The sequence below is a fragment of the Streptomyces sp. NPDC058751 genome (genome assembly GCF_042746485.1).
Lineage (GTDB): Bacteria > Actinomycetota > Actinomycetes > Streptomycetales > Streptomycetaceae > Streptomyces.
The window spans coordinates 115,343-173,013 of record NZ_JBHYPZ010000001.1 but is presented as its reverse complement, the minus strand read 5'-3'; the positions used below and the strand labels follow the sequence as shown (position 1 = coordinate 173,013).

Genomic DNA, 57,671 nt, shown 5'->3' with positions numbered 1-57,671 from the left:
GTCCGGTGACCACGGTCGACCTCGACGTGGAGATCACGGAGGCCGCGCGACGGCATCTGGACGTCGCCGGGTACCACCCGACCGTCGTCACCGGCGACGGGGCGCGCGGGGTCCCCGAGCGCGCCCCCTTCGACCGGATCATCGCCACCTGCACGCTGACCACGATCCCGCCCCCCTGGCTGGTCCAGTGCCGTCCCGGAGCCCGCGTCCTCGCGCCGCTGGCCACCGGCCTGATCGCGCTGGAGGTCCGGGACCCCGGTCATGCCGAGGGACGCTTCCTGCACACGTCCGCCTTCTTCGTGCCGCTGCGCGGCGCCACCCGGTCCGGACCGGAGCCGGAGCCGGCCCGGACCGGCGGGGTGCCGCGCCGGGCCCGCGGCGACGACCTGTTCCGTTTCCTGCTCGCCCTGACGGCGGGCCGCCTGGACCCGCAGGACGCCTACGCCCTGTGGGAGGACGAGGGCCGGCCGCAGCGTGAGCGGTACGGGGTCACGGTCGACGAGAAGGGCGCCAGGGCCTGGCTGGACGACCCCGGGGGGCCGCACACCTGGCCGCTGTCCTGAGCCACGCGGGACCTGCCGGGCCGCCGTCGAGGGGGCCCGGCAGGACGGCGGTCAGCCGCGCCGGATCGTGATCGTCGTCCAGGCGCCCACGTGCACCCGGTCGCCGTCCTGCAGCGGTACCGGCACGAACGGCTGGATGGGCTCCTCGCCGCCGTTGACCGTGGTCCCGTTCGTCGAGTTCTGGTCGACGACCGCCCAGGTGCTGTCCGGCTGCTGGACCAGGACCGCGTGCTGGTGCGAGACGCCCGGGTCCTCCGGGGGCACCGACAGGTCGATGTCCGGGGTGTCACCGGTGGAGTGCCTGCGGCGGCCGATGGTGATCTGGTTGCCGAGGAGCGGGCGCTGCAGTTCCGGCGAGTACGCGGGCAGGTTCAGGCCCGCGGCCTCGGGGCCGGAGCGCTGCATCATCGCCATGAAGTACTCGCGGTCCGGTGCGATGGTCGCGCTCCAGGACAGCGACTGCTGCGGCGCCGGGGGCTGCTGGTAGCCGGGACCGGGCGGAGCCTGGGTGGCGCCGGGCTGCGGGTAGCCGTAGTCGCTCTGCAGGCCGGGGCCGGCCGGACCACCCTGACCGCCGGGCGCGCCGGGGGACGGCGGGGGGATCACCCAGTCGTCGTCACCGCCACCGAAGGCCGGACCGCCGGGCTGCGGACCGCCCTGGGTGAAGGGCGGCGAGGAGGGCTGCTGGGTGTATGCCTGCTGCGGGGCACCAAGGCCGCCGGGAGCACCGGGGCCGCCGGGCGCGGACGGGGCCGCCGGGCGCGGCGGTTCGCCGAAGCCCTGGGGGCTGCCGTAGGGCTGGGCTCCCGGGCCGGGCGGGATCGGCTCGGCGGGCCGGTTCACCTGCGAGGGCCGCGAGCTCTGGTACTCGAACGAGTCGTGACCGGGGCCACCGGGACCGGGGCCGCCCGGCTGTCCCTGTCCGGGCTGCGGGAACCGCGGTGCCGGGTTCTGGCCGCCGGGGCCGCCCGGTCCGCCGGGACCGCCGTACGGCGACGGCCCTCCGGGGCCGCCGGGAGCACCGGGGATGCCGGAGCCGCCCGGGTTCCCGGCCGGCGGACGCGGCGCCGCCGGTGTGTACGAGGTCGCGGTGTTCGTCAGGAAGTTCCAGCGGCACTCCTCGCAGAACGGCGCCGCCCCCTCACGGGGCGTGCGGCACTGCGGGCAGAGCTCGGCACCCGCGTCCGGCGCGCCGGAGCGGGCACCGGGTACGGGCGGCGGCGAACCGGGCGCCGGGTAGCCGTACCCGGCGCCGGGCGGCGGGGGCGGGAGCGGGGGCACGCCACCGGGCATGCGGTGACCGCAGACCTCGCACCAATCGTCGGAACCCGACTGGTGTCCGTTCGGGCATGTCGGCATGTCGGTCCTTCCCCCTTCCTTTTCCGGTCGCCATGACCGGGTTTCTCCGGATCCCCGCGGGGCCGGGCTCGCTACTTTCCGCTACTTCTTTACACGAACAGTCTTTGTGGACCGTGTCTCGAGGGTCATCTCGTCGGCTTCCGCGACACGGGCTTTCAATCGCACAGTACCTGCCGCGACGTCGACCACGTCCACCACCTTCGCGAGCAGTTTCGCAGTATCGGCGTTTCCGGAGGCTCCGGCGAGTTGGACGGCCCGTCCCAGCTTGGCCGTCGCTCCATCGACATCTCCCGCTTTGCGAAGATCGAGACCCTGCTGGATGACTTGTGCCAGTTCGGCCTGACCCGTGTAGTGCGCGACCTGCGGATTGATGGACGTCGAGGCGGTCATGTCGTCGGTCCACACCGCCCGCACGAGCCCCGGCGTGCCGAGGTTCTGCACGCTGCCGTCGTCGTGCGGGATCACCAGGGAGACCCGGGCGGCGAGCATCTCCTGGCCGATCCCGGCCGTCGGGACCCGCACGCACACGTGGTAGTCGCGGGACTCGTCGCCCCAGGAGCCGGTCGGGTAGTCGCCCGCGCGGGGTCCGGCCCCGGTGCGGCGGTCCGTCAGCTCCTCGACCGTGGGCGCCACCTGCTTGACGAACCTGATCTCGGTGCCGACCGGCGTCCACACCCGCAGGGCCACGTCGGCGACCTCCTTGCCCATGGCCGTCTCCATCATGTGCGTGAAGTCGGCGGAGAGGGCCGCGGGGTCGGCGACGATGTCGGCGGTGCCGAGCAGCGCCGAGGCGATCCCGGTGACCTCCTTGACCTCCCAGTCGGTGCCGACCCCGCGCGCGTCACAGGTGAAGCGTCCGGCACAGGAGTTCAGCGCGGCCCGCAGGTCCTCGGGCGACTCGTGCTCGTTGCGGCCGTCGGTGAGCAGGATGCCGTGCCGGATCTCCACCTCCGCGGAGGACAGCAGCCGGTCGGCGAGCCGCAGCCAGGTGCCGATCGCCGTGCCGCCGCCGGCGCTCAGCCTGCGCAGCGCCTGCTTGGCCTGCTCACGGGTGGAGGCGTCCGCCACGGCGAGCCGCCCGTCGCCCGGGTAGACCTCCTTGGCGAGGTGCGTGCCGCCGATCACGGCGAAGCGGACCCCGTTGCGCAGGGTGTCGATCGCCGCCGCCGTCGCGTCGCGGGCGTTGCGCATCTTGGCCGGCGGATAGTCCATCGAACCCGAACAGTCGACCATGATCGCCACGGCGGCGTCCGGTGCCCGGCCCGCCGTGTACAGGTGCGGCGCGGAGACCGCGCTTCCGATGGTGCCCCCGCCGGTCGCGCTCACCGTGACGATCGCGTTGACCTCGCGGCCGCCCTCCGGCAGGTATTCGTTCTGGTACACGTCGACCGAGAACTGCGGCACGTTCGACTTCGAGAAATTGGCCATGCCTTCTGGTCCCCCTAGGACTCCGCCCCCCGGCGGAGGTGCTGACTGGGTGCGGACCGGTCCCCTCCGGTCCGCGGCCGCCCCCGTCCTTTCGCGGCCTCAGGCCGATCCTGCCCCCTGCGAGGGGGCGGGGAACGGCAGGACGGTCACTGTTACGTTGTCGTGGCCCCCGCCGTCCAGGGCGTGGCCGACCAGGACCCGGGCGGCGTGCAGCGGCCGCTCGGCGGCGTCGAGGGGGACGGCCTCGGCCATCTCCTCCGCCGTCTCCGCGTAGTTCCACAGTCCGTCGGTGCACACCACGACCACGCCCGGCCGGTCCGGCTTGAACGAGACGGTGTGCGGCTCCAGTTCGTAGGCGTCGGCGCCGAGCCAGCCGGTGATCGCGTGGGCGCGCTCGTCGGCGTACGCCTCGGCCTCGTTCATCAGGCCCGCGGCGACCATCTGCGCGGCCCACGAGTCGTCCTCGGTGAGCCGGGCCGGCATCGAGGAGCGGTCGACGGGAACCCAGTAGACGCGGCTGTCTCCGACCCAGCCGACGACCAGCAGGGTGGGCGTCACGAGGGCGCCGACGATGGTGCAGGCGGGCGCGTTCACGTGCGGCGCGTGCTCGCCCTGCGCGGTGTCCGGGCCCGCCAGGGCGTTGACGGCGTCCGAGGCCGCGACGATCGCCTCGTGCATGGCCGCCTGCGGATGCGTGCCCAGCGGAAGGGCCGCCAGCAGCGCCTCGTTGGCCGCGTTCGCGGCGGCGAGCGACGCCTCGTCGGGGCGGGTCGCGGAGGAGACGCCGTCGCAGACGATCGCGACGACCGCGGGGGAGCCGTCGGGCAGCGCGGTCGAGGAGACCGCGAACGCGTCCTCGTTGCGGTGGTGGCGCAGACCCCGGTCGCTGACCGCGGCGACCGCGCCCAACTCCTGTTCCATGTGGTCCCGTTCCCGCGGCTGGGCGTGCCCGCAGTTCTCGCAGTAGCCGTCGGGGTCCACCTGGCCCGCACGGCAGGCCACGCACAGCTTGGCCTCCGCGGGGGGCGCCGGGAGGTCGCCGGTGCGGGGATCGGCCGGGACCTCGCGGTCCGGGCCGCCGGCCGGAGGGGCGAGCGGGTACTCGTCGGGCTCCGGGGGCCTGTCGAACCGTACGCCCGAGGGCTTCCCGGCGGGCCGTCCGGAGGCGGCGGGCCGGGGCGCCGCCGGATCCGCCTGCGGGTGCTCCGGGTGCTCCGGGTGCGGCAGTTCGGAACCACCCGAATCGGTGCCCCGGATGTCGGCGGCGCGGTGCACCGGCGCGGGCGTCTCCGTGCCGCCGGCCTGGCGCGCCACCGGCCAGTCCACGGACGGGTCGGCGGGCGGGCCGGCGGGCGGCGGGCCGGCCGGGGTGCCGTTCATGGCGATCGTGGGGTGGTCCTGCGGCGGTGCGGACACCGTCGACAGGTCGTAGCCGCACGCACCGCAGAAACGGTCAGCCGCGTCCAGCGGCTCCTCGCAACTGGGGCACCGCGAAAGGGCCGTCGGCTGGGGAATCTGGGACATCAATCACACCCACGTCCGGGGGCGGTAACGGTTTGCGCGTTCCACCAGGTCGATCCTTTCATCGCCGCCCCGCGCGAGCCGGGCCAGCGTCCGGTACGAACGTTCGAGGCCGAAACGGAGGCCACGCTCGTCCAACTCGCTGCCGAGCAGCGAGGTTCCGCCTCCGGCCGCCGGAGCGGAACCCTGGCTACCGGAGAGTACCCAGTCCAGCGCGCAGCCGAGGACCTCCGTCGACAACCGCTCGCGCCGCACCGCGTCCAGACCGAAGCCGTCGAGCGCCTCCACCTGTCCGGCCGCCGCCGTCAGATCGTCCAGGAACGGCGCCGCCGTCTCGGTGACCGGCCGCTGCCGCAGCCGCGCCCGCACCGCGGCGACACGCGCCGCCGTGTAGTGGATCGACGACTCCGGCACGGACTCCAGGGTGCGTACGGCACCACGGCGGTCCCCCGCCGCGAGCTGCACCCTGGCCAGCCCGAACGCCGCGCTCACATAGCTGGGGTCGGTCGTCCACACCAGCCGGTAGTACTCGGCGGCGTTGTCCAGCTGGCCGAGCACCTCCGCGCACACGCCGAGGGCCAGCTTGGGTGCGGGCTCGCCGGGGAAGGCGTCGTAGACCGCGTCGAAGGACAGCGCCGCGGTCTCGTTCTCGCCGGTCGCCAGCGCCGTGACACCGCGGTACCAGACGACCCGCCAGTCGTCGGGGTGATCGGCCTCCAGCGCGTCCACGGCCGATCCGGCGCCGTTCAGTTCACCCATCTCCAGGCGGGCCCGCAGCTCCCGCAGCCGCAGCTCGGGGGAAGCGGCCGGCGCGGCGCGCAGCGCGGTGATCAGCTCCGCGGGCGCGGACGCGATGAGCCCCGCGAGGAAACCGGCGTTCGGGTCGCCGGGATCCACCCGCGGCACCGGAAGCGCGAGCGCGGTGGCCGCCGCCTCGACGGGCCTGACCAGGGCGGCGGCGGCCGGCGGACCGGGCGGCAGCGGCCGGGACCCGTTCGCCCCGGCGGGCGGCCCGGGCACGTTCTTCCTCCGCCGTACGGGGACGGGGCGGGCCCCCAGCCGCGACACGTCCTCGGCGGCCTTCCCGAACAGCTCGGTGTCGGTGACCCGGGTCTCGGGTCCGAACAGCGTGGACAGCGCGGGTCGCGCCCGCCCCGTCTGCACCGAGACCACCTCGCGCAGCACACCCGTGAGCTGCTCGGACATCTCCTGCGCCGAGGCGAAACGGCGGGCCGGGTCGGGATCGGTGGCCCGGACGAGGAGCCGGTAGAACGACTCGTACTGGCGGAAGACCTCGATGTTGTCGGGGTCGGGCAGGGAGTCCACGAAGACGTTCGTGTAGCCCTGGAAGTCGAAGGAGAGGACGGCGAGCGTACGGGCGACGGTGTAGAGGTCGGAGGCGACGGAGGGGCCCACCTCGGCCACCTCGGGGGCCTGGTAGCCCACCGTGCCGTAGATGGCCGACTCCTCGTCGTCCATCCTGCGCACCGCGCCCATGTCGATCAGCTTGAGCTGGTCCTCGGTCTGGATCGCGTTGTCGACCTTGAAGTCGCAGTACAGCAGGTTGCGGCTGTGCAGGTGGCCGAGGGCCTCCAGGGCCTCGATGCCGTAGGCGCAGGCCTGCTCCACCGGCAGCGGGTCGCGCTTGCCGTCAGCCGTGCGGCGCCCGTTGGCGAGCTCCTTGAGCGACTTGCCGCCCACGTACTCCATGACGATGTACCCGTCCAGCGAACCCGTCCGCTGGTCCAGGTGCTCGACGAAGTTGTAGATCCGCACGATGTTGGCGTGCTCGATCTCCGCGAGGAAGCGCCGCTCGGAGATCGCGGCCGCCATCGCGTCCTGGTCGCCCGTGTCGAGCAGACCCTTGAGGACCACCCAGCGGTCGGACACCGCGCGGTCGACGGCGAGGTACACCCAGCCGAGCCCGCCGTGCGCCAGACAGCCCATCACCTCGTACTGGCCGTGCACGACGTCACCGGTGGCGAGCTTCGGCACGAACGAGTACGGGTGGCCGCACTTCGTGCAGAACCCCTCGGTGCGGCCGGGCCGGTCACCGCGCGAACGCCCCACCGGGGCGCCGCAGTCGGAGCGCGAACAGAACCGTTTGCGCTCGGGCACCTCCGGGTTCTCCAGGACCATCGCGCGCGGGTCGGGCCGCGGTACGCCCGGCACCTCGACGAGCCCGGCGCCGAGCCGGCCCCGCCCGGAGGAGGACGTCGTCGAACCGGAGCTGCGCACCGACACCGAACGGCCCGTCGACCGGCCCGACAGCGACCGCGACAGCCGGCCGGAGACCGAGCGCCGCGACTGCGAGGAGCGCGACGACGTGCGCGAGCTGGGGCGTGAACCGGCGCGCGCGCTGACGCTGTCGGAGCCGCGGCCGCGCGCGGAGGCGCCGGCCGACGCCGGGCCCGCCACGTCCGCACCGGACCGCGGGCCGCTCCCGGTCCGGGAGGAGCCCGGTGCCGGTGCGGTGGGGGCGAGTCCGCAGGTGTCGCAGTACAGCTCGCCGCCTCCCATGTTTTCGTACGATCCCTCGCAGCCGGGCCGTTCGCACGTGTACCCGCTCACCGGCGGCTCACCCGGACCGGGTTCCGGCACGCTCCCGGTCCGGGAGGACTCCGGCGTCGGTGCGGTGGGGGCGAGTCCGCAGGTGTCGCAGTACAGCTCGCCGCCTCCCATGTCCTCGTACGATCCCTCGCAGCCGGGCCGGCCGCACGTGTTCCCGCTCACCGGCCGCTCGCTCACGGCGCACCCCTCTCAACGCTCACGCGCCCGGCCCCCTCCGGTCCGCACGGTCATCAGGGCCGCCCTGTTCGGGCGCCCGCGGGCTCAGCAGTTCGGCCGCCGCCCGTTGGTAGCGCAGGACCGCCTCCTCCGCCACCCGCAGATCACAGGGAGCGCTCCACAGCATGCGGCGGGCCGCGTCATAGCGCTCCACGAGGAACGGGTCCTCGGCGAAGCCGTGCCGGGCGACCTTCGCCTTGTACGCGTCGAGGCGTCCGCGCAGCTCCGCACGGACCGCCAGCGGCTGGGTGACCGCCGTCAACGACTCGCGTGCGCGCAGGAGTTCGTCCTCCGCCCTCTCCTCCAGCGCCTCCAGGAGCGGCGAGAGGCGGTGCCACTGCGCGTGCCTGCGGTACTCCGCGGCCGCCGCCAGCTGTTCCTGGAGCGCCGTCGGCGGACCGCTGACGGCCGGCACCTCGGACGCGGCGATCTTCGCCAGGACCTCGCCACGGGCACTGCGCGCCTCGGCGAGCGTGCGGTCCGCGCGGCTGAGCACGTCCCGCAGCTTCACCAGCCGGGCCTCGGCGTCCTGGCGCACCGTCAGGACCGCGTCGATCTCCCGGCGCACGTCCTCCAGGGCGCGCGCCTCACGGTCGTACGCCGTGGTGTCCGGACGGCCGCCGCCGGGAGCCGAACTCCCCTGCGCGGGGACCCAGAAGGCGAGCGGGTCGGACACCACGCGTTCGCGCAGGGCGGTCAGGGTCCGGGTGATCCGCTCCAGGTCGTCGCCCGAGGGGTGCTCGCCGGGGCGCACGCCCACGGAGTGCGCGAGCGCGCGGGTGCGCTGGAGCTCCGCGGCCAGTAAATCTATCCGGGCGGGCAGCGCGGACCACACGGCGTCCGCGGTCACGACCATGTCGAGCGAGGCCGCGTACAGCTCGTTCATCCGGTCCACCAGGCCGGCCAGCGAGAACCGCTCGCTGAGTTTGCCGGTGCCGGCGAGGGTCGGCGCGTTCGCGGTGGCCGTGGCGGAACCGGCGACCGTGATGCCCGAACCGCGCAGCAGCTCGGTCAGCTCGACCAGGTCCTCACGGCTGGACCAGCGTCTGCGGGAACGGATCTCGCGCGCGGAGCGCAGCGCGTCCGCGTACGCGTCGAAGTACGCCCACAGCAGGGTGATCGACGCCTCCGCGGACGCCCAGCGCTCCTTGGTGGAGCCGGTGAGTTCGGCGCCCTCCAGGAGTCTTCGGCCCGCGTGGTCCTGCAGGGCGAGGAGCGAGGTCTCGATGGCCTCGTGCTCCGCGCCGAGGCGCGCCAGCGCACGGTCCGCCTCGTCCCGGTCCATCACCGGCCCGGGGGGTCCCGTGACGCCCATCGATCACCTCTCGTTCTCGTGCCTTCCCGGCGGCTCGGTGTGCGCGGCCGGGCAACTCTCCAGTCGTATCAGGTCGATTGCCGGTACTGGGCGACCGGCGGGTCCTCCGAGGGGGAGTCCGGACCGAGGGTCGGGGCGAGCCACTTCCCGTACGACTGCCGCCAGCCGTCCTCGCGGTAGTCGGCGAGGACGCGGTTGACCCGGCGCACCAGGTCGTCCGAACCCTTCTTCATCGCCACGCCGTAGTACTCGGTGGTGAAGGTGCCGCCCTTGAGCGCGACCGTGGGGTCCTGGGCGGCCTGGCTCGCGGCGAGCGCCCCGTCGGTCACCACCGCGTCGGCCTCGCCGAGCTGGAGGCGCACCAGGCAGTCGAGCTGGTTGGGCACGGGCGGCAGGACGACGGCGGAGGGGGCGAGCCTGCCCGATCTCCGGTCCGCCGTCAGCCGGTCGTTCGCGGTGGACTTGGCCGCCGAGCAGATCCTCTTGCCGGCCAGGCTCTTGTCGTAGCCCGTGATGCCGGAGCTCACCGGGGCCAGCACCTGCTGGCCGGTCTTGAAGTAGGGCGCGGAGAACGCGACCTGGTCGAGACGCTCACAGGTGATCGACATGGTGCGCACCACCATGTCGACCTTGCCGCCCTGGATCGCGGGGATGCGCTGGCTGGTCGGCACCGCCCGGAACCGGACGGCGTCCGGGTCGCCCAGGATGTCCTCGGCGATCGCGTGGACCAGGTCGATGTCGAAGCCCTCCAGGTTGCTGCCGGCCTCCGGGTTGTTCGGGTCGCGGTAGCCCCAGCGGTAGCTGTTCTGGTCGACGCCGACGACCAGCCGGCGGTCCTCGCGGTTCTTGATGGCCTCGATCGTCGGCCCGTCCGCGCCCGACGGGGCCAGGCTCTGGTTCTGCGGGTCGGTGCACTCCTCGGCCCTGGCCTGGGTGCCCCGGGCCACGCCCTGTCCGCCGGCGTCCGCGGTGCCGTCCCCGCGCGCGGAGCGCGGCAGCAGCAGCGCGAGGAGCAGGGCCGTCGCACAGGCGAGCGCCATCGCGCCCACGCCGCCCCAGCCCTTCAGGCTCGCCCTCAGACGTCGTGCGATCATCGCCACTCCCCCTCTCACCGGTACTCCGAAAGCCTGCGGCCGATGCCGAACACCGCGCCCGCGGCGGCCAGCACGGCGAGGACCGCGGCGCCGACCGGGAGGCCGGTCATGGCGCCCAGGCCGTTTTCCGCCGCCTGCTGGAACTCGTTCTCCTCGTGCGTCAGCGCGAGCGTCAGGTTCTCGTCGACGACGTCGAAGCACTCACCCGTGGGCTTCTTGTCGGCGGAGCCGATGACCCGGTCCAGCGCGAGCTGGTAGTCGCCGTCGTTGTCGGCCTCGCGGGCCTCGGCGTGACGCTGCTTCCAGACCTCCATGGCGGCGTTCGCGTCCTGGACGGGCTTCTCGCCCGAGCGGTCGTTCGCGAGGTCCGCCGCCGCGGCGAGGCGGCCGGTGAGCGCCTTCATGTCCCGCTCGAAGTCGTAGTCGTACAGGTCGACGGTCCTCTTGTCGGCCAGGACCTTGGTCTCGGCACCCCGGCTGACCAGGGTGAGGTTCTCGTTGCCCCGGGCCTTGAGGGACGCGATCTGCGCGGCGTGCAGCACGTTCAGGGAGCGGACCCCGTGGTCGTACGACTCGTTCAGCCCGGACCGGGCGACCGTGTGGCCGACGGTGAGCCACAGCAGCACGGCCAGGGAGGCCCCGGTGGCCGCGGCCATGCCCCGGTTCAGCACCCGGTTCGTACGCAGGTAGTTGCGCCGCTGGGCCCAGGCGAGGGCGCCGAGCGCGACGAGTCCGAGGGCGATCGCGGCCCACGGATAGGGCTTCGCGTCGGCGTAGTCGGCGTTCAGCCGCCGGTTCTCACTCCTGTAGAGCTGCTCGGCCTTCGGCAGCATCTCGTTCTGCATCTTGTCGTTCGCGTACCGCAGGTACGCGCCGCCCAGCGGGTAGCCCTGCCGGTTGTTGGCGCGGGCCCGTTCGATCAGGCCCTTGTACTGGGGCAGCAGTTCGTTGAGCCGGGAGATGGTCCTGGCCGAGGGGGAGCCCGGCTCGGAGCTGTTGGCCGCGGTGATCAGCTTCGCGGCCGCCGTCCGGATGTCCTCCTCGTAGCGCTCGCGGATCTCCTTCGACTCCTGACCGCCCGCCAGGAAGCCGCTGGAGGCGGCGGTGTTGGCGTCGGCCAGCGAGCGGTAGATGTCGGCGGCGCTCGCGCTCAGCGGCTGGCTGCCGTGCAGCACGTTGTCCGCCGCGGCCGAACGTTCCGTCATCTGCCAGGCGGTGACCGCGCCGAACGCGACGACCAGCAGGGCGAGGACGGCGCCGATGATCCGCAGCCGCCCCGGCTCCGTCGTCGCCGCGGCGCGCAGCCGGTCCACGCCCTCCGCCCACGCGGTGCGCCGCGGTGCCGCGCCGGGGTCCGGGGGAGTGTTCCGCGGGGGGCCGAACCCGCCCTGGGGCGCGGGCGATCCGCCCGGGGGCCCCGACTGAGCCGGCACGGCCGGCATCGTGGGCCCGCCCTGCCCCGGCGGCGCCGGGTTGCCCTTCGGCGGGTGTGTCACTGTCGACCTCCCCCATGGTCATCCGCCCGGTCGCGCTCACCGCGGACGCGGTGGGCACGGCCGGCCGGCGTACGTGCACGGCGGCAAGTATCGCCGCCCGTACCGGCATCCGCACAGGCCTTGCCTGGATCTTGTTCGGATCACGGCGCAGCACGCCTTTCCCGCGCCACCCCCCTTCTCATGAACACGTGTTCCGGATCCGTTTGGTTCCCGCCCCGGCACTCCAGGTCACGGACGGTCCCGGAGCCCGGCACCGGTGTCCCCGCGGACCTCACCGGCCCCGTTCGTAGAACGCCCGTACGCGCGCGTGGATCTCGTCCGGGGCCCGGACGTGGTCCAGGCCGAGGAGTGCCGCGCCCAGGACCGGCGGGGCGGTGACCACTCGGGGGACCGCCTTGGGCGCGCGGACGGCCAGGAGTTCGCGGACACGGTCGTCGAGCCGGGGATGGCGGGCGGCGAGGATGCCGCCGCCGAGGAGGACGGGGGTCTCCTCGGCGAGCAGCCCGAGGCGGTCCAGGGCCACCGTGGCCATCGCGACCACCTCGTCCGCGAGCCGGTCGACGAGCGCGCGGGCCACCGGGTCGCCGTCCGCCGCCGTGGCGAACAGGACCGGGGCCAGCTCGTGGCGCCGCGCGCCCGGGATGTGCTCCAGGTGCAGCGCCTCGATGAGCGCGTACATGGAGTCCAGGCCGAAGTGGGCGGGCAGGGTGCGGGCCAGGGCGGTCTCGCCGCCCCGCCCGTCCTCGGCCCGCGCCGCGTGCCACATGGCCTCCTCCGCCAGGGCCCAGCCGCCGCCCCAGTCGCCGGAGATGCGTCCGAGGGCGGGGAAACGGGCGGTGCGGCCGTCGGGCCGCATGCCGACGCAGTTGATGCCGGCCCCGCAGACCACGGCGACACCGCGCGGCTCGGCGATCCCGGCCCGCAGGATCGCGAACGTGTCGTTGCGCACCTCGACTCCCGCGCCCCAGGCACGCGCCCGCAGCGCCGCCGCCAACTGCTCCTCCTCCACGGGCAGATCGGCGTTGGCGAGGCAGGCCGAGACATGGCCGACCGAGGTGACGCCCGCCTCGGCGAAGGCCCGGCGCACGGCGTCGGCGACCGTGTCCACCGCCGTGTCGACGCCGACCGCCGGGGGCCGGAAGCCGCCCGCGCGCGCGGTGCCCGCCACGGTGCCCTCCGCGGTCACCACGGCGACGTCGGTCTTGCTGTTCCCCGCGTCGATGGCCAGGACGAGGCCCGCGGGGCCGGGTCCGGTGTCCGCGGGGCCGGACCCGGCGGCCGTCCCGGCACCGGTCTCCGTCGACGTCATGCCCACGTGAGGTGCTCCCGGTTGTGTGCGATCAGCCGGTCTGTCAGGGCGTCGGCCAGGGCGTACTGGCCGACCAGGGGGTGGGCGAGCAGCGCCCGGAGGACCCGCTCGCGCCCGCCGCGCAGGGCGGCGTCCAGAGCGAGGTCCTCGTACGCGGTCACGTTCGCCATGAGACCCGCGTACAGCGGGTCCACGACCGGCACCGGCAGCGGGGCGGGCCCCTTGGCGTTCACCGCGGCCTGCACCTCGATCACCGCGTCGTCCGGCAGGAACGGCAGGGTGCCCCGGTTGTGGGTGTTCACCACCTGGTACGGGCTGCCGCCCCCGCCGAGCAGGGAGGCGGCCAGGTCGACGGCCGCCTCGGAGTAGTAGGCGCCGCCCCGCTTCGCCAGCAGCTCCGGCTTCTCGTCGAGCGCCGGGTCGCCGTACATCTTCAGCAGTGTCCGTTCCATCTCCGCCACTTCGGCGGCGCGGGACGGCTTGGTGCGCAACTCGCCGACGACCTCGTCGTGCGCGTAGAAGTAGCGCAGGTAGTACGAGGGGACCACGCCGAGGCGCTCGACCAGGGAGCGGGGCAGCCGCAGGTCGGCGGCGATCGTGTCGCCGTGCCCGGCGAGCAGCCGCGGCAGGACGTCCTCGCCCTCGGGACCGCCCAGACGGACACCGGTCTCCCAGGTGAGGTGGTTGAGGCCCACATGGTCGAGATGCACATCGGTGGGGGAGACGCCGAGCAGTCCGGCGAACTTGCGCTGGAAGCCGATCGCCACGTTGCACAGCCCGACCGCCTTGTGGCCCGCCTGGAGCAGGGCGCGGGTCACGATGCCGACCGGGTTGGTGAAGTCGATGATCCACGCGTCCGGGTTGGTGCGGCGGACCCGTTCGGCGATGTCCAGCACCACCGGGACCGTGCGCAGTGCCTTGGCCAGTCCACCGGCGCCGGTCGTCTCCTGGCCGACGCAGCCGCACTCCAGCGGCCAGGTCTCGTCCTGCTCGCGGGCGGCCTGGCCGCCGACGCGCAGCTGGAGCAGGACGGCGTCGGCGCCCTCGACCCCCGCGTCCAGGTCGGAGGTGGTGACGATCCGGCCGGGGTGGCCCTGGCGGGCGAGGATCCGGCGGGCCAGGCCGCCGACCAGTTCCAGGCGCTCGGCGGCCGGGTCGACGAGGACGAGTTCCTCGACGGGCAGGGTGTCCCTGAGCCGGGCGAATCCGTCGACGAGTTCGGGGGTGTAGGTCGACCCTCCGCCGACCACGGTGAGTTTCATGGTTAGCCCTTCACTCCGGTGAGCGTGACGCCTTCGACGAACGCCTTCTGCGCGAAGAAGAACACGAGGATCACGGGGGCCATGACCAGGACGGTCGCGGCCATGGTGAGATTCCAGTCGGTGTGGTGCGCGCCCTTGAACGACTCCAGGCCGTAGCTCAGTGTCCAGGCACCCGGGTTCTCGGAGGCGTAGATCTGGGGGCCGAAGTAGTCGTTCCAGGCGTAGAAGAACTGGAAGAGCGCGACGGCCGCGATGCCGGGTTTCGCCATCGGCAGGACGACCCTCAGCAGGGTCCGCAGCTCCCCGCAGCCGTCGACCCTGGCGGCGTCCAGGTACTCGTTCGGGATGGTCGTCAGGAACTGGCGCAGCAGGAAGATGGAGAACGCGTCCCCGAAGGCCATCGGGATGATCAGCGGCCACAGGGTGCCGGACAGGTCGAGCTGCTTCGCCCAGAACAGGTACATGGGGATGATCACGACCTGCGGCGGCAGCATCATCATCGAGATGACCAGCATCAGCGACAGGTCGCGGCCCCGGAAGCGGAACTTGGCGAGGGCGTAGGCGACGGGGACCGAGGAGACGACGGTGAGCACCGTGCCGAGGCCGGCGTACAGCAGGGTGTTCTTCCACCAGGTGAGGAAGCCGGGGGTGTCGAAGACCTTCGTGTAGTTGCCCCATTCCCAGGTGTGCGGGACCAGGTCGCGGCTGAGCGCCTGGCTGTCGCTCATCAGCGAGGTCAGGAACACGAAGACGAAGGGCAGCACGAAGAAGAGGGCGGCGGCCACGCCGAGCGCGTGGACCGCGATCCACTCCAGGAGGGCCCTGCGCCGGGCGGTGCGCTCGGCCGGGGAGATCCGCGCCGTCGACTCCGCCGGTTTGTCGAGTACTTGGGTCATCGGTCAGTCACCTGCCTGGATGAGACCGCCCCGGCGCCGCATGAGGAACGCGGTGAACACCATGGACAGGGCGAACAGCACCAGCGCGACCGCACAGGCGGAGCCGTAGTCGAAGCGCTGGAAGCCGAGGTTGTAGACGAGCTGGGGCAGGGTGAGCGTCGACTTGTCGGGGTAGCCGGGCTCGAACTGCGTGCCGGAGCCCTGGATGACGCCCGAGGCGACCTTCCCGGCGATCAGCGGCTGCGTGTAGTACTGCATGGTCTGGATGACCCCGGTGACCACGGCGAACATCACGATGGGCGAGATGTTCGGCAGCGTGACGTACCAGAAGCGCTGCCGGGCCGAGGCGCCGTCCAGCTCGGCGGCCTCGTACTGCTCGGTGGGCACGTCGAGCAGCGCGGCCATGAAGATGACCATGAGGTCGCCGATGCCCCACAGGGCCAGCAGGGTCAGGGCGGGCTTGGACCAGGCGGGGTCGTTGAACCAGCCGGGGGCCGTGACGCCCGCCTTCTCCAGGATCGAGTCGACCGGTCCCGTACCGGGGTTGAGGAGGAAGGCGAAGGCCATGGTGGCGGCCACCGGCGGTGCGAGGTAGGGCAGGTAGAAGAGGGTGCGGAAGACACCCGTGCCGGTCCTGATCTTGGTGATCAGCAGTCCGACGCCGAGCCCGAACACCACCCGCAGGGTCACCATGACGAGGACCAGCCACAGGGTGTTGCGCAGCGCGGGCCAGAACAGCGGGTAGTTCTCGAAGACGTAGGTCCAGTTCTTCGTCCCGCTCCACGTCGGCGGCCTGAAGCCGTCGTAGTGCATGAAGGAGAAGTAGACGGTCGAGACCAGCGGATAGGCGAAGAAGACCGCGAAGCCGATCAGCCAGGGCGACATGAAGGCGAGGGTCACCAGCGCCGAGCGCCGGCGTTTCGAGGCGAGCGTGACGGTACTCATCGGGGCGTGACTGTCGAGCATCTGCCCAGTGCTCCACTCCTCAGGATGAAAGTGAAGGGCATCCTGTCTATGGCGGCCGGGAGAGCCGCATCAGCATGGTTAGAGTTGCCTCGTTGGGCAATGGAGTTGTCCGACCTACCGCCGGACGGGCGGGAAGTCAGGCCTGCGGAGGCCACGTAAGACCGACCCTCACCGGTCGGCGGAGGCCCGTGAAACAGGAACCCGCGGTGGTACTGCGGAGCAGTACGGACCGGAATCACCTGCCCTCGGGCAGGTGAGGGCGTCACTTCGCCTGCGCGATGTCCGTGTCGATCTGTTTGGCGGTGGCTTCCAGCCCCGCCTTCAGGTCCTTCGCCTTGCCGCTCTCGTAGTCGTACCCGAACTGCTGGATCGTCACGAGGTAGGTACCTCCGTTGACGGACGGCGGGGTCGTCGTCGAGTCCGGGTTCGAGGCGATGTCCAGGAACGTCTTGAAGCGCGGGTCGTACTTCAGCTTCGGCGACTTGAGGGCGGCGAGCGTCGAGGGCACGTTGTGGATGTCGTTGGCGAAGCCGACCACCGCGTCCGTGTCCGTGGTCATGTACTTCACCAGTTCCCAGGCCGCGTTCTGCTTCCTGCTCGTGGACGCGATGCCCGCGATCGTGCCGGTGATGTAGCCCTTGCCGTACTGGTCGGCCCGGTCGTCGGGCACGGGCAGCGGAGCGACGCCGATCTCGAAGCCGGGCTCGGCCTCCTCGGCCATGCCGAGTCGCCATTCGCCGTCGAGCTGCATGGCCACCTGGCCGGTGTGGAAGGGGTGCTTGGGGCCCCACTCGTCACCGAGCCCGGAGCGGAAGGTCTCCAGCTTCCGGAAGCCGCCGAGTCCGTCGACCAGCTTCTTCTGGAGGGTGAACCCGGCCGCGAAGGCGGGGTCCTCGGCGATGTTCGACTTGCCGCTGCTGTCGAAGTACGTCGGCGAGAACTGCCCGAAGTAGTGCTCGGTGGTGGACTCCCAGCCGTGGTAGTTCGGCATGAAGCCCAGCTGGGAGTACGAGTCGCCCTTGGCGATCGTGAGCTTCTTCGCGTCCTTCTCGAACTCCGACCACGTCTTCGGCGGGGAGGCGATCCCGGCCTTCTCGAACGCGTCCTTGTTGTAGTAGAGCCCGTAGGCGTCGCCGAGGAGCGGCACCGTGCAGCGGTTGCCCTCGAACTGGGTGTACTCGTTCATCGCCTTCGGGAACGTGGTCTCCGGGTCGATGTGCGCCTTCTCGAACAAGGGGTTCAGGTCGACGAAGGCGCCGGACGAGCAGAACTTGCCCACGTTGTTGGTGGTGAAGGACGAGACCACGTCGGGGGCCTTGGCGCCGCCCGCGCGCAGCGCCTGGTTGATCTTGTCGTCGGTCATGTTGCCGACGATGTTCACGTGAATGTTCGGGTGCGTCTTCTCGAAGCCCGCGACCAGTGACTTCACGGCCTTGACCTCGTTCGGCGCGCTCCAGCCGTGCCAGAAGCTGATCGTCTGTTCCTTGGACGCGTCGTCGCCCCCGCCGCCGCCGGACTGGCCGGTACAGGCGGTGGCGAGGAGGACCGTCGAGGCGGAGGCGGCGAGCGCGACGGCCGCCTTTCGGGATATTCCGGGCATGGCGAGATCTCCCTGCGAAGGACGTGGCGGGACGGGGGAGTTGCGGGACGGTGCGAGTGGAGCGGCGGAGCGGGACGGACTCAGCGGGAGGTGTCGAAGACCTCGTCGCGGGTGGCCGCGAGGGCGCTCTCCAGCGCGCCGCGCAGCACGGGGTGTTCGGTGACGTCGCCCACGACGAGGCGCGGCCGGGACGGGGCCAGTTCCTCCAGTTCGGCCTGGACCAGGGCGCGCAGCGGTTCGCCGCCCGCGGTGAGCGAGGTTCCGCTGAGGACGACGAGCTCGGGGTCGAGCACGGAGACGAGCGAGGCCAGACCGGTGGCGAGCGCGGTCGCGTACCTCTCCAGGAGCTGCCGGTAGGGGCCCGCGTCGACGGCGGCGGCCCGTTCGACGAGGGTGGCCGCGACCTCGGTGTACGGGCCCGTGGGCACGTCCTGGACGCCGAGTTCGCGGGCCAGCCGGGGGATGGCCTGGGAGCCGGCCAGCTCCTGGTAGCCGCCGCTGTTGGCGCGGGTCACCTGGCGCACCAGGGGCGCGCCGGGCACGGGCAGGAAGCCGACCTCGCCCGCGCCGCCGGTCCAGCCGCGGTGCAGCCGGCCGCCGAGGACGAGGGCCGCGCCGAGGCCGTCCTCGTTCCACAGCAGGACGAAGTCCTCGTGTCCCCGGGCGGCGCCGAGGCGCTGCTCGGCGACGGCGGCGAGGTTGACGTCGTTCTCGTACTCGACGGGCATGGGCAGGGCCGCGGCCAGTTCGTCGAGGAGCGCGGGGGAGTGCCAGCCGGGCAGGTGGGAGGCGTAGCGCAGCCGGCCGGTGTTGGGGTCGAAGGCGCCGGGGGTCGCGATGACCAGCCGGCGGACGTCGTCCCGGGCGAGCCCGGCGGCCTTCACCGCGCCGTCGAGGGCGTCGGTGACCTGGCGCACGACGGGGCGGGAGGGGCGGCGGCCGGGGGTGGGCAGTTCGTACGTGCCGATCGTGCGGCCGGTGACGTCGGCGACGGCGGCGAGGACGCGCTCGGGGGTGACGTCCAGTCCCGCCGCGTACGCGGCACCGGGGTTGACCTCGTAGAGCTGGGCACTGGGGCCCGGCCGCCCCTCGCTGGTGCCGGTGGCCAGGACGAGGCCGGCGGCCTCCAGCCGGGCGAGGAGCTGCGAGGCGGTGGGCTTGGACAGCCCGGTGAGCTTCCCGATCCGGGTCCGGGAGAGCGGGCCGTGCGCGAGCAGCAGATCGAGGGCGGCGCGGTCGTTCATCGCGCGCAGGACGCGCGGGGTGCCCGGCGTGCCGGCGGTTCCTGCCATGTCTGTCGCCACCTGCCCTCTCGGCCGGCCAGCTTTCCAGGGGTGCCTTCGGGAAGTCCACCCGAGACCACTGTTAGGAAAGTTTCCTATTGCTGGTGCGAGGAAAGTAGGCCGGAGGGGGTGCGGGAGTCAAGGGCAACCGCCGGCCGGGTCGGCCGGGGCGCGTACGCGGAAAGGGCCCGTACGCGGAAAGGTGCGCGTACGCGGAAGGGGGCGCGCACGCGGAAGGGGGCGGCCCCCGGAACATCCGGGTGCCGCCCCCTTCGCCCGCCGCGGCGGTCCTACTTCGGCATGCTCGACGGAGCCGGGATGGGCGCGGTCGCCACCGACTGCGGGGACTCCGTGTTGGCGAAGACCGAGGGTGCCGCCACCGCGGCCGCCGGGTCGAGGGGCTCCTCCTCCGCGGGCGCGGTGGGGCCGCCCACGATGCGGATCTGCGCCGCGTCGAAGGCGCGCTTGATGCGCCAGCGGAGCTCGCGTTCCACGGAGAGGGCCTTGCCGGGCATCGTCTTGGCCGAGACGCGGACCACCATGGAGTCGAGGAGGACGCTGTCCAGGCCCAGGATCTCGATCGGGCCCCACAGACGCTCGCTCCAGGGCTCCTCCTTGCTGATGGCCTCGGCGACCTCGCCGATGACGGTCCGGACGTGGTCCAGGTCCTCCGAGGAGCGGACCGTGACGTCCACACCGGCCGTCGCCCAGCCCTGGGAGAGGTTCCCGATGCGCTTGACCTCACCGTTGCGGATGTACCAGATCTCGCCGTTGTCCCCGCGCAGCTTGGTCACGCGCAGCCCCACCTCGATCACCTCGCCGGAGGCCACGCCCGCGTCGATCACGTCGCCGACGCCGTACTGGTCCTCCAGGATCATGAAGACGCCGGAGAGGAAGTCGGTGACCAGGTTGCGGGCGCCGAAACCGATCGCGACACCGGCCACACCCGCGGAGGCGAGCAGCGGGGCCAGATTGATCTCGAACGTGCTGAGGATCATCAGCGCGGCCGTGCCCATGATCAGGAAGGAGGCGACCGAGCGCAGGACCGAGCCGATGGCCTGGGAGCGCTGGCGGCGGCGCTCCGCGTTCACCAGCAGACCGCCGAGAGCCGTGCCGTCGACGGCCTGGGCGGTACGGCCCATCCGGTCGATGAGCTTGGTGATCGCCCGGCGCACGAACACCCTCAGTACGGTGGCGATCACCAGCACCAGCAGTACGCGCAGACCTATGGCCAGCCAGGTCGACCAGTTCTCCTCGACCCAGCTCGCCGCGTGGGTCGCACTCTCCTGGGCGTCCTGGAACGTGGGGGTCACCGGACCGGTCGTCGAGGGCGACGGCGAGGGTGCCGGACCGGCGGCCAGGGCCGATAGGAAGGGCAGGGACACAGCAGGTACCTCCAGGCGTAGCTGTCTGCCCGCGGCGGGGGACACAGGAGGGGGTGCCGACCGGGCAGAACCACCACACTAACGGGGCATTGTGTGTGGATCGTTGTCATCTTCAGGGGAGAGACCGTGCTCACCTGGGGATGTAGGGGATGTGGTCGAAAACACTCCCAGCCCGTTACCGGGACATGGTGGCGCCGTCACCAGGCATGAGGGGAGACTGACTGCAGATCGTCCCGGCGCGAGCCACGCGCCGCCGGCGTACAAGGAGGCATCCGTGCCGCATGTCCTGGTCCTCAACGCGTCGTACGAGCCGCTCGGCGTCGTACCGCTCCACCGCGCGCTCGTCCTCGTCCTCGAGAACAAGGCTGTCTGCCTCGAGGAATCCGGCGCCTTCATGCACAGCGCGACCGTTACTGTCCCCGCACCCAGCGTGGTCCGGCTGAAGAGGTTCGTACGGGTTCCCTACCGGGGGCCCGTCCCGCTGACCAGGCGAGCCCTGTTCGCCCGCGACGGCGGCCGGTGCATGTACTGCGGTGGCGTCGCAACCAGCGTCGACCACGTCATACCGCGCTCCCGCGGAGGTCAGCACGCCTGGGACAACGTGGTGGCGTCCTGCCGCCGCTGCAACCACACCAAGGCCGACCGCCACCTGGTCGAGATCGGCTGGCGCCTGCGCCACAAACCCGCCCCGCCGACGGGGCTCGCGTGGCGCATCATCGGAACCGGGCACAGGGACCCGCGCTGGATGCCCTACCTGCAACCGTACGGCGCGGACGACGCCATGGCCCGGATCGACGGCATATCAGCCTGACGATCCGGGCCTTCGCGTTGGTCCGTGGGCCCGGCCCGTGCGACCCCGTGTCAGACGCGAGGTCCTTCGGGGCGGGCCCCACGGGCTGCGCAGAGCGCCGTGCCGGCCACGAAGAGTGCCAGGCCGACGGCCCAGGCGCCGTGCTGCGGACCCGGCTGCACGATCCAGCCCACGACTGTCGCGTTGTTCACACGGGAAGAGGTGCCCGAGAGGTACATGGCGCTGAAGTACAGCGTCGTCGGCATCCAGCTGAGCCTGGCGCCGACCAGCACCGCCCAGCCGGCCGTGATGCCGATGGCCCCCAGTGTGTTGCGGACCATCGCCGCCGCGCCGAACTCCTGCGCGTGCCCGGGCACGGCGAGGGCCAGCAGCGCGGCCGAGAGGGCGCTGAGGAACAGCAGGTGGGCCAGGCGCCGGGGCCACCAGCGGCGCACGGCGGTGTCGTCCAGCTCACGGGTGTACGTGTGAAGACTCACGCCGATCGCCATCGATGCCAGCAGCGGGGCGAGCGCGATCAGCGGCACCCTGCGTTCGGGGTCGAGGTAGGCGTCCGGGCGGCTCGCCATCCACACCGTGAACAGCGCGGCGCCGGCCAGGGCCGCGAGGGTCGTCGGGACGCCCCGCGAGCGGGAGTACAGGGCGAGGGAGCGGAACCGGTGTCCGGGGGCGGACCACGTCGGGAGGGACGTCCGTCGGGCGTTCACAGGGACGGCACCTCGCTCGGCTTCGGGGCGCACTCGGCGGCCGTCGCGAAGTAGCGGCCGAGCCAGGAACGGCGTTCGTCGTCGTTCATCGCGGTGAGGTGCTCGTACGCCTGGTCCTCCGCCCGGAGCCTCGTGAGTTCCTTCGTGTCCCCATCCTGCCGGGCCTGCTTCACGAAGTACTCGTGATTCGACGCGGACCGGGGATCCGGGGCCAGCCAGCGCAGTACGGCCTCGTCGACGGCCGTGATCCGGCCCGTGGTCGGCGCCCCGCTGCAGTCCGGGCGGACCAGCATGTGGGCCGCCTCCCACGCGTACCGCTCCGGATCGGTCACCTCGCCGCGGACGACGCTCCAGCCGATGGGGCTGAGGATCGGCAGCTGTGCCTCGTTCCGTCGCGGTTCCCGCCACAGGTCCTCGTAGCGGACCGGCAGGTTCTGCACGCCCTCCAGGCGGCCGGTGAGGCCGGACAGGGCGCGGGTCACCTCCGGGAGCATGCCCGGATAGGTGGCGTTGACGCAGATGTCCGGGGTGGTCGAGGTGTCGCACACCTGGCGGTGGGAGAGCGGGTTGTCGCGCAGCAGGCCGTCGCCCGTCTGGACGAGGAGGACGGCGGCGCCGACGGCGGCCGCGAGCGGCAGCAGCGCGGTGGCACGGCGGTACGCGGTGAGGGCCAGGACCGCGGCGGCGGCGAGCCCGGCCGCCCACAGGGTCGACACCAGCGGGTACCACCAGACGGCGAGGTCGTTGTCACCGAGGACGTGGGCCATGCAGAGCGCGAGGTGGTGGATGTCGGACGACCGGGTGCCGAGGGCGCCGACGACGACGTACCCGCCGATCGCGAGCAGTGGGGCGGTCAGCCGGAAGGGGACGGCCCGCCCGGCCGTGTGACCGAGGACCGTGCAGGCGGCGAGTGTGAGGGCGTTCCCGGCGAACACGGTGTAGGCGGGTCCGCCGGCCGACGCGTACGGCGCGCAGGCCGCCAGTGTCCCGGCCACCACCAGCAGGTGGGCCGCGGTCAGCCAGCAGGCGAGCGGCAGGGCGGCCGCCAGGAGCTGGACGAGCGGTGTACGCGCGGTGGAGGAGCGCAGCTCCGCCGTCCGGCGTCTGCGTTCCCTGCCGCCCTGCCAGGAGCCCGCGGCGAGCGCGAACGGGACACCGATCATCGCGGCGACGGTGCTCAGCAGTGCCGTCGTCGCCCCCCAGCTCCCCTGCCACTGGTCCGCCTTGGCGGTCATCGCCCAGGCGAGGGCGAGCAGCAGCCCGGCGGCCGCCCAGGGGGCGAAGCCGCGCAGCCACTCGGCGCGCAGGGGGTGCGGCCCGGAACGGCGTGCGCGGGCGCGGCCGTCACCCGGGCCGACGTCGCGGCCGGTACCGTTCTCGTGGCCGGTGTCGGGTCCGGAGCCGCTTCCGTGGCTCGTGCCGGTGCCGGTGCCGGTGCCGGTGCCGGTGCCGGTGCCGGTGTCTGTGGCGGTTCGGGCGGGGGTGTGTGCCGGGCCGTCTCCGTCCGGCTGGACGCGGATGTTCACCGGCCCGCCCCCGTCGCCGCGCGGTGGCCGCGCAGGGCCGCCGTGTAACCGCGTTCGATGGCGTTGCCGTCGTGTTCGTGGCCGTTCGCGCCGAGTGCGGCGAGCGCGGCGGGCGTGCCCCGGTAGGCGACCCGCCCCGCTTCGAGCAGCGTCACCTCCGTGCAGGCCGCGGCCACGTCCTCGACGAGGTGGGTGGAGACGATCACGGTGGCGGTGCGGCCCAGTTCCCGCAGCAGCGCGCGGAACTCCACGCGCTGTTCCGGGTCGAGGCCCGCGGTGGGCTCGTCGAGGAGCAGCAGCCGCGGGTCGTTCACGATGGCCTGCGCGATGCCCACGCGCCGGACCATGCCGCCCGACAGGGTCTTGACCTTGGCGTCGATGCGGTCGGCGAGGCCGACCCGGGTCACGGCCCGCTCGACCGCCGCGTCGGCCCCTGCCCCCGGCAGTTCCTTCAGCCAGGCCACGTAGGCGACGAACTCCCGCACCGTGAAGCCCGGGTAGTACCCGAAGTCCTGGGGGAGGTAGCCCAGTTCCCGGCGGACCGCGGCGCGTTCCCGGTGGCCGCGGAGGTCGCTCCCGAGCAGCTCGACCCGGCCCGCCGTGGGCTCCGCGACCGTCGCGAGGACACGGACGAGGGAGGTCTTGCCCGCGCCGTTGGGCCCGAGCAGCCCGTGGACGCCGAGCCCGAAGTCGAGGTCGACACCGTCCAGGGCGGTGGTCCTGCGGTGCCGGACCGTCAGCCCGGAGACCCGCACGGCGGTGTCCCCCGAGCCGTTCCGGTCGTGCCCCGCCGGGGCGGCCGAGCGGTGCCCGGCACCGCCGACGGGCGCTGCGGCGGTCGTGTCGTGCCTGTTCACATCGTCTCCAGACGGTCGTACGCGGTGCGGCGCGCGGCGAGGAGCAGGGCGCACAGCACGGTCGCCGCCGCCCAGCAGCCCTGGGAGGAGGCGCCGGTGAAGTAGAGGGAGAGCTGCTCGGTGAGACCGGCCGTCAGACCGGTGCCGGTGGAGAGCAGGAGGGGGGCCGAGACGGCGAGCAGCCATCCGCCGCCGACCACCGCCGTCGCGGTACGGCAGCCCAGCCAGCCCGAGAGGACGAGCGAGGCCAGGGTCAGGGCCAGCCCCGGCAGCAGCCAGCCGGCCGCCGCGGGTCCCGCGGGCAGCCGCGGGCCCGAGGAGGGCATGAGCAGCCCCGCCGCCGTCAGCGAGGGCGCGCTGACCGCCAGCACGGCGGCCGTTCGCGCCAGCAGGAGGCGCAGCCCGCCGGAGGGGGACGACGCGGCGATCTCGTGGAGCGGATCGGCGTGCCGTCCGTAGGAGAGGGCGACCCCGGCCACCGGGACGACGGGGGCGAGGGCCAGCAGCAGGGGTCGTGCGCCCGCCCCTCCACCCCCGTACGCGAGGGCGACGGCGCCCAGGGCGACGAGCAGCACGGCCCCGGTCCAGGCCCCGCGCACGGCGGGTCCCGCGGCCCAGAGGATCCGGGTGAGCCGCCCGCCGGAGGCCCGCGGGGCCCGCGGGGCCGCCGGGGCGCGGTCCGGCACGGACGCGGCCGGGGGAGCCGTGCGGACCCGGGCGGCGGGCACGGCCGCGGTGGCCGGTGCCGCTTCGAGCACCGCCGCCAGGACCGCGTCGCGGACCTCGGCCAGTACCGGCCCCGCCGCGCCCGCCCGCGCCGCGTGCGAGACGCGCGCGGCGCACGGCCCGCAGCGCTCCAGGTGCTTCTCCAGGGACCAGGCGTCCGTCTCCGCGAGGGAGCCGTCCGCGTAGCGGGTGACGAGGTCGTCGGGGGCGTGCCAACCGGTCATGCCGGGCCTCCCAGCGGGGACGGGGCCAGGGCCGGACGCGCGCCGGAGCCCTGGGGCGGGTTCAACTGGGCCAGGGCCTTGCGGAGTTCGGCACGGGCGCGCAGGGCGCGGGTCTTGACCGTGCCCTCGGGTATGCCGAGCAGGCGGGCGGCCTCGCGCGTGGTCAGCCCGTCGACGACCGTCGCCCTCAGCACCTCGCGCAGTTCGGGGGAGATGCGGTCCAGGGCCGTGCCCACGTCGCCGTACTCCAGCTCCGCCAGTACGCGCTCCTCGGCGGACGGAGCGGGCTGCGGCACCGTGTACTGCACGCGCTCCGCCCGCTCCTGGACCCGTCGCGCGTCCACCAGACGCCGTGCGGCGATCGTCCACAGCCAGCCGCCGGCCTCCTTGCCCCGGTGGCCGCCCGCCGACCGCCACACCGTCACGAAGGTGTCCTGCAGCACCTCGCGCACGGTCTCGGGGTCGGCGCAGCGCCGGGTCAGCCGCGCGTGCAGCCAGCCGGCGTGCCGGTCGTACAGCGCGGCCATCGCCGCGGAATCCCCGTCGGAGACGGCCCGCAGCAGCGCCGCGTCCGAATCGTCCTCCCGGTGGCCCCCTCTGGGGCGGAACAGTCTCACACCCCGTCTATCGACGGCTCCGGGCCCGCCGGTTCACGGCGCGGAGGATTCCTGTCCGTCGGCTCCTTGGGCCGCCTCCGCGACCGCGTACGCCTCCGCCGACCACAGCGAGTATCCGTACGCCGTCGCCCGCCGCATCCCCTGGACGCGTACGTGGCGGACGCCGCTCTCGTCGAAGCGGAGGGACTCCCGGCCGCCGCGGCCGTCGGTCACGGTCGTCGCGGTGCGCCACACGCGTCCGTCGGCGGAGACCTGGACCCGGTACGCGGACGGGTGCGCGTCCTGCCAGGTCAGCACGAGCCGGCCGAGGCGCACCGGCTCGGCGAACTCCACCTGCCACCAGGCGCCGTCGTCCACGGGGGAGGACCAACGGGTCGCCGGGTCACCGTCGTTGGCCGCCGAGGCCGGGAAGTCGGGGGTCTCGTCGGCGGACGAGGAGGCCGTGCCGGTGCGGGCGAGGTCGGGTCCGGCGGTGCGCGGGAAGGCGCGGACGGTCAGCGTCCGGGTCTGCGTGCCGAAGGCGACCGTCACCTCGTACGTGCCCGACGGCGTTCCCGGCGGGACCGTGACCTCCACGACGCTGTCGACGACCGCGCCCCGCGCCAGGTTCGGCGCGGGCCGCGAGACCTTGACCCGGATGCCCTCGGGCGCCCGCGCGGTCAGCTCACCGCTGACGCCGATGGGACGCAGTGACGTCAGCCGGGCCGTGATCCGCTCCGTGCCGCCGATCTCCACGTCCTTCGTGGAACGGGTCAGCTCCAGCGCCGCGGCGGGGGTGTCGGCGAACCACGGCACGAGGTGGCGGACCTGCGAGCGCTCGGGTCCGACGACCCGCAGCGCGTCCACGCGCACGCCCGTCACGCCGATCTCCGCCGCGCCGATCTCCGTCGCACCGCCCGCGCTGAGGGCGCCGAGGCGGCGCCAGCCCTCGCCCAGGACGTGCGCCTCGACGAAGCCCGTCACCCCGGGGTCGGTGAGCACGCTCACGTCGGTGAGGAAGCGGGGGCGCGGGAGCCGGACGACACGGCCGTCCCGCTCGCCGCCGTCGCCCGGCGCGGCGTCCCCGCCGTCCGCGCGGCCGTCCCGGCCACCCGGCTCCGCCGTGGCTCCCCCGCCGGTCCCCGTACCGCCGTCCCCCGCGGCTCCGGGACCCTTCGGGGCGTCGGAGGACTCGTTGCCGAGGCCCGCCCACTGCTCGTACGCCGTACGGGCCCGCGTCAGGAACGGGTCGAGCACGCCCGTGCCGACCTTCACCTCGCTCGCCGCGAGTTCGCCGCGCAGCCGGTTCAGCGCGCGGTACGCCGTCCACGCCGCCGTCGCGTCACCGGCCGACTGGGCGTCGAGGAGCGCGACGGCCGTCTCGCCGGCCTCGCCGTAGCGCGCCAGCTGCTCGGTCCAGGGCTTCACCTCGGTGGCGATCGGGCGCCCCGCCAGCCGCTGCGGCGTCTCGCGCATCACCGTGAACGCCGCGCGCAGCCGCTGTCCCGCACGCTCGCCCGCGGCCCGGTCCGCGGTCGTCCGCGCCTGCCAGAACGCCTCCATGAGCGGGCGCAGATACGCCGACTCCTCGCCGCCGAGGACGGAGGACGCCTCGTTGCCGGCCAGCGCGCGCAGCGCGTCCGCGCCCCGGGCGTCCTTGCCGGCGAGGTCCTCGATCGCGGCCTCCCAGGACTCCTGGGGCCGGTAGTCCCGGGGGTTCCACGCGTAGTCGGCCGTCGTGAACAGCGGGATGCGGGACGCCTCCGCCTGGGGCATGGCGTTGGCGAGCAGGGCCGCCGAGCCCGCGGCCACCGCCGGGTCGCGCCCCTGGTAGGGGCCGAGGAACACGCGGTCCTGCGCGTAGTCGTTGACCGGGTAGTTGTCCATGGTGACGAGCGGATGGCTGCCGAACGCCGCCCGGGTGCGCGCCAGTTCGCCGCCGGTAATGGTCTTCGGCACGACGCCGACGCCCGTCCAGGCGACCTCGACGCCCTTGTCCAGGGCGCCCGTCAGCTTCCGGCGGTAGTCGGTCGGACCGTCCTCGTAGTACTCCGTCGGCATCAGCGACAGCGCGGCCACGTCCGGGTGGCGGGCGGCCAGGTGCCGGGCCACGGCGTTCGCCACCCGCGCCTGCGCCTTCGCCGCCGCCGCAGGGCCGGAGCCGAACGCGTCCGCGTCCTCCTCGCAGTGCCACTCGGAGTAACTGACGTCCTGGAACTGGAGCTGGAAGGACCGGAACCCGAGCGCCCACATGGCGTCGAGCTTGCGCGTCAGCGCCTTCACGTCGGCGTCCGAGGAGAAGCACATCGCCTGCCCGGGGGCCACGGCCCAGGTCAGCGTGACGTGATTGCGGCGCGCCCGCTCCGCGAGGTCCCGGAAGCGGGCGCGTTCCCCGGCCGGGTACGGCTCGCGCCAGCGCGCCTGCCGGAAGAGGTCGTCGCCGGGCGCGTACACATAGCGGTTCTGCTTGGTCCTACCCATGAAGTCGAGCTGGGCGAGGCGCTGTTCGGGGGTCCACGGGCTGCCGTAGAACCCCTCGGTGACGCCCCGCGCGGCGGTGCCGGGCCAGTCCCGGACGACCACGCCGGCGATCCTTCGGCCGTCGCCGAGGAGCCGGCCCAGGGTCTGCACGGCGTGGAACAGGCCGTCCTCGCCGACCCCCGCGAGCGCGACCGTGTCCCGGCCGTCGACACGGCCGACGGCCAGCCGGTAGCCGCCGGAGGGGAGGTCGGTGCGGGGCGCGGCGCCGAGCGCCGTGAGCACCCGCTCCAGGGAGCCCGGCGCGACGGGCGGGACGCCGAAGGGACCCGCGCCCCGCCGGCCGGTGTCCGCCGGCTCCGACCCCAGGCGCACCACCAGGGCGTGCGCCGGGAGCGCGTCACCGTCGCGCGCCGTCGTGATCGTGCGCGCGCCGGCCTGTCGCAGCAGTGCGCGCAGCGCTTCGAGCGCGTACGGGTCGAGATCGCCGTCCGGGGCGTACGCGTCGACGCTCACGCCCGGCGCGTGCGGAGTCAGGGGAGCGCCCGGGGAGTACGTGCCGGCAGCGGGGCCGGAGCGCGCGCCGGACGCCTCCGGGGCGGGGGTGACCAGGACGACCTGGTCCGTGACCGTGACCGCGGAGCCGTTCGCGCGCAGCGACTGCGGGCGGGGCCAGACGGCGGGCACCGCGCTCCCGGATTCCCCGCGGTCGTCCGCGGAGGCCGCCGGTCCGTGCGGCGCGGCGACAGCCGCGGGGGCTGTGGCGAACGCGCTCGCGACCACGGCGAACGCGAGTACGGCCGCCCCTCTTCCACGCCCGAGTCGCACGGTTCCCCCTCGTGGCCCGCCGTCCCGGCTGCGGCCTAGGTGTGCCGCCGAGCCCACCATTCGGGTGGCGAAGGTGTCAACGAGAGTGGCCGAAGTGCCCGTATTGCCCCAGCCTGGAGGGGCGGCCCGGACCCGCGGGACGGCGACGGAATGTGACCAGGAGCACGTTGTCCCTCCGCGGGCGTCTGGTGTCGCGCCCACGGGGTAGGGCTGCGGTGACCGCCCTGGGTATCCCTTTCCGGCACGAACCACCGGAATGCCCCCGGCCGCCGTACCCGACCCCGACAAGGAGGCCCCCCGTGGCCGCACCGGCACACCTTCTCCCGACGGTCCCGTCCGAACGCGCGGCGGAGCCGGCCCTCCCCGGCCCCCGCGCGGGGCGGGCCTCCGACGGACCCGGGGGCGCCCACCCGTGCCCGCTCGGCTTGGAGGGCACCTGCTCCACGGCGCCGCTGACCAGCGAACCCCCGCTGCCCGACGCCGAACCGCTCACCAGTGAGCCACCGCTCGCGGACGCCGCGCACCTGACGAGCGAACCCACCTCGGCCGGCGCCGCGTCGGGGGCCTGATGGCACCCACCGGGCCCGCCGACCCGCCGCGTACGGCATCGGAGCCGGCACCGCGGACACCCCTGTCCGAGCTCGCCGAACTGCACGGCGTCGCTCACGCCTACAGCCCGTCCCCCGGCCGCACGGTCACCGCCCCGGACACCGCGCTCGTCGCGGTCCTGGCGGCGCTCGGCGTCGACGCGAGCACCCCGGAGGCCGTCCGTGCCGCCCTCGCGCGGCACGAGGCCGAGACGGCGGGGCGGCTGCTGCCGCCGACCCTGGTGTGCTGGGGCGGAGTCCTCCCCGCCGAGGTCGCCGCCCTGCCGGACGGCACCCGACTGGGCGTCACCACCGAACAGGGTGAGTCCCGCGACCGTGCCGACGGCCTCCCGCCCGGCGTCCACACGCTCCACGCCACCGCCCCCGACGGCCGCACCGCCGACGCCCACCTCGTCGTCGCCCCCACCCGGCTGCCCGCGCCCTCCGGACGCGTCCACGGCCTGCTCGTCCAGCTCTACTCCCTGCTCTCCCGCCGCTCCTGGGGCATGGGCGACCTCGGCGACCTCGCCGAGCTGACCGCCTGGGCGGGACGGGCGCTGGGCGCCGGATTCGTCCAGGTCAACCCGCTGCACGCGGCCGTACCGGGCGACCCCACCGACCCCTCCCCGTACCGCCCCTCCTCCCGCCGCTTCCCCGACCCGGTGCACCTGCGCGTCGAGGACGTCCCCGAGTACCCCTACGCCGAGGACCAGGACCGGCTGCGCACGCTGGCGGAGCGCGCGGGACGGCTGCGCGACGCCGTGCTGCGCAAGGGCGCGCTGATCGACCGCGACGCCGTGTGGGACCTCAAGCGCGAGGCGCTCGCGATGGTGCGCGCGGTGCCGCTCGGGCCCGGACGGCAGGCCGCGTACGCCGACTTCCTCGCCGAGGAGGGCCGGGCGCTGGAGGACCACGCCACCTGGTGCGCGCTCGCCGAGGTGCACGGCTCCGACTGGCGGAACTGGCCCGTCGCCCTGCGCGACCCCCGCTCGTCCGCGACCGCCCGCGCCCGCGCCGAACTGATGGACCGGGTCGACTTCCACAGCCGGCTCGCCTGGCTCACCGAGGCCCAGCTCGCGCGCGCCCAGCGCTCCGCGCGCGACGCGGGCATGGCCGTCGGGCTCGTGCACGACCTCGCCGTCGGCGTCCACCCCGACGGAGCCGACGCCTGGGCCCAGCAGGAGTACTTCGCGGCGGGCATGTCCGTCGGCGCGCCCCCGGACGCCTTCAACGCGCGCGGCCAGGACTGGGGCCTGCCGCCCTGGCGGCCCGACCGGCTCGCCGCCTCGGGATACGCCCCCTACCGCCGGCTGCTGCGCGCGCTCCTGCGCAACGCCGGCGCCCTGCGCATCGACCACGTCATGGGCCTGTTCCGGCTCTGGTGGATCCCCGCCGGCCGGCCGCCCACCGAGGGCGCCTACGTACGCCACGACGCCGAGGCGATGCTCGCGATCCTGGTCCTGGAAGCCTCACGGGCCGGAGCGCTGGTCATCGGCGAGGACCTCGGCACGGTCGAACCCGGGGTGCGCGAGAAGCTCCGGGAACGCGGGGTGCTGGGCACCTCGGTGCTGTGGTTCGAACGCGACTGGGAGGGGGACGGTCTGCCCCTGCCGCCCGACGCCTGGCGCGCCGACTGCCTGGCCACCGCCACCACCCACGACCTGCCGCCCACCGCGGCCCGGTTCACCGGCGAGCACGTCGAACTCCGCGACCGGCTCGGCCTGCTGGCCGGTTCCCTCGACGCGGAACGGGCGGCCGCCGCCGCGGACGTCCGGGAGTGGCTGGCGCTGCTCTCCCGGCTCGGACTGCTGCGCGGCCCGAGCGGGGGCGCCCCCGCCTCGGTGGAGGAGGCCGAGATCCAGGCCGTCCACCGCTTCCTGCTGCGCACCCCGGCCCGGATGATCGGGATCTGGCTCCCGGACGCCGTCGGCGACCGACGCCCGCAGAACCTCCCGGGCACCTGGGACGAGTACCCCAACTGGCGTCTGCCCGTCGCCGACGCCGAGGGCCGCCCGGTGACCCTGGAGGAACTGGCGGCCTCGCCGCGGCTGCACGCCCTGATCGACGTGGTGCGGGCGAAGGACGGACGGGCGGGCGGGCCGGGGAGCCGTCCGGACCCGCCGCGCGGTGCCCCGTGACCTCCGTACGGCACCCCGGGCGCGCGGCCCCGCCGGGTGTTCGCTACGTTGGCACCGTGGACAAGAAGAACGCCCTGCGCGCCGGTGCCCTGGCGGCCGGCACGACGCTGATGATGCTGCTCATGTCGTCCCCCGCGCTCGCGGTGACCCGCGACGACGGCGACGACCCCGGCTCCGGCCTGAGCGTGATCGAGACGCTCGGCCTCTACGTCGTGCTGCCGATCGCGCTGTTCGCGGGCATCACCGCCCTGGTGATGGTCCTGGACAAGTCCCACAAGCAGCCGAAGCCGAAGCAGGGCTGAGACCCGCTCGCCCCGCACCGACTCTTCGCCGAGGGAGTCCACGCACCCACCGGTGCGCGGACTCCCTCGGCACGTTCCGGGTGTCCCGGTCCCGGCGCCTCAGCCCCGCCGCACCTCGTACAGGAAGCAGCCGTACTCCACCGCCCGTACGTGCAGCAGCGCCACCTCCGGGTCCGCGAACGCCTCCGCGAAGGCGTCGCCGAACGCGTCCGGCGCCTCGACCAGCCGTCCGCCCAGGATGCGCCCGCGGGCCGAGTAGCGGCGGACCACGCGACGGGCGTTCGTGAACGGGAGGGCGTCCGTGGCCGGGCCCGCGCACTCCTCCGCGTGGACGAAGACCGGGCCCGTCTCGTCGTACGGGCCCGGCTCGGCCCCCGTCTCCCGCGCCCAGCGGCGCAACGGGGCGTAGGAGACCAGGGCGACGCGCTCGCCCGGCTCGCTGCGGCGCAGACAGCAGCGCAGCGGGGACCCGCCCTCCCCGTCGGTCAGCGGCACGGGCCGGCGGCCCGCGTCGTCGGTGTCGCGGAGCTCCTTCAGAACGGCCCCGCCGACGGGCCGTGCGGTGTACGTCGTCATGCCCCCAGGTTCACGCTCCTGACGGCCCGCCACCGGCGGTAAACGGACATCGCGTTCCGTGCGGGTCCCGTGGAAGGATGGCGCAACCCACACATAACGAGGAGATGACCGCGTGCCTGGCACAAACCTGACCCGCGAAGAGGCGCAGCAGCGGGCGAAGCTGCTCACCGTTGACTCGTACGAGGTCGAACTCGACCTCTCCGGCGCGCAGGAGGGCGGCACCTACCGGTCCGTGACCACGGTGCGCTTCGACTCCGCCGAGACCGGCGCGGACTCCTTCATCGACCTGGTCGCCCCCACCGTCCACGAAGTCACCCTCAACGGCGACCCGCTCGACGCGGCCGAGGTCTTCCAGGACTCGCGGATCGCGCTGCCCGGCCTCCTGGCGGGGCGCAACGTCCTCCGCGTCGTCGCCGACTGCGCCTACACCAACACCGGTGAGGGCCTGCACCGCTTCGTCGACCCCGTCGACCAGCAGGCGTACCTCTACACCCAGTTCGAGGTGCCGGACGCGCGCCGTGTCTTCGCCTCCTTCGAGCAGCCCGACCTCAAGGCCACCTTCCAGTTCACGGTGAAGGCACCGACCGGCTGGACGGTCATCTCCAACTCGCCGACCCCGGAGCCCAAGGACGACGTCTGGGTCTTCGAGCCGACGCCGCGGATCTCCACGTACATCACCGCGCTGATCGTCGGCCCGTACCACTCCGTGCACAGCGTGTACGAGAAGGACGGCCAGTCCGTGCCGCTCGGCATCTACTGCCGCCCCTCGCTCGCCGAGTTCCTCGACTCGGACGCGATCTTCGAGGTCACCCGGCAGGGCTTCGAGTGGTTCCAGGAGAAGTTCGACTACGCGTACCCGTTCGAGAAGTACGACCAGCTCTTCGTGCCCGAGTTCAACGCGGGCGCCATGGAGAACGCGGGCGCGGTCACCATCCGCGACCAGTACGTCTTCCGCTCCAAGGTCACCGACGCCGCCTACGAGCTGCGCGCCGAGACGATCCTGCACGAGCTGGCCCACATGTGGTTCGGCGACCTCGTGACCATGGAGTGGTGGAACGACCTGTGGCTGAACGAGTCGTTCGCCACCTACACCTCCATCGCCTGTCAGGCCTACCACCCCGACAGCCGGTGGCCGCACTCCTGGACCACCTTCGCCAACTCCATGAAGACGTGGGCGTACCGGCAGGACCAGCTGCCCTCCACCCACCCGATCATGGCCGAGATCCGCGACCTCGACGACGTGCTCGTCAACTTCGACGGCATCACGTACGCCAAGGGCGCCTCCGTCCTCAAGCAGCTCGTCGCCTACGTCGGCATGGACGAGTTCTTCCGCGGCGTCCAGGCCTACTTCAAGGCCCACGCCTTCGGGAACACGCGCCTGTCCGACCTGCTCGGCGCCCTGGAGGAGACCTCCGGACGCGACCTCGGCACCTGGTCGCAGAAGTGGCTCCAGACCGCCGGGATCAACGTCCTGCGCCCGGAGATCGAGACCGGCGCCGACGGCGTCATCACCTCCTTCGCCATCCGCCAGGAGGCCCCGGCCCTGCCCGCCGGCGCCCAGGGCGAGCCGACCCTGCGCCCGCACCGCATCGCGGTCGGCCTCTACGACCTCGACGCCGACAGCGGCAAGCTCGTGCGCGGCGAGCGCCTGGAGCTGGACGTGGACGGCGAGCTGACCGCCGTGCCGCAGCTCTCCGGCAAGCGCCGCCCCGCCGTCGTCCTGCTCAACGACGACGACCTGTCGTACGCCAAGGTCCGCCTCGACGAGGACTCCCTCGCGTTCGTCACCGAGCACCTCGGCGACTTCGAGTCCTCCCTGCCGCGCGCCCTGTGCTGGGCCTCCGCCTGGGACATGACCCGCGACGCCGAACTCGCCGCCCGCGACTACCTGGCGCTGGTGCTGTCCGGCATCGGCAAGGAGTCCGACATCGGTGTCGTGCAGTCGCTGCACCGGCAGGTGAAGCTCGCCATCGAGCTGTACGCCGACCCGGCCGCCCGCGAGGCGCTGCTGACCCGCTGGACGGACGCCACGCTCGCGCACCTGCGCGCGGCCGAGGCCGGCTCCGACCACCAGCTCGCCTGGGCGCGCGCCTTCGCGGCGACCGCGCGCACGCCGGAGCAGCTCGACCTCCTGGAGGCGCTGCTCGAGGACCGCGAGACCATCGAGGGCCTCGCCGTCGACACCGAGCTGCGCTGGGCGTTCGTGCAGCGGCTCGCGGCCGTCGGACGCTTCGACGAGGCGGAGATCGCCGCCGAGTACGAGCGGGACAAGACCGCTGCCGGTGAGCGGCACGCGGCCACCGCCCGCGCCGCCCGCCCCACCGCGGAGGCGAAGGCGGAGGCGTGGGCCTCGGTCGTCGAGTCCGACAAGCTCCCGAACGCCCTGCAGGAGGCGGTCATCGGCGGCTTCGTGCAGACCGACCAGCGTGAGCTGCTCGCCCCGTACACGGACAAGTACTTCTCCGTGGTCAAGGAGATCTGGGACGCCCGCTCGCACGAGATCGCGCAGCAGATCGCGACCGGCCTCTACCCGGGCATCCACATCGCGAAGGAGACCCTCGACAAGACGGACGCGTGGCTGGCCTCGGCCGAGCCCAACGCCGCCCTGCGGCGCCTCGTCTCGGAGTCCCGCTCGGGCGTCGAGCGGGCCCTGAAGGCGCAGGCGGCCGACGCGGCGGCGGCGACCGCCTAGGCACGCCCGGGCGGCGAGCGCCCAGGCACGCGAAACCCCGAGGGGGCGGGCACCGGCCGGTGCCCGCCCCCTCGGGCGTGTGGTGGAACCGGGTGTCAGCCCTCGTTGAGTTCGGCCGCCACCAGCTCCGCGATCTGGACCGCGTTCAGCGCGGCGCCCTTGCGGAGGTTGTCGTTGGAGATGAACAGCGCGAGACCGTGCTCGACGGTCTCGTCCCGCCGGATGCGCCCGACGTACGAGGCGTCCTTGCCGGCGGCCTGGAGCGGGGTCGGGATGTCGGAGAGGACGACACCCGGGGCGCCCGCGAGCAGCTCGGTGGCGCGCTCGACGGAGACCGGGCGCTCGAAGCGGGCGTTCACCTGGAGGGAGTGGCCGGAGAACACCGGGACGCGGACGCAGGTGCCGGAGACCTTGAGGGCGGGGATCTCCAGGATCTTGCGGGACTCGTTGCGCAGCTTCTGCTCCTCGTCCGTCTCGTTCAGACCGTCGTTGACGATCGAACCCGCGAGGGGGAGCACGTTGAAGGCGATGGGCCGCTTGTAGACCTGGGGCTCGGGGAAGTCGACCGCCTCGCCGTCGTGGGTCAGCCGGTCGGCCTCGCCGACGACCTTCAGCGCCTGGCCGTGCAGCTCCGCCACACCGGCGACGCCGGAGCCGGACACCGCCTGGTAGGTGGTGGCGACCAGGGCCTGGAGGCCCGCCTCCTCGTGCAGCGGCTTCAGGACCGGCATCGCGGCCATCGTCGTGCAGTTCGGGTTGGCGATGATGCCCTTGGGGCGGTCCGCGATCGCGTGCGGGTTCACCTCGGAGACGACGAGCGGTACCTCGGGGTCCTTGCGCCAGGCGGAGGAGTTGTCGATCACGACGGCGCCCTGGGAGGCGACCTTCTCGGCCAGCGCCTTGGAGGTGGCCCCGCCCGCGGAGAACAGCACGATGTCCAGGCCCGAGTAGTCCGCCGTGGAAGCGTCCTCCACCGTGACCCCGTCGACGACCGTCCCGGCCGAACGGGCCGAGGCGAACAGACGCAGTTCCGTGACCGGGAAGTCCCGCTCGACGAGGATCTTGCGCATGGCTGTGCCGACCATACCGGTGGCTCCGACGATTCCGACCCTCACGGCGACTCCCTTGACGTGCGTTCTACGTGGTCCAGCGCTTCCATCATGCGTCTCACCAGGGTCCGCCTGTCCAATCCTTTCGGCACGCCGCTCACAGCGTGGGACGCGGACGTCCGTGCCGCGGGACCCGATCCTGCGGCGGCCGGGCGCCCGGGTACGAAGAAATCGCCCGGCGCCGCGGGGCGACCGCAATCCGTACGGCGCGGCCCGGCCACGGCTTCGGGCCGGTGTGACGTACGACTCGGACCGGGCCGAACGTTTTGGCCCGCACCGGCGTCGTAGAGGGGACGCGGGGAGGGGAGGGGTGGCTGTGCTGCGCAGAAAGCCACGTCGGGCACCGGGGGCGGACGATCCCCTGGACACGACGCAGGAACGCCGGGTGCGGGCGGTGCTCGCGCTCGGCGGCGTGCCGCAGGCGGACCTGCCGGACGGGGTACAGCAGGTCCGGCTGCGGCTGCTGGAGCGGGCCGCCAAGGGAGACGAGGCGCCGCGCGACGTGTCCGCCTGGGCCGCGGTCGTCGCCTCGAACCTGGCGATGGACTGGCACCGGGCCAAGCGCCGACAGGAGCGGCTGGGCGAGCGGCTGGCCTCGCTGCGCCAGTGGGAGCAGCCCTCCGACGAGGAGTCCAGTGTGCTCTCGCTGGCCGTCGCCCAGGGCCTGGACGAACTGCCCGACGCGCAGCGCCAGGTCCTCGTCCTGCGGTTCTACGCCGACCTGCCGGTGCGGGACATCGCCGAGGAGCTCGGCGTACCCGAGGGCACGGTCAAGAGCAGGCTGCACACGGCGGTCCGCGCGATGCGCGCCCGCCTGCACGAGGACGAGGTGGTGTGACGTGGCCGAGTACGAAGGTCTGGACCCGCTGCTGGCCGTGATCACGGACGCCGAACTGCCCGAGGGCGCTCGTGACGACGTCGTGTTCATGGCCGAGCACCGGGCGGCCGCGGCGGACGTGGACGTGCTCAGGGAGCAGCTGATCGTGATCGGGGACGCGCTGGCGGGCTCCGGCCGGACGGACGGGGCGGTCCGGGGGGCCCGGAAGCCCGGGAGGTACCGGCGGGACCGGGCGCCGGGGCCGTCCGGGGGCAAACGGCCGGGGGGTGCCCCGAGGAAGCGCTTCCGGCCTTCGGGCACCCTCGTCGCGGGCACGCTGGTGGCGGCCGCCATGGCCTCGCTGGTGGTGGGGGTCGGCTGGCTGGCCGCGCACGGCGGGCAGGACGGGGTGAACGCGGCGAAGGCCCAGAACTCCTCCGACGCCAAGGCGGACAGCGGCAGCACGGGCAAGCTCAGCGCGCCCGGCTACGTCGCCTGCTCACGGCTCCTCGTGGAGGGCACGGTCACGAAGGTGACCGCGGTCCCCGGCACCACGCGGGACCGGATCACCCTCGACGTCTACCACTACTACAAGCCGGCCAAGGGGGAGAAGACGGTCACCTTCCTGATGGACCAGGACGTCGACCCGCGGCTGCACCGGGGCGACGAGGTCCTGGTCGGCATCCAGCGACACGCCTCGACGCCCGACATCTGGAGCACCGGGGAGGAGCAGATCGCCCGCGACCGGTCCTGGATCGTCAAGGCGCTGCCCGAGTCCCGGGGGATGGGGTGCGAGCAGTGACACCGGGCGGGTGCGGGGCCGCCCGGTGAAGGCCGGTCCGCGAAGGGGCGGTCCGCGCGAGGCCGGTGCGCGGAAGCGGGCCGGCCGGGCGGGGGTGACGCGAGAAGGGCGGGCGTCCGTTCCCGGACGCCCGCCCCGTGTCCCGGGCCGCTCGCGCGGCCGGGGGTCACACCGCTACGGCGTGACCTTCTCGATCTTCACGCTGCCGATGCCCGCCACCGTGCCGCGCGCGTTCACCAGCTGGACCTGACCGAAGAACTCGCGTCCCTCGGGCGCCGCCGCGGCGGCCGTGACCGAACCGGACACCGTGGCCGAGGCGCCGGTCGCGAGCTTCACCGGAGTGGAGTCGTCGACCGAGACCGTGCCGAGCGCGCTCGAGAAGAACACGTCCCGGTAGTCGTAGGCGGTCGAGCCCGACGGGACCGCGTAGCCCGCGACCTCGATGGTGTACGTCCCGGCGGCGGGGTTGGCGATGGAGACGGCCTCCTCCGAGTCACCGTCCGCGTCCTGCCCGACGACGGTCCCGGCGGCGTTCTTCACCGTCAGGTCGAGGTCGGCGGCGTTGTCCGAGACGTTGCCGATGACCACGTCGAGCGAGGCCGCGCCCGCGGGCACCTCGACCGTGGTGGTCTGCGTGGCGCCCTCGGTGATGGTCGGCCGCGCGTTCTTGGAGGAGCCGAGCGGACCGCCCTTCAGCTTGCCGTCGATCGCGGCGAAGCCGTTCGTCACCTTCCAGGAGGCGGCGGCCGGGGTGCCGACCTTGGCCTCGGGGACGGTCACGACGGCCGGGTCGAAGGCCGCGCCGAGCACGGCGACGTCCAGCTTGTAGGGGTTGTCGAGGAGCGGCGAGGTGCGGCGCGACTCGACCTCGATCTCCCAGACGCCGGGCTGCGGGTCCGCGTACGAACGCACGTCGGGCCTGCAGCCGTTGCCGTCGAGGTAGTTGTTGTAGCAGTACGGGGTGCTGGTGTTGTCGACCGGGACGCCGTACGGGTGGATGGCGATGAACCGGGTCTGGCTCTTGTCCTTGAGCCCGCCGATCGCGGCCTCCAGGGAGGTGGCGCCCTCGGGGACCGTCACGAAGTACGAGGTGGTGCTGTTGCGCTGCACCGAACCCGAGGCGCTGTAGGTGTACTTCAGGGGCGACGAGACCACGACGGTCGACAGGATCTGCTTGTCGACGCCCTCGGTGCGCGGGTCGTCGACCTCCAGGATCGCGCTCTTGAGCCCGGCCGACTTGGGCGCGGCCTGCACCTTGACGGTCACCGGCTGGTTCAGGGGCAGGTTCACCTCGTCCTTGCCGAGGATCCGGAAGGTGTCGCCCGCGTTGTTCTCGACGGACAGCTCGTGGCGGACCGGACGGTCGGCGCCCGAAGTGCGCGTGATCGTGATGTCGTACGTCTTGCGCTGACCGGCCTTGAGGCCGCCCTCGCGGTCGTACAGGCCGGTGCCGAAGCCCGGCGTCTTCAGCGCGAAGTCGATCGCGGTGTCGACCGGTGCCTTGACGGCGTAGTCGTGGGCGGTGGCGCCGTCCCTGATGGCGTCCCAGGCGTCCTCGATGTCGATGAGGCCCGCGCCCTCCGCGTACGCCTGGACGCCCGCGATGTGGTCGGCGGTCGACGTCAGCGCGGTGCGCAGGACGGCCGGGGTGAGGCCGATGCCCTTCTGCTTCGCCGCGCTCAGCAGCAGCGCCGAGGCGCCCGCGGCCTGCGGGGAGGCCATCGAGGTGCCCTGGAGCATCGAGTAGCCGGCCGGAAGGGTGTAGCCCGCCTCGGCGACCGGGCCGCCGGGCAGCCAGGTCTGGGTGGTGTTGATGGAGGCGCCGGGCGCGCTCAGCGTCGGCGTGAAGCCGCCGTCCTCACGCGGACCGCGCGAGGAGAAGGGCAGCATCGCGTACTTCTTCTCCACCTTCGAGCCGTAGTTGGCGGCCCAGGTCTCCTTGGAGATGGTCGCGCCGACCGAGATGACCTTGTCGGCCAGGCCCGGGTCGCCGATGGTGTTCGCGCCGGGTCCCGAGTTGCCCGCGGAGATCACGAGCTGGACGCCGTAGGTGTCGATGAGACGCGTGTAGAGCTCGGCGCGCGCGTTGTTGCCGTCGTTGAGCGCGGGCAGGCCGCCGATGGACATGTTGACGATGTCCACGCCACGGTTGGCCACGAGGTCGATCATGCCCTCGGTGAGCGCCACGTTGGTGCAGCCGCCGGTCCAGGTGCACGCACGGGAGGAGACGATCTTCGCGCCGGGCGCGGCGCCGTTCATCTTCCCGCCGAACAGGCCGTTGGCGGAGGTGATGCCCGCGACGTGCGTACCGTGCTCGGACTCGATGACGCCGATGTTGACGAAGTCGGCCTTCTTGCCGACCCAGTCGCCGCCGTAGGGGTCGGTCGGGACGTCCTTGCGGATCTCCACGACGAACGGCTGGCGCTCGGAGACGTCGGTCGACGGGTCGTCGGTGCCGAACCAGCCGATCTGGAAGCCGTCCTTGTACGGCTTCATCGGCGTGTCGTCGGAGAAGTCGAAGTTGTTGTTCAGGTCGACGCGGACGGTGCTGGCGGCCGGGTCGTAGAGGATGCCCCAGACGTCGGTGGTGTCGCCGTCGCGGTTCGCGTCGCCCTTGGCGTCGCCGCCGGCGGTGACGGACTCGCGGAACAGGTTGAACTGGTAGTCGCCCTGGGGGGCCGTCCAGGTGGCGCCCGAGATGGTGAAGACCGGGCCGCTGACCGGGTTGGTCATGCGCCGCCAGGTCGCGTCGCTGTCGAGGATCGGGTCGGTCGCGGTGACCCAGTCGACGATCTTGCGCTCGCCGGTGGTGGTCTTCTGCAGGGCGGGGTGGCCCAGGTCGACGCCGGAGTCGAGGATGCCGATGGTGACGCCCCGGCCGTCCGCCTTCGGGTGGTCCTGGACGAAGTCGACCGCGCCCGTCTCGAAGGAGGGGTTGTACGGGTTCTTCGCGGGGGTGTTCCTGCCGGGACCCGAGTACGTGGCGGCCGTGGAGGTGTTGCTGCCGTGCCTGGCCGTGTCGGCGCTCGGGGTCGGGTCGTCCAGCGCGATCTCCTGGCGCAGGTCGATCCCGTGCACCGAGGACAGCTTCGCGGCGGCGGCGATGGCCGCGTCCGCCCTGCCCGTGGGGACGGTGGCGCGGACGTAGCCGAGCTTGTCGTCGCTGCGGCCCACCGAGCCGCCCTTGACGGAGTCCAGCTCCTCGGCGACCTGCTCGGTCTGGCCCGGAGCCGTCGCGATCATCATCGTGACGTTCTTGTCGCCGTTGGCCTTGGCCTCGGTGAGGAGGTCGGCGTCGTCCGAACCGAGTTTGGCGGAGGCGGACTTGGTGCCGGGGTCGGCCGTGGGCGTGCCCGTGTCCGCGGAGAAGGCCATGGGTATCGGCCCGGCCGCGGAGAGCGCGGCCACGAGGCCCGCTGCCATGGCCAGGCGGGCCACGCGTCTCGCGCCCGATATCGGTGCGCGCTGGGGGTCGGAGGTCATCTGCATCCCTTGTAGGTAAAGGAACGAGCGTGGAACGGCCGGTTCCGGGTGTTCTCGCGGCACCGGTCGCATCAGTCCGGAATGTGAACCCGGATGACCGCTCAGCTTTACCCAAGGGGCAGTTGTTTGGGGAGAGTTGACCAAGCAAGGAGGGGCGCATGGCGTACTTCCGCCATGCGCCATGCCGTCGATGAGGGGCTATGAGGGGATATCCCGGACGGTGTGGATGTCTCGCTTTGTCGATTCAGCTCTCTTTTGTGCGCGCGTAGTGGCGGGACGCCTTCGCGCGGTTGCCGCAGGCCGCCATCGAGCACCAGCGGCGGGTGCCGTTCCGCGAGGTGTCGAAGAAGTGCAGGACGCACGCCTCGTGGGCGCAGCGCCGGATGCGGTCCGGGGCGGTCCGGAGCAGTTCCAGGTAGTCGCGCGCGGCGAGCCAGGCGGGGCCCCAGGAGGGGTCGTCGAACTCGGGCGTCATGCCCGGCCCCCGGTCGGTCAGTGTCAGCCGGACGCGTCCGTGCGCGAGGACGGCGTCGACGCGGGCGGCGGCCTCGGCAGGGAAGCGGGAGTCCTGCTCCCCGGCCTGTCCGCGGGGCGTGTCGACGGCGGCGCGCAGGGCGTCGCGGGCTTCGAGGGCGTGCCGCAGGACGGTGTCGTCGGCGGGGAAGTCGAGTCCGTTGCCCGCCAGCCACACCGCGAGGCCCCCGGTGTCGGCCAGCAGGTCCCGCGCCGCGCCTTCGTGCACCCAGCGGGTGTTGAGCAGGTCGAGCGAGACCGGCTCGCCGGTGAGGGGGCGGGGGTCGGGGCTGGTGGACATGGGGTCTCCCTTCGCTGCTAACCACTCAAGGGTAGGTCACTGGTTGACGCCCCGGGTTCTAACCTTTAATGTCGATGACAAGGGTTAGCCCGGATGGGGCTGCCCACGGCGGAAAGGCACTGTCATGACGCTGCGCACCGGCCACATCGGCCTGAACGTCACGGACCTCGACCGCTCGCTCGCCTTCTACCGCGACGTCCTCGGGTACGGCGTGCTCGGCGAGGGCAAGGAGGAGGGCGACGACGGCGGGAAGCGGCGGTACGCGTTCCTCGGATCCCCCTCCGGGGACGGCCGCCCGGCGCTCACCCTGTGGCAGCAGGCGCGCGACGGCCATGACACGGGGCTCGCGGGCCTGCACCACCTGGCCCTCGAAGTCGACTCCCTCGACCGGGTCAGGGAGTACGAGACGGCCCTGCGCGCCTACGGCGTGACGTTCGCCCACGACGGTGTCGTCGCCCACCGCGAGGGCGCGGCCTCCGGCGGCATCTTCTTCCACGACCCGGACGGCACCCGTCTGGAGATCTTCGCCGCGAGCGGCGCCGAGGAAGCGCCGGCACCGAACGCGTCCGCACCGACCTGCGGTTTCTTCTAACACCTGGAGCGGTCATGACGTATCACTCGGGCTCGCGGGCGATCCAGGACCGGGTCGGCGTCCGGGACCTCGCCGATCACGTGGGCCGCTCCGTCGGCCAGGGCATCCGCCCGGTGGCCGCCGCGTTCCTCGAACTCCAGCCCATGCTGGTCGTCGGCGCGGCGGCCCCGGAGGGCGGCACGGAACGGGAGCGCGGCGCGGGTCCGGCGGGGGACGGCCGGGTGTGGGCCTCGCTGCTCACGGGGGAGCCGGGGTTCGTCCGGGCCACCGGGGTCCGGCAGATGTCGGTCGTGGGCGGCCTCCCGGCCGGTGACCCGCTCGCCGCCGCGCTCGCCGTCCCGGGCACCGCCGTCGGCACCATCGCGCTCGACCCGCGCACCCGCCGCCGGATGCGCCTCAACGGCCGGATCCGGCCGACCCCGCGCGGCTTCGCGGTCGAGGCCGACCAGGTCTTCGCCAACTGCCCCAAATACCTCCAGAAGAGGGACTCCTACGAGACGGTGGCGGGCCGCACCGCGGACACCGCCCGGCGCGGCACGGAACTCACCCCCTCCCAGCGCGAGTTCGTCGAGGCCGCCGACACCTTCTTCCTCGCCACGGTCCACCCGCACGGCGCCGACGCGAGCCACCGGGGCGGCAACCCCGGCTTCGTGCGCGTCGACTCACCCGGCGAACTGAGCTGGCCCGACTACCCGGGGAACTCCATGTTCCTGACCCTCGGCAACCTCGCGGCCGATCCGCGCGCCGGTCTGCTCTTCCTGGACTGGACCTCCGGGTCGGTGCTCCAGCTCACCGGCACGGCCCGCACCGAGTTCACCCCCGACGGCGGGCGGACCGTCCGCTTCACCCTCGCCGAGGCCGTCGAGACGCCCGCCGCGAGCCCGCTGCGCTGGTCCGCGCCCGCCTACTCGCCGGCGAACCCGTGAACGGGGGCCGCGCGTCCGCGAACGGCCGCGCGGCGCCCCGGATCCACCCCCCTACCCCCTTGGATGAACACGGCGTGACCGTCCACCGGCCGTTCGGGCAGGACTCCATGGACGCCCGGGGTGCGCGGAGATCGACGTACGGTGATCGGCGTCACCCGTTGCCGCCCAGTTAACGCGCAGGTCACCCCCAGTGCCAACGATCCAGTACGAGCGGGGAGTTCGCCGGTCGAGCACCCCGCGGCCACTGCCGACGCGTTCGCACTCGGGGAGACCGCGCCATGCCGCGTACACGCTCTGTCGCCACCGCAACCGCCCTCGACCGCCGCACCCTGCTGGCCGCCACCGGAGCGGTGTCCCTCTCCGCGGGGATCGGCTTGGCCCTGCGCCCGCAGTCCCCGGCGCACGCGGCGACGGCCGCCCAGGCGCCCGTCGCCGACTCCGTCGCCCGCCCCGAGGGCCTGGCGGCCACCACCGGCCCGACGAGACCGGCCGCGCTCGCCCCGTACACCCGCGGCACGACCCTGAGCACCGTGGCCGCCCCGCGCTCCGGCCCGACCGGATACCGCAGGCTCGGTGACGGCGCGGGCTGGAAGCGCGTCGTGCGCGAGGAACTGGCCGCGGCCAAGACGGGCCGCGCCGACCGGCGCACCGCGCTCGCCGCGTTCGTGCAGCTCACCGACCTGCACCTGATCGACGCCCAGCACCCGCTGCGCCTCGAGTACCTGCGCTCGCAGAACAAGAGCGCCTGGCGCCCGCAGGAGGCGCTGACCGTCGCGGGCGCGGTCTCCCTGATCGAGCGGGTCAACTCCCTGCGCGGAGCCCCCGCCACCGGAACCCCGCTGCACTTCGTCATGACCACCGGGGACAACACCGACAACAACTCAAGGACGGAGCTGGAGTGGTTCCTGAAGGTCATGAGCGGCGGCCGCATCACCCCCAACAGCGGTGACCCGCGGCACTACGAGGGCGTCCAGGCCAGCGGCCTGAAGACCTACTGGCAGCCCGACGCCGCCCTGCGCGACGCCGACAAGCAGCTCGGCTTCCCGCGCATCCAGGGCTTCCTGGCAGCGGCGATCCGCGAGGTGCGCAGCCCCGGCCTGAAGCTGCCCTGGTACTCCACCGTCGGCAACCACGACGCGCTCCCGCTCGGCTGCTACGGATCGCGCGGTGACTCCTACCTCACCGAGTTCGCCGTCGGCGGCAGGAAACTGATGTCGCTGGGCACGGCGGAGGCCACCACGCTCGCCAGGAGCATCAAGAACGGCAGCAGCCCGAAGGGCGCCGCGTTCCGCGACCTGCTCAGGGCGCACGCCCGCGACATGCGCTCGGTCACGCCCGACGAGGGGCGCGCCCCGTTCACCCCCGCCGAGTACGTCGAGGCGCACCTCGACCCGGCGCACACCGGACCGGGCCCGATCGGCCACGGCTACTCCTCCGCGAACCTCTCCGCGGGCACCCAGTACTACACGTTCCGCATCGCCGAGGACGTCATCGGCGTCAGCCTGGACACCACCGACCCCGGCGGCCACTACGAGGGGTCCATCGGCACGGCGCAACTGCGCTGGCTGGAGCGGACCCTGCGCGAGAACGCCGACTCGTACGTCGTCGTCTTCAGCCACCACACCAGCAAGACGATGCGCAACACCCACCCCGATCCCGCGCACCCGTCCGAGCGGCGGCACGGCGGGGACGAGGTCGTCGCCCTTCTCGCCAAGTACGGCAACACCCTGGCCTGGGTGAACGGCCACACCCACAAGAACGAGATCATCCCGCACGCCGCCTCGGGCAACCGCTCCTTCTGGGAGATCTGCACCGCCTCCCACGTCGACTTCCCCCAGCTCGCCCGGATCGTCGAGCTGGTGGACAACAAGGACGGCACCCTCTCGTTGTTCACCACCCTCGTCGAGTCCGCGGCCCCGCACGCCACGGACTTCTCCGACCTCACCCAGACGGGCCTCGCGGCGCTGTACCGCGAGCTCTCCCACAACGCCCCCGGCGCCCGCACCGACCTGTCGGGCACGTCCCGCGACCGCAACACCGAGCTGATCCTGAAGAAGGGCTAGAAACGGATCAACCCACGCCCTCCGGGCAACCCGCCGGCGTGCCCTCGTGTCCATCCCCCCGACCGAGTCCCACAGCGAGACGGGGAAGACATGAGGGTACGTACGGCACTGGTGGGGGCGATCGCCGCGGGGATCGCGGTGACGCAGGCGGGCATCGCGGCGGCGGCGCCCGCGAAGGGCGGGCACGCGCCGACGCGGCAGGCACTGGAAGCCGTCGTGCGCGACGGTGTGCCGGGGGTGACGGCGAGGGCCGTGGACGAGCACGGCACCTGGGCGGCCACCGCGGGCGTCGGAGACCTGAGGACCGGCGCCCCGCGGTCCACGGCCGACCGTTACCGCGTCGGCAGCATCACCAAGACGTTCGTCTCCACCGTCCTGCTCCAGCTGGAGGCGGAGGGACGGCTGTCCCTGGACGACACCGTGGAGACCTGGCTGCCCGGTCTGGTGCGCGGCAACGGCAACGACGGCTCCGGGATCACCGTCCGCCAACTCCTCAACCACACCAGCGGCATCTTCAACTACACGGCCGACGAAGACTTCGGCCGTACGTATTTCGAGAAGGAAGGGTTCTTCGGCCACCGCTACGACACGCTGACCCCCGAACAGCTCGTCGCCGTCGCCCTGTCCCACAAGCCGGACTTCGCGCCGGGCACGTCCTGGAACTACTCCAACACCAACTACGTCCTGGCCGGCATGGTGATCGAGAAGGTCACCGGCCGTTCCTACGCCTCGCAGATCCGCGACCGGATCATCAAACCCCTGAACCTGCACGCCACTTCGCTGCCGGGCACCCGGGTGACGGTCCCCGGGCCCCACGGCAAGGCCTACTCCAAACTGGCCGAGACCACGACGGGACCGACCTACGACGTCACCGCCCTCAACCCCTCCCTGGCCTTCTCCGCGGGGGAGATGATCTCCGACAGTGCCGACCTGAACCGCTTCTACACCGCCCTCCTGCGCGGCAGGCTCCTGCCGCGCGAGCAGTTGGAGGAGATGAAGTCGACGGTCCGTATCGAAGGCCTCCCCGACGGCGGCTACGGCCTCGGCCTCCTGGAGCGGAAGCTGAGCTGCGGCGTCCGGATCTGGGGCCATGACGGCGGCATCCACGGCTCGACCTCCGTGGCCGTCACCACCGCGGACGGCCGCCGTTCCCTCGCCTTCAACTTCAACGGCGACTGGACGGGCGACGCCGAGGCGGTCGTCGAGGCGGAGTTCTGCGGGACGGGGACGGCGGAGCCGACCGGGGCGGGCCCGGCCCGGGGCCTGTCCCCGGCCCTGTCCGACAGGCTCTAGCCGGCGGCCCGGGCGGCGAAGCTCACCTTCGCCGTCTCGACGGTGTCCCCGCGCCGGCCGGGCGCGCGCTGCTCCCTCCAGTACAGGTTGGTGTGGGCGACGACCTCGGCGGGGGCGGGGGCGCCGTACGCGGTGAGGTCCTCCGTGGTGTGGGCGTCGCCGACCAGCGTGACGTCGTACCCGCGGGTGAGGGCGCTGTGGAGTGTGGAGCGGACACACATGTCGGTCTGGGCGCCGGTGACCACGACATGGCCGACGGCACGCTCCGCGAGCAGGTCCTCCAGATCGGTGGCCTCGAAGGAGTCGCCCCAGTTCTTGTGGACGACGGGCTCCGCCTCCTCATGGACCAGCTCCGGCACGTACTGCCAGGCGTCGCTGCCGTACTTCAGCTGGTCGTCCGAGTGCTGCACCCAGATCACCGGCACCGCCTCGGCGCGGGCCCTGGCGACGAGCGTCCGGATGTTCGCGGTCACACCCGCGAGGTCGTGGGCGCCGTCCACCGCTCCGTGCTGCATGTCGATCACCAGCAGTGCTGTGTTCGGGCGGTCGGGCAGAGTCGTCATCACGCTCTCCTGTCTGTGTCCGGCTCGTCGCGGCGGGAGTGTCCGGCAGGGGAACTCCCGCACGCCTCACAGTAGTTCGGGGCACTGACAACGACGGCGGAACGCGGGAGGGGGACCGTGAGCGGAGCCCGCGGTCCCCCTCCCTCCCCTCCGGGCGCGCCCTGTCCGTCACGACCGGGGCAGCACCAGGACATACGCGGCCGGATCGCGGTCGTCCGCGGCCATGAGCGCGGTCCGTACGATCGTGGCCTGCTGTTCCGCCGCGTCCCTGAGTCCGCGCGGGGTGATGTGGACGACGGTGATGCCCAGCCGCTCCAGATGCTCGCGTCTGCGGGCCCGCTCGGACCTCTGGGCGTCCGCGTCCCGGAGCGGGGTCCGGGTGTCCAGCTCGACCGCCACCGCCTGCTCGGGCCAGTACGCGTCGAGGGCGCCGAGGCGCGGGCCTCCGGGCAGCCGCAGCTCGACGTTCCAGACAGGGGCGGGCAGCCTGTGCTCGAAGACCATCCGGTACAGACGGTTCTCCGCGACCGCCCTCCCCTCCGCCACCAGCGAGTCCACGGCGTCGACGACGTGCGGGCGGTCGAGCAGCCGGGCCGCCGTCAGCTCCTCCACCACCGAGCGCGGTTCGCAGCGGCCGTGGCGCACCGCCTCCGTCAGCAGCCCGCGCACGGCCTTCGCGTCGGTCAGCTCCGCGACCGCGTCCGCCAGCGCGCGGGGGACGGCGGCGACCGGGACTCCGGCCACGAACGCGGGCGCCGGCAGCACGGTCGTGCGCACGATGCGGACGCCTCCGGTCGAGCGCAGCCGGCGCAGCCGGGGGACGAGCACGTCGATCGTGCCGAGGGAGAGCAACGGCGGGGCGCAGGAGAAGCCGTGCAGGGCCAGTGCCGCCAGCCCGGTGATCAGGGCGTCCGCGGAGGGCCGGTGGGCGCGCGTTCGGGCGGGGTCCGGCTGGGCGGGGACGCGGGCGGCCGTGCGGGAGGAGGGGGGACGGGCGGTGTAGAGCAGCGCCGCGTGCAGCCGCTCCTCGGGCGTGGGCGGGCCGGGGTGCAGCAGGAAGACACCGGGAAGGACACGCTGCCAGGGCCCGCCGGGCCGGCACCGCTCGTGGGCGTCCGCGGCGGTCACACCGTGGTCGCGCAGCTGGGCGGTGGTCAGGACCCGGTTCCGTACGGGGGACACGTGGCGGAGGGGGCGGGGGGAGATGGGGGTGCCGTGGTTCATGGTCCGGGGGTTCCCGCCCGGGGGCCGTCTTCTAACGGCTGTTACCCGCCCGTCGGAGAATCGGGACAACCGCTGCCGTCCGCGCGGGCGTTCGACCACCGAAAGCCGCTGGTCCGGCCGCGTGTTAATAGGGGTTACGGCTGTGAATACCTGAATTTCGTAACCAATGCGTGCATCGGATCAGCCGACCGGTGTGCGCATCGGATCAGCGCACCGGCGGACGCGCCGGCCCGGCCCGGTCCGCCGGGGACGCCGCGGGGCATCGCTCGCCCCGCCGGGGAGGGCACCGGGCGCACACGGCGCCGGCGGTCTCCCCGGCGGGGCCGGGGAGACCGGTGATCAGCCCGCGGCGGCGATGTCGCAGTCCTGCGCCCGCAGCGCCCGCGCCAGGTCGTCCCGCGACTCCAGCACCAGCCGGCGCAGCGCCGGCGGCGCGTCCTCGTGTGCCGAGAGCCAGGAGTCCGTCGCGGCCAGGGTCTCCGGGGAGTCCTGGAGCGAGGGGAACAGACCCCTGACCACGTCCATGCCGATCTGGATGGAGCGCTCCGCCCAGACGCGGTCGACGGCGGCGAAGTACTTGGCGGTGTACGGCTCCAGCAGGTCCCGCCGGGACGGCTGGCCGAAGCCGGAGATGGTCGCCTCGACGAGGGCGTTGGACAGCGCGTCGGACTCCACGACGGCCGCCCACGCCTGCGCCTTGACCGCCGCCGAGGGCCGGGCGGCCAGACAGCGGACCTGGTGCCGCTTGCCGGACGCCGTGTCGTCACGGGCGAGTTCGGCGGCGAGGACGGACTCGTCGGCGGCGCCCCGCGCGGCGAGCGGCTCCAGGAACGCCCAGCGCAGCTCCTGGTCGACCTCGAGACCGTCGACCTTCGCCGTCCCGTCCAGCAGGTCCCGCAGGAACTGGAGATCGGCCTCGCCGGAGGCGACGACGGCGAAGAAGCGGGCCCAGGCGAGCTGGTGCTGACCGCCCGGCTCGGCGAGCCGCAGCTCCCTCAGCGCGCCCTCGGCGAGCAGCGCCCCGCCCTCCTCGCGCCAGGCGGGCGCCGCGTAGTGGACGAGCGCGGAGTTCGCCCAGGCGTGCAGCATCTGCAGGACGCCGATGTCCGACTCGCGGCCCGCGAAGCGCAGCACCAGGGCGATGAAGTCCCGGGTGGGCAGGAGCGCGTCGCGCGTGAGGTTCCACAGGGCCGACCAGCACAGCGCCCGGGCGAGCGGGTCGGTGATCTCGCCGAGCGCCTCCCGCAGGGTGGCCAGCGAGCCCTCGTCGAAGCGGATCTTGCAGTACGTGAGGTCGTCGTCGTTGACGAGGACGAGCGCGGGGGCCTCGGCGCCGGCCAGCTCGGTCACGACCGTGCGCGGTCCGTCGACGTCCACCTCGGCGCGCGCGTACCGCACGAGGGGGCCGTCGCCGCCCTCACGGTGGTACAGGCCCACGGCCACGCGGTGCGGGCGCAGTTCGGGGTGGGACTCGGGCGCCTCCTGGAGCACCGCCAGCTCGGCGACGCGCCCCTGCGGGTCCAGGATCACCTGCGGGGTGAGGGAGTTGACGCCCGCGGTCTGGAGCCAGGACCGGGACCAGGCGGCCATGTCCCGTCCGCTCGTCTCCTCCAGGGCCGACAGCAGGTCGCCGAGCCGGGTGTTCCCGTACGCGTTGCGCTTGAAGTAGCGGCGGGCGCCCTCCAGGAAGGCGTCCTGCCCGGCGTACGCCACCAGCTGCTTCAGGACGGAGGCGCCCTTGGCGTAGGTGATGCCGTCGAAGTTCAGCTTGGCGTCCTGCAGGTCACGGATGTCGGCCGTGATCGGGTGGGTGGACGGGAGCTGGTCGGCGCGGTAGGCCCAGGCCTTGCGGCGGTTGGCGAACGTGATCCAGGCGTCGGTGAAGCGGGTCGCGCCCACGTTCGCGAAGGTGCCCATGAAGTCGGCGAAGGACTCCTTCAGCCACAGGTCGTCCCACCAGACCATGGTGACGAGGTCGCCGAACCACATGTGCGCCATCTCGTGCAGGATGACGTTCGCCCGTGCCTCGTACGAGGTCTGCGTCACCTTGCCGCGGAAGATGTACTCCTCGCGGAAGGTGACGAGCCCCGGGTTCTCCATCGCGCCGAGGTTGTACTCGGGCACGAACGCCTGGTCGTACTTCCCGAAGGGGTACGGGTAGTCGAAGTGGTCGTGGAAGAAGTCCAGGCCCTGCTTGGTCACGAGGAACACGTCGTCGGCGTCGAAGTGCGGGGCCAGGCCCTTGCGGCACATCGCGCCGAGCGGGATCTCCAGCGTCGTACCGTCGTCGAAGGTGCGGGAGTAGGAGTCCGTCACGTAGTGGTACGGGCCCGCCACGACCGCGGTGATGTACGTCGAGATCGGCTTCGTCTCGGCGAACTTCCACACGCCGTCCACGAGTTCGCCGACGCCGTTGCTCCAGACGGTCCAGCCCTCGGGGGCCCTCGTCTCGAAGCGGAACGGCGCCTTGAGGTCCGGCTGCTCGAAGTTCGCGAAGACGCGGCGCGAGTCGGCGGGCTCGTACTGCGTGTACAGGTACACCTCGCCGTCCTCGGGGTCGACGAAGCGGTGCATGCCCTCGCCGGTGCGGGAGTAGGCGCACTGCGCGTCCACGACCAGCTCGTTCTCGGGGGCCAGGTCCTCCAGACGGATCCGGGAGCCGTCGAACACCTCACCCGGGTCGAGGTCCCGTCCGTTGAGCGAGACGGCCGTCACACTCGGCGCGACCAGGTCCGCGAAGCTCGCCGCGCCCGGCTCGGCGCAGCGGAAGCGGAGCGTGGTCACCGAGCGGAAGGTGCGGGGCTCGCCGGCCGCTCCGCCGGGCTCCGTGTCCCCGACGGCCGAGCGCAGGTCGAGGAAGACGTCGTAGCTGTCGACGGACAGCAGTGCCGCCCGCTCCTGGGCCTCGTCGCGGGACAGATTCTCACCGGGCACGGCTGCACTCCCTCATGGCGTCATAGACATGCGCGAACAGGGCCGATCCTGCCACGTGCTCCTTACCGCGGGCAGTGCGACGACGGCGACACAGGGGAATCCCCATGCCCACCCTGGAATCGCACAGATGCACGGGAATGGCACAGGTGAGTGCAGGTGTTGCCAGGGGAAAAGACCGCCTCCCGAGGAGAGCCATGCCCGAGCAGACCGCTCAGACCGGTTCCGGCAAGACCCCCGTCGACTTCTGGTTCGACCCGCTGTGCCCCTGGGCCTGGATGACCTCGCGATGGGTGCTGGAAGTGGAGAAGGTCCGCGACATCGAGGTCCGCTGGCACATCATGAGCCTGGCCGTGCTGAACGAGCCCAAGCTCGACGAGCTTCCCGACAGCTACCGCGAGATGCTCGCGACCACGGCGTGGCAGCCCGTCAAGGTGGTCACCGCCGCCTGGCAGAAGCACGGCGACGACGTCCTCGGCCCGCTGTACACCGCGCTCGGCACCCGCTTCCACAACGACGGCCTGGGCGCGACCAAGGAGGCCATGGCCGGAGCCCTCGAAGAGGTGGGGCTGCCCGCCGACCTGATCGACTACGCCGACCAGGAGAACTTCGAGTTCGACGCCGAACTGCGCGCCTCCCACAAGGAGGGCATCGACAAGGTCGGCCAGGACGTCGGCACGCCCGTCATCGCCGTCCCCGGCTCCGACGGCGAGCAGCTCGCCTTCTTCGGCCCGGTCGTCACCCCCGCCCCCAAGGGCGAGGACGCCGCCAAGCTCTGGGACGGCACCCTCATGGTCGCCTCGGTGCCCGGCTTCTACGAGATCAAGCGCACCCGTACGGCGGGACCGGACTTCAGCAACCTGTAGGTCCCCGCACCGGCCCCGGTCCCGTGCGGGACCGGGGCCGGAGACGGAAACGCCGCCCCCGGCCGTGGACCGGACTTCCCGTGGAGCGCCCACGGGCCCGGCCCGGCCTGGATACTGCGGCCTCATGAGTACTACGAGCCGCCGCGCGACCCTCCTCCTGGCCCGGCACGGGCAGACCGTCTGGCACGCGGAGAACCGCTACGCCGGAGTGAGCGACATCCACCTCACCGACGAGGGCCGTGCCCAGGCGGATGCCCTCGGCCGCTGGGCGGCCGCGCACCCCGTCGACGCGGTCTGGACCTCGACCCTGTCCCGTGCCGTCGCCACCGCCGAGCCCGCGTGCCGCGCCCTCGGACTGGCCGCCCGGCGCGAACCGGCCCTGCGCGAATGCGACTTCGGGGTGTTGGAGGGCCGCACCCTCGCCGAGTTCGAACAGGAGAACCCGGCCCGAGCCAAGGCGTACCGCGCCGATCCGGTGTCCTACCCCTTCCCCGAGGCGGAGGACCCGCGCGCGGCGGCGGCCCGGGGAACCCACGCCCTGCGCCGCATCGCCGAGGCCCACCCCGGCGAACGCGTGCTGGTCGTCGCCCACAACAACCTGCTGCGCCTGGTGCTGTGCACCGTCCTGTCCATCCCGCTGGGCGAGTACCGCCGGGTCCTGCCGGGCCTTCACAACGCGGCGCTCACCGAACTCCGGATGGAGGACGGGGCGGCCGCCCTGGTCTCGCTCAACGTGCCGTCCCGTCCTCGTCGCCCTCGTCAGGCGAGAGGCGTCACGCGGCCACCGGCGTGTAATGCGAGGCGTCGCCCTCGATCGCGTGGCTCCGCCTGCCGTCGACGCCGACCGGCACGTCACCGGCGACCGTCACCCGGTTCAGACGGCGGGGCAGGCCGTCGTAGTTGTCGATCGCGTAGTGCTGGGTGATCCGGTTGTCGAACAGCACGAGCTGGTTCGGGGACCAGCGCCAGCGCAGGACGTTCTCGGGCCGGGTGACGTACGACTGGAGCAGGTCGAGGATCTTGCGGGACTCGCCCACCGACAGTCCGACGATCCGCTGCGCGAACCCGCCGATGAACAGCCCGCGCTCACCGGTCAGCGGGTGGACCCGGACGACCGGGTGCGCGGTACGGAACTTGATGGACGTGAACTGGGCCCGCTGCGCGGCCTGTTCCTCGTCGACGCTCTCGTCCGGCACCGCGTAGTCGTAGTCGTTGGTGTGCTCGGCCCACAGGGTGTCGGCGAACGCCCGGAGCGGTTCGGGCAGGTCGCGGTAGGCGGCGGCGGAGTTGGCGATGAGCGTCTCACCGCCGTACGGCGGGATCGTGATGCTGCGCAGGGTGCTGGCCTGCGGCGGGTTGAGCACGAAGGTCACGTCGGTGTGCCAGTGGTTGGCGCGGCCCCGCTCGCTGTCGACGGGCAGCACGTTCGGGGCGCCGTCCACGGCGGGCACGGTGGGGTGCGCGGTGGTGAGGTCGCCGAAGTGGCGCGCGAAGGCCTGCTGGCCCTCGTCGTCGAGGTCGACGTCGTCGAAGACCAGCGCCTTGTGCTCGTCGAGGGCGGTGCGCAGGGCGGCGGCGGTGATGTCGTCCAGGGGCTTGGAGATGTCGACGCCCAGGACACGGGCACCGATGTGCGCGGTGACCTTCTGGATCTCGATGTCGGTCATGGGTACGGGTCCTTTCGGTTCGGCGGTACGGCGGTGGAGCGGTACGGAGGTTCAGCGGTGCGGAGGCGGTGCGGTTCGGGGAGGCGCGGACGGGGTCAGGCCGGGGCGGACGCGGTCGCGGTCTCCGGGGCGGGTGCCGGTGCCGGGAGCGTGACCGCTGCCGCCGCCGCGTACCGGTTGGCCGGGCGCGGCAGCCCGTAGCGCTCCCGCAGGGTCTGCCGGGGTCCGTACTCCCGGCGGAGCAGACCCCGGTCGCGCAGGATCGGCACCACGTGGTCCACGAACAGGGCGAGACCGGACGGCAGCACGGCGGGCATGATGTTGAAGCCGTCGGCGGCGCCGCCGCGGAACCACTCCTCGATCGTGTCGGCGACCTGCTCGGGCGTGCCGGCGAAGGTCAGGTGGCCCCGCCCGCCGCCGAGCCGGCCGATCAGCTCGCGGACGGTGAGCCGCTCGCGCCGGGCGAGTTCCACGATCAGGGTGTAGCGGCTCTTGGCCCCCTCGATCGCGCTCTCCGGCGGCAGGCCGGCGGGCAGCGGCGCGTCGAGGCCGAGCGTGCCGGGCTCCAGGCGCAGCAGCCGCTCCAGGTGGCTCACCCCGTGCTCGTACACGATGTGCTCCTCCAGGAGCCGCTCGTGTTCGCGCGCCTCCGCCTCGGTCGAGCCGATGACCGGGACGATGCCGGGCAGGACCTTGATGTGGTCCGGGTTCCGGCCGGCCCGCTCGGTACGGGACTTGAGGTCGGCGTAGAACTCCTGGCCGTCCGCGAGGGTCTGCTGCGCGGTGAACACCGCCTCCGTGTACCGGGCCGCGAACCGTTTGCCGTCCTCCGAGGAGCCCGCCTGCACGAGAAGGGGGTGACCCTGCGGTGTGCGGGGCACGTTGAGGGCGCCCTCCACGCTGAAGTACGTCCCCCGGTGGCGCGGCGGATGGACCTTGCCGGGGTCGCCCCAGACGCCCGCCGCCTTGTCGGCGACGACGAGGTCGTCCTCCCAGCTGTCCCAGAGCTTGAGCGCCACGTCCAGGAACTCTGCGGCGCGCTCGTACCGGGTGGCGTGCGCGGGCTCGTCGTCGAGACCGAAGTTGCGGGCGGCCTCCGCGCCCGCGGTGGTGACGATGTTCCAGCCCGCGCGGCCGCCGCTGATGTGGTCGAGGGAGGCGAGTCTGCGGGCCAGGTTGTAGGGGGAGTTGTAGGACGTGGAGGCGGTGGCGATCAGGCCGATGTGCTCGGTCGCGGTGGCCAGCGCGGTGAGCAGGGTGATGGGTTCGAGCGCGCCGGACGGGCGCTGGCCCACGCTGTTGAACAGGACCGGGCCGTCGGCGAGGAAGAGCGAGTCGAAGGTGCCGCGTTCGGCGGTCCGCGCGAGACGCACGTAGTGGGCCGTCTCGACGTGGGCGTACGGGTCGCTCTCCGGAAGCCGCCAGGACGCCTCGTGGTGGCCGGTGTTCATCAGGAAGGCGTTGAGATGGAGCAGGCGCGGGCTGGTCACAGGTGCTTCTCCTTCAGATGCGCGGACACGTCCTGCGCGGACACCTCTTGATCGGCCGCGCCGTCCGTCGGCGCTCCCGTCAGGTCCTCGGTCACCCCGAGGGCGTTCAGCAGCCGCTCGCGGTACGCGCCGAGCAGGGGGTCGCGGTACGAGCGGGGGTGCGCGCGGTCGATGGACAGGTCGAGGCCGATGCGGCCGTGTTCGAGGACGAGCACCCGGTCGGCGAGCACGATCGCCTCGTCCACGTCGTGCGTGACGAGCAGCACGGACGGCCGGTGGCGTTCCCACAGTTCGCGCAGCAGCGTGTGCATGCGGATCCGGGTGAGCGCGTCCAGAGCGCCGAACGGCTCGTCGGCCAGCAGCAGTTCGGGTTCGCGGACGAGGGAGCGGGCCAGCGCGGCACGCTGCGCCTCGCCGCCGGACAGCTCGTTCGGCCAGGCCCGTTCACGGCCCGCGAGTCCCACCTCGGCGAGGGCGGAGCGGCCCTTCTCGGCGGCCTCGCGTCCGTCCGTGCCCAGCAGGACGTTGTCGAGGACGCGGCGCCAGGGAAGCAGCCGGGAGTCCTGGAAGACGACGGACACCCTTTCCGGGGCGGTGAGCTCCCCGCTCCCGGCGACGCCGTGGTCGAGGCCGGCGATGGCGCGCAGCAGGGTGCTCTTGCCGGAGCCGCTGTGCCCCAGCAGGGCGGTGAACTGGCCCGCCGGGAGGTCGAGGTCGACTTCGTCGAGCACCGTGCGGCCCTCGAAGGACCGGGTGAGCCCGCGCAGTCGGACCGTGTGGGAGCGGGTCAGCTGCTCAGTGTGCGTCGCCACGACAGCACCTTTCGTTCGACGAGACGAACCGCGCTGTCGGAGACGAGCCCGAAGATGCCGTAGATCAGCAGGCCGACCAGGATGATGTCGGTCCGGCCGTAGTTCTGGGCCTGGAACATCATGTAGCCGAGGCCGCTGGTGGCGTTGATCTGCTCCAGGACGACCAGGGAGAGCCAGGAGCCGGTCACGCCGAGCCGCAGTCCGACGAAGAAGCCGGGCAGCGCGCCGGGGATCACGATCTCCCGGATGAAGCGGAACTTCGACAGCCCCTGGACCTCGGCGAGTTCCACGAACCGGTTGTCGATGCCCGACAGGGCGGAGTGCAGGTTCAGATAGATGGGGATGTAGACGACGATGGCGATGATCGCGATCTTGAAGGTCTCGCCGATGCCCAGCCAGAGGATGAACAGCGGGATCAGACCGAGGGTCGGGATCGCCCGGTTGAGCTGCACGGTCCCGTCGATCAGCGCCTCGCCGACCCGGCTGAGCCCGGACGCGAGGGCGAGGAGGACACCGGCGGTCAGACCGAACGCGAACCCGTATCCCGCGCGCTCCAGGGACGTCAGCACATCGGTGGGCAGGGTGCCGTCGGTCCACAGGTCACCGGTGGTCCTCAGCACCGTCCAGGGCGCGGGGATCGCGCCGGGATCGAGCTGTCCGGCCGCGGACGCCACGGCCCACAGGGCGAGGAACAGTGCCGGGCCGACGAGCCGGGAGGCGGGCAGCCGCTTGCCGGGCGCGAGGGTGCGGCGCCGGGCGCGGGGTTTCCGGCGCGGCCGGAGACCGGTGGCTCCGGCTTCGCTCCCGGACGGGGGCGGGGAAGGGGCGGTCCCGTCCGGGATCGAGGGGGCCGTGGCCGGGGGTGGGGGTTCGGCGGTCCCGGCCGAGGACGAGGGGGCCGTGTCCTCCG

The 57,671-nt window shown here is 73.1% G+C and carries 44 protein-coding genes and 1 pseudogene (1 of these 45 cut by a window edge); 14 read left to right on the top strand and 31 right to left on the bottom strand.

Translation table 11 applies throughout. The annotated features are described in order from the left end of the window. On the top strand, positions 1–563 hold the 3' portion of the coding sequence (locus ACFW6B_RS00705; RefSeq protein WP_386591088.1) for a methyltransferase domain-containing protein. It extends 433 nt beyond the left edge of the window; 563 of the gene's 996 nt are visible here — the last part of the coding sequence; its start codon lies off the left edge, out of view; its stop codon occupies positions 561–563. Between the two features lie 51 nt (positions 564–614). Here the strand turns inward: ACFW6B_RS00705 and ACFW6B_RS00700 are convergent, their stop codons facing one another. The 14 genes from ACFW6B_RS00700 to ACFW6B_RS00635 form a co-directional block, all read right to left on the bottom strand. Beyond that, positions 615–1,922: an FHA domain-containing protein gene (locus tag ACFW6B_RS00700; protein WP_386591087.1), complete on the bottom strand. Its 1,308-nt coding sequence runs from the start codon at positions 1,920–1,922 to the stop codon at positions 615–617. 81 nt (positions 1,923–2,003) lie between these two features. After that, positions 2,004–3,350 (bottom strand): VWA domain-containing protein, encoded by a 1,347-nt coding sequence (locus ACFW6B_RS00695; RefSeq protein WP_386591086.1) that lies wholly within the window; start codon positions 3,348–3,350, stop codon positions 2,004–2,006. Positions 3,351–3,449: 99 nt separating this feature from the next. Continuing rightward, positions 3,450–4,877, bottom strand: a complete 1,428-nt coding sequence (locus ACFW6B_RS00690) for a protein phosphatase 2C domain-containing protein (protein ID WP_386591085.1) — start codon at positions 4,875–4,877, stop codon at positions 3,450–3,452. Next, complete coding sequence (locus ACFW6B_RS00685; protein WP_386591084.1) at positions 4,878–7,619, bottom strand: tetratricopeptide repeat protein; 2,742 nt, start codon at positions 7,617–7,619, stop codon at positions 4,878–4,880. It lies immediately after the preceding gene. 19 nt (positions 7,620–7,638) lie between these two features. Further along, on the bottom strand, positions 7,639–8,973 hold the full coding sequence (locus tag ACFW6B_RS00680; RefSeq protein WP_386591083.1) for a hypothetical protein: 1,335 nt from the start codon (positions 8,971–8,973) through the stop codon (positions 7,639–7,641). Between the two features lie 68 nt (positions 8,974–9,041). Next, entirely contained in the window at positions 9,042–10,067 is a 1,026-nt protein-coding gene (locus tag ACFW6B_RS00675) for a glutamate ABC transporter substrate-binding protein (protein WP_386591082.1), read from the bottom strand. A gap of 14 nt (positions 10,068–10,081) precedes the next feature. Beyond that, complete coding sequence (locus tag ACFW6B_RS00670) at positions 10,082–11,509, bottom strand: hypothetical protein (protein WP_386591372.1); 1,428 nt, start codon at positions 11,507–11,509, stop codon at positions 10,082–10,084. A 325-nt stretch (positions 11,510–11,834) separates the two neighbouring features. Further along, positions 11,835–12,872 (bottom strand): N-acetylglucosamine kinase, encoded by a 1,038-nt coding sequence (locus tag ACFW6B_RS00665; protein WP_386591081.1) that lies wholly within the window; start codon positions 12,870–12,872, stop codon positions 11,835–11,837. Then, entirely contained in the window at positions 12,869–14,134 is a 1,266-nt protein-coding gene (locus ACFW6B_RS00660; protein WP_386591080.1) for a 6-phospho-beta-glucosidase, read from the bottom strand. The genes ACFW6B_RS00665 and ACFW6B_RS00660 overlap by 4 nt, the downstream gene beginning before the upstream one ends. A gap of 2 nt (positions 14,135–14,136) precedes the next feature. Continuing rightward, positions 14,137–15,030 carry a carbohydrate ABC transporter permease gene (locus tag ACFW6B_RS00655; RefSeq protein WP_386591079.1) on the bottom strand — a complete coding sequence of 298 codons (894 nt, stop codon included), beginning with the start codon at positions 15,028–15,030 and terminating at the stop codon, positions 14,137–14,139. 3 nt (positions 15,031–15,033) lie between these two features. Continuing rightward, positions 15,034–15,975: a carbohydrate ABC transporter permease gene (locus ACFW6B_RS00650; RefSeq protein WP_386591078.1), complete on the bottom strand. Its 942-nt coding sequence runs from the start codon at positions 15,973–15,975 to the stop codon at positions 15,034–15,036. Positions 15,976–16,258: 283 nt separating this feature from the next. Next, entirely contained in the window at positions 16,259–17,596 is a 1,338-nt protein-coding gene (locus ACFW6B_RS00645) for an ABC transporter substrate-binding protein (RefSeq protein WP_386591077.1), read from the bottom strand. 80 nt (positions 17,597–17,676) lie between these two features. Further along, on the bottom strand, positions 17,677–18,888 hold the full coding sequence (locus ACFW6B_RS00640) for an ROK family transcriptional regulator (protein WP_386591076.1): 1,212 nt from the start codon (positions 18,886–18,888) through the stop codon (positions 17,677–17,679). 281 nt (positions 18,889–19,169) lie between these two features. Beyond that, a complete protein-coding gene (locus tag ACFW6B_RS00635; protein WP_386591075.1) occupies positions 19,170–20,264 on the bottom strand; it encodes a mechanosensitive ion channel family protein in 1,095 nt (364 codons plus the stop codon). Positions 20,265–20,538: 274 nt separating this feature from the next. On the opposite strand from ACFW6B_RS00635, the gene ACFW6B_RS00630 reads away from it, so the two are divergent. Beyond that, positions 20,539–21,075, top strand: a complete 537-nt coding sequence (locus tag ACFW6B_RS00630; RefSeq protein WP_037618871.1) for an HNH endonuclease — start codon at positions 20,539–20,541, stop codon at positions 21,073–21,075. 50 nt (positions 21,076–21,125) lie between these two features. On the opposite strand, the gene ACFW6B_RS00625 is transcribed toward ACFW6B_RS00630, so the two are convergent. The 6 genes from ACFW6B_RS00625 to ACFW6B_RS00600 form a co-directional block, all read right to left on the bottom strand. Then, positions 21,126–21,779 carry a hypothetical protein gene (locus ACFW6B_RS00625; RefSeq protein ID WP_386591074.1) on the bottom strand — a complete coding sequence of 218 codons (654 nt, stop codon included), beginning with the start codon at positions 21,777–21,779 and terminating at the stop codon, positions 21,126–21,128. Beyond that, positions 21,776–23,305: a hypothetical protein gene (locus ACFW6B_RS00620; RefSeq protein ID WP_386591073.1), complete on the bottom strand. Its 1,530-nt coding sequence runs from the start codon at positions 23,303–23,305 to the stop codon at positions 21,776–21,778. The genes ACFW6B_RS00625 and ACFW6B_RS00620 overlap by 4 nt, the downstream gene beginning before the upstream one ends. After that, positions 23,302–24,060: an ABC transporter ATP-binding protein gene (locus ACFW6B_RS00615; RefSeq protein ID WP_386591371.1), complete on the bottom strand. Its 759-nt coding sequence runs from the start codon at positions 24,058–24,060 to the stop codon at positions 23,302–23,304. The genes ACFW6B_RS00620 and ACFW6B_RS00615 overlap by 4 nt, the downstream gene beginning before the upstream one ends. A gap of 98 nt (positions 24,061–24,158) precedes the next feature. Then, on the bottom strand, positions 24,159–25,112 hold the full coding sequence (locus tag ACFW6B_RS00610; RefSeq protein WP_386591072.1) for a zf-HC2 domain-containing protein: 954 nt from the start codon (positions 25,110–25,112) through the stop codon (positions 24,159–24,161). Then, on the bottom strand, positions 25,109–25,729 hold the full coding sequence (locus ACFW6B_RS00605; protein WP_386591071.1) for an RNA polymerase sigma factor: 621 nt from the start codon (positions 25,727–25,729) through the stop codon (positions 25,109–25,111). Before ACFW6B_RS00605 ends, ACFW6B_RS00610 begins: the two co-directional genes overlap by 4 nt. Before the next feature lie 33 nt (positions 25,730–25,762). After that, on the bottom strand, positions 25,763–28,969 hold the full coding sequence (locus ACFW6B_RS00600; protein WP_386591370.1) for a beta-N-acetylglucosaminidase domain-containing protein: 3,207 nt from the start codon (positions 28,967–28,969) through the stop codon (positions 25,763–25,765). Between the two features lie 344 nt (positions 28,970–29,313). Here ACFW6B_RS00600 and ACFW6B_RS00595 point away from each other — a divergent pair, with 344 nt between their 5' ends. From ACFW6B_RS00595 to ACFW6B_RS00585, 3 genes are read left to right on the top strand one after another with little or no spacing between them, the layout of a single operon-like run. After that, positions 29,314–29,583: a hypothetical protein gene (locus tag ACFW6B_RS00595; protein ID WP_386591070.1), complete on the top strand. Its 270-nt coding sequence runs from the start codon at positions 29,314–29,316 to the stop codon at positions 29,581–29,583. Next, the gene (malQ, locus tag ACFW6B_RS00590) at positions 29,583–31,739 is read left to right on the top strand and encodes a 4-alpha-glucanotransferase (protein WP_386591069.1); all 2,157 of its coding nucleotides are present in this window, start codon (positions 29,583–29,585) and stop codon (positions 31,737–31,739) included. Before ACFW6B_RS00595 ends, malQ begins: the two co-directional genes overlap by 1 nt. A gap of 56 nt (positions 31,740–31,795) precedes the next feature. Beyond that, complete coding sequence (locus ACFW6B_RS00585; RefSeq protein ID WP_386591068.1) at positions 31,796–32,041, top strand: hypothetical protein; 246 nt, start codon at positions 31,796–31,798, stop codon at positions 32,039–32,041. Positions 32,042–32,140: 99 nt separating this feature from the next. On the opposite strand, the gene ACFW6B_RS00580 is transcribed toward ACFW6B_RS00585, so the two are convergent. Continuing rightward, positions 32,141–32,617, bottom strand: a complete 477-nt coding sequence (locus tag ACFW6B_RS00580) for a DUF1203 domain-containing protein (protein WP_386591067.1) — start codon at positions 32,615–32,617, stop codon at positions 32,141–32,143. A gap of 112 nt (positions 32,618–32,729) precedes the next feature. Between ACFW6B_RS00580 and pepN (ACFW6B_RS00575) the strand changes: the two genes are divergently transcribed. After that, entirely contained in the window at positions 32,730–35,309 is a 2,580-nt protein-coding gene (gene pepN, locus ACFW6B_RS00575) for an aminopeptidase N (protein WP_386591066.1), read from the top strand. Between the two features lie 95 nt (positions 35,310–35,404). Here pepN (ACFW6B_RS00575) and ACFW6B_RS00570 read toward each other — a convergent pair whose 3' ends face one another. Continuing rightward, positions 35,405–36,424 carry an aspartate-semialdehyde dehydrogenase gene (locus tag ACFW6B_RS00570; RefSeq protein WP_386591065.1) on the bottom strand — a complete coding sequence of 340 codons (1,020 nt, stop codon included), beginning with the start codon at positions 36,422–36,424 and terminating at the stop codon, positions 35,405–35,407. Positions 36,425–36,728: 304 nt separating this feature from the next. Between ACFW6B_RS00570 and ACFW6B_RS00565 the strand changes: the two genes are divergently transcribed. Beyond that, positions 36,729–37,256: a sigma-70 family RNA polymerase sigma factor gene (locus ACFW6B_RS00565; RefSeq protein WP_386591064.1), complete on the top strand. Its 528-nt coding sequence runs from the start codon at positions 36,729–36,731 to the stop codon at positions 37,254–37,256. 1 nt (position 37,257) lies between these two features. After that, positions 37,258–38,037 (top strand): hypothetical protein, encoded by a 780-nt coding sequence (locus ACFW6B_RS00560; protein WP_386591063.1) that lies wholly within the window; start codon positions 37,258–37,260, stop codon positions 38,035–38,037. Positions 38,038–38,211: 174 nt separating this feature from the next. Here the strand turns inward: ACFW6B_RS00560 and ACFW6B_RS00555 are convergent, their stop codons facing one another. Together ACFW6B_RS00555 and ACFW6B_RS00550 are read right to left on the bottom strand one after the other, a co-directional pair. After that, a complete protein-coding gene (locus ACFW6B_RS00555) occupies positions 38,212–41,520 on the bottom strand; it encodes a S8 family serine peptidase (RefSeq protein WP_386591062.1) in 3,309 nt (1,102 codons plus the stop codon). Between the two features lie 244 nt (positions 41,521–41,764). Continuing rightward, positions 41,765–42,334 carry a CGNR zinc finger domain-containing protein gene (locus ACFW6B_RS00550; RefSeq protein ID WP_386591061.1) on the bottom strand — a complete coding sequence of 190 codons (570 nt, stop codon included), beginning with the start codon at positions 42,332–42,334 and terminating at the stop codon, positions 41,765–41,767. Between the two features lie 124 nt (positions 42,335–42,458). Here ACFW6B_RS00550 and ACFW6B_RS00545 point away from each other — a divergent pair, with 124 nt between their 5' ends. The 4 genes from ACFW6B_RS00545 (at position 42,459) to ACFW6B_RS00530 (ending at position 47,208) form a co-directional block, all read left to right on the top strand. Continuing rightward, on the top strand, positions 42,459–42,926 hold the full coding sequence (locus tag ACFW6B_RS00545; RefSeq protein WP_386591060.1) for a VOC family protein: 468 nt from the start codon (positions 42,459–42,461) through the stop codon (positions 42,924–42,926). Positions 42,927–42,940: 14 nt separating this feature from the next. After that, a complete protein-coding gene (locus ACFW6B_RS00540; RefSeq protein ID WP_386591059.1) occupies positions 42,941–43,852 on the top strand; it encodes a pyridoxamine 5'-phosphate oxidase family protein in 912 nt (303 codons plus the stop codon). Positions 43,853–44,130: 278 nt separating this feature from the next. Next, positions 44,131–45,915 (top strand): TIGR03767 family metallophosphoesterase, encoded by a 1,785-nt coding sequence (locus ACFW6B_RS00535; RefSeq protein WP_386591058.1) that lies wholly within the window; start codon positions 44,131–44,133, stop codon positions 45,913–45,915. A gap of 90 nt (positions 45,916–46,005) precedes the next feature. Continuing rightward, positions 46,006–47,208 carry a serine hydrolase domain-containing protein gene (locus ACFW6B_RS00530; RefSeq protein ID WP_386591057.1) on the top strand — a complete coding sequence of 401 codons (1,203 nt, stop codon included), beginning with the start codon at positions 46,006–46,008 and terminating at the stop codon, positions 47,206–47,208. Here the strand turns inward: ACFW6B_RS00530 and ACFW6B_RS00525 are convergent. The 3 genes from ACFW6B_RS00525 to pepN (ACFW6B_RS00515) all read right to left on the bottom strand — a co-directional run bounded on the left by ACFW6B_RS00525 (position 47,205) and on the right by pepN (ACFW6B_RS00515) (position 51,929). Beyond that, positions 47,205–47,771: an isochorismatase family protein gene (locus tag ACFW6B_RS00525; RefSeq protein ID WP_386591056.1), complete on the bottom strand. Its 567-nt coding sequence runs from the start codon at positions 47,769–47,771 to the stop codon at positions 47,205–47,207. The genes ACFW6B_RS00530 and ACFW6B_RS00525 overlap by 4 nt on opposite strands. Before the next feature lie 168 nt (positions 47,772–47,939). Further along, positions 47,940–48,995: a hypothetical protein gene (locus tag ACFW6B_RS00520; protein ID WP_386591055.1), complete on the bottom strand. Its 1,056-nt coding sequence runs from the start codon at positions 48,993–48,995 to the stop codon at positions 47,940–47,942. A gap of 339 nt (positions 48,996–49,334) precedes the next feature. After that, positions 49,335–51,929 carry an aminopeptidase N gene (pepN, locus tag ACFW6B_RS00515; protein WP_386591054.1) on the bottom strand — a complete coding sequence of 865 codons (2,595 nt, stop codon included), beginning with the start codon at positions 51,927–51,929 and terminating at the stop codon, positions 49,335–49,337. 194 nt (positions 51,930–52,123) lie between these two features. Here pepN (ACFW6B_RS00515) and ACFW6B_RS00510 point away from each other — a divergent pair, with 194 nt between their 5' ends. Continuing rightward, positions 52,124–52,792, top strand: a complete 669-nt coding sequence (locus ACFW6B_RS00510) for a DsbA family protein (RefSeq protein WP_386591052.1) — start codon at positions 52,124–52,126, stop codon at positions 52,790–52,792. A gap of 124 nt (positions 52,793–52,916) precedes the next feature. After that, positions 52,917–53,546: pseudogene (locus ACFW6B_RS00505) on the top strand (histidine phosphatase family protein); the annotation flags it as partial. Positions 53,547–53,565: 19 nt separating this feature from the next. Here ACFW6B_RS00505 and ACFW6B_RS00500 read toward each other — a convergent pair. The 4 genes from ACFW6B_RS00500 to ACFW6B_RS00485 all read right to left on the bottom strand — a co-directional run bounded on the left by ACFW6B_RS00500 (position 53,566) and on the right by ACFW6B_RS00485 (position 57,603). Next, positions 53,566–54,459, bottom strand: coding sequence for a TauD/TfdA dioxygenase family protein (locus ACFW6B_RS00500; RefSeq protein ID WP_386591051.1), 894 nt, complete (start codon positions 54,457–54,459; stop codon positions 53,566–53,568). 95 nt (positions 54,460–54,554) lie between these two features. Beyond that, positions 54,555–55,949 (bottom strand): LLM class flavin-dependent oxidoreductase, encoded by a 1,395-nt coding sequence (locus tag ACFW6B_RS00495; protein ID WP_386591050.1) that lies wholly within the window; start codon positions 55,947–55,949, stop codon positions 54,555–54,557. Beyond that, complete coding sequence (locus ACFW6B_RS00490; RefSeq protein WP_386591049.1) at positions 55,946–56,761, bottom strand: ABC transporter ATP-binding protein; 816 nt, start codon at positions 56,759–56,761, stop codon at positions 55,946–55,948. The genes ACFW6B_RS00495 and ACFW6B_RS00490 overlap by 4 nt, the downstream gene beginning before the upstream one ends. Further along, complete coding sequence (locus ACFW6B_RS00485) at positions 56,737–57,603, bottom strand: ABC transporter permease (RefSeq protein WP_386591369.1); 867 nt, start codon at positions 57,601–57,603, stop codon at positions 56,737–56,739. Before ACFW6B_RS00485 ends, ACFW6B_RS00490 begins: the two co-directional genes overlap by 25 nt. Positions 57,604–57,671: the final 68 nt, after the last annotated feature.

Bases quoted from the DNA above. Each gene is read 5' to 3' on its own strand.
- ACFW6B_RS00700 (WP_386591087.1), bottom strand. From the start codon at position 1,922: ATGCCGACATGCCCGAACGGACACCAGTCGGGTTCCGACGATTGGTGC.
- ACFW6B_RS00695 (WP_386591086.1), bottom strand. From the start codon at position 3,350: ATGGCCAATTTCTCGAAGTCGAACGTGCCGCAGTTCTCGGTCGACGTG.
- ACFW6B_RS00680 (WP_386591083.1), bottom strand. From the start codon at position 8,973: ATGGGCGTCACGGGACCCCCCGGGCCGGTGATGGACCGGGACGAGGCG.
- ACFW6B_RS00675 (WP_386591082.1), bottom strand. From the start codon at position 10,067: ATGATCGCACGACGTCTGAGGGCGAGCCTGAAGGGCTGGGGCGGCGTG.
- ACFW6B_RS00670 (WP_386591372.1), bottom strand. From the start codon at position 11,509: ATGCCGGCCGTGCCGGCTCAGTCGGGGCCCCCGGGCGGATCGCCCGCG.
- ACFW6B_RS00665 (WP_386591081.1), bottom strand. From the start codon at position 12,872: ATGACGTCGACGGAGACCGGTGCCGGGACGGCCGCCGGGTCCGGCCCC.
- ACFW6B_RS00660 (WP_386591080.1), bottom strand. From the start codon at position 14,134: ATGAAACTCACCGTGGTCGGCGGAGGGTCGACCTACACCCCCGAACTC.
- ACFW6B_RS00655 (WP_386591079.1), bottom strand. From the start codon at position 15,030: ATGACCCAAGTACTCGACAAACCGGCGGAGTCGACGGCGCGGATCTCC.
- ACFW6B_RS00650 (WP_386591078.1), bottom strand. From the start codon at position 15,975: ATGAGTACCGTCACGCTCGCCTCGAAACGCCGGCGCTCGGCGCTGGTG.
- ACFW6B_RS00645 (WP_386591077.1), bottom strand. From the start codon at position 17,596: ATGCCCGGAATATCCCGAAAGGCGGCCGTCGCGCTCGCCGCCTCCGCC.
- ACFW6B_RS00640 (WP_386591076.1), bottom strand. From the start codon at position 18,888: ATGGCAGGAACCGCCGGCACGCCGGGCACCCCGCGCGTCCTGCGCGCG.
- ACFW6B_RS00610 (WP_386591072.1), bottom strand. From the start codon at position 25,112: ATGACCGGTTGGCACGCCCCCGACGACCTCGTCACCCGCTACGCGGAC.
- malQ (WP_386591069.1), top strand. From the start codon at position 29,583: ATGGCACCCACCGGGCCCGCCGACCCGCCGCGTACGGCATCGGAGCCG.
- ACFW6B_RS00580 (WP_386591067.1), bottom strand. From the start codon at position 32,617: ATGACGACGTACACCGCACGGCCCGTCGGCGGGGCCGTTCTGAAGGAG.
- ACFW6B_RS00555 (WP_386591062.1), bottom strand. From the start codon at position 41,520: ATGACCTCCGACCCCCAGCGCGCACCGATATCGGGCGCGAGACGCGTG.
- ACFW6B_RS00550 (WP_386591061.1), bottom strand. From the start codon at position 42,334: ATGTCCACCAGCCCCGACCCCCGCCCCCTCACCGGCGAGCCGGTCTCG.
- ACFW6B_RS00545 (WP_386591060.1), top strand. From the start codon at position 42,459: ATGACGCTGCGCACCGGCCACATCGGCCTGAACGTCACGGACCTCGAC.
- ACFW6B_RS00540 (WP_386591059.1), top strand. From the start codon at position 42,941: ATGACGTATCACTCGGGCTCGCGGGCGATCCAGGACCGGGTCGGCGTC.
- ACFW6B_RS00535 (WP_386591058.1), top strand. From the start codon at position 44,131: ATGCCGCGTACACGCTCTGTCGCCACCGCAACCGCCCTCGACCGCCGC.
- ACFW6B_RS00530 (WP_386591057.1), top strand. From the start codon at position 46,006: ATGAGGGTACGTACGGCACTGGTGGGGGCGATCGCCGCGGGGATCGCG.
- ACFW6B_RS00525 (WP_386591056.1), bottom strand. From the start codon at position 47,771: ATGACGACTCTGCCCGACCGCCCGAACACAGCACTGCTGGTGATCGAC.
- ACFW6B_RS00520 (WP_386591055.1), bottom strand. From the start codon at position 48,995: ATGAACCACGGCACCCCCATCTCCCCCCGCCCCCTCCGCCACGTGTCC.
- ACFW6B_RS00510 (WP_386591052.1), top strand. From the start codon at position 52,124: ATGCCCGAGCAGACCGCTCAGACCGGTTCCGGCAAGACCCCCGTCGAC.
- ACFW6B_RS00500 (WP_386591051.1), bottom strand. From the start codon at position 54,459: ATGACCGACATCGAGATCCAGAAGGTCACCGCGCACATCGGTGCCCGT.